Source organism: Mariniflexile sp. TRM1-10, assembly GCF_003425985.1.
Classification (GTDB): domain Bacteria; phylum Bacteroidota; class Bacteroidia; order Flavobacteriales; family Flavobacteriaceae; genus Mariniflexile.
In genome coordinates this window covers 556,543-614,213 of record NZ_CP022985.1, presented here as the reverse complement: position 1 = coordinate 614,213, position 57,671 = coordinate 556,543, and the positions used below count along the sequence as shown (strand labels likewise).

The 57,671-nt window shown below is 33.8% G+C and carries 54 protein-coding genes (1 of these 54 running past the window's edge); 35 read left to right on the top strand and 19 right to left on the bottom strand.

Annotated elements, in window-relative coordinates; translation table 11 throughout:
* Positions 1 to 307 precede the first annotated feature (307 nt).
* Positions 308 to 1,351 carry a phage tail-like protein gene (locus tag CJ739_RS02920; RefSeq protein ID WP_162880111.1) on the bottom strand — a complete coding sequence of 348 codons (1,044 nt, stop codon included), beginning with the start codon at positions 1,349 to 1,351 and terminating at the stop codon, positions 308 to 310.
* Between the two features lie 905 nt (positions 1,352 to 2,256).
* On the opposite strand from CJ739_RS02920, the gene CJ739_RS02915 reads away from it, so the two are divergent.
* From CJ739_RS02915 to CJ739_RS02885, 6 genes are all read left to right on the top strand, one after another.
* A complete protein-coding gene (locus CJ739_RS02915; protein WP_117172555.1) occupies positions 2,257 to 3,570 on the top strand; it encodes a TolC family protein in 1,314 nt (437 codons plus the stop codon).
* Between the two features lie 97 nt (positions 3,571 to 3,667).
* Entirely contained in the window at positions 3,668 to 4,750 is a 1,083-nt protein-coding gene (locus CJ739_RS02910; protein WP_117172554.1) for an efflux RND transporter periplasmic adaptor subunit, read from the top strand.
* A gap of 218 nt (positions 4,751 to 4,968) precedes the next feature.
* Entirely contained in the window at positions 4,969 to 8,160 is a 3,192-nt protein-coding gene (locus CJ739_RS02905) for an efflux RND transporter permease subunit (protein ID WP_117172553.1), read from the top strand.
* A 45-nt stretch (positions 8,161 to 8,205) separates the two neighbouring features.
* The gene (locus tag CJ739_RS02900) at positions 8,206 to 8,511 is read left to right on the top strand and encodes a hypothetical protein (protein WP_117172552.1); all 306 of its coding nucleotides are present in this window, start codon (positions 8,206 to 8,208) and stop codon (positions 8,509 to 8,511) included.
* A gap of 11 nt (positions 8,512 to 8,522) precedes the next feature.
* Positions 8,523 to 8,711 carry a YgaP family membrane protein gene (locus CJ739_RS02895; protein ID WP_117172551.1) on the top strand — a complete coding sequence of 63 codons (189 nt, stop codon included), beginning with the start codon at positions 8,523 to 8,525 and terminating at the stop codon, positions 8,709 to 8,711.
* A gap of 371 nt (positions 8,712 to 9,082) precedes the next feature.
* The gene (locus tag CJ739_RS02885; protein WP_117172549.1) at positions 9,083 to 9,934 is read left to right on the top strand and encodes a zinc-dependent peptidase; all 852 of its coding nucleotides are present in this window, start codon (positions 9,083 to 9,085) and stop codon (positions 9,932 to 9,934) included.
* Positions 9,935 to 10,109: 175 nt separating this feature from the next.
* Here the strand turns inward: CJ739_RS02885 and CJ739_RS02880 are convergent, their stop codons facing one another.
* Positions 10,110 to 10,673, bottom strand: coding sequence for a CHRD domain-containing protein (locus CJ739_RS02880; protein WP_205419385.1), 564 nt, complete (start codon positions 10,671 to 10,673; stop codon positions 10,110 to 10,112).
* Positions 10,674 to 10,928: 255 nt separating this feature from the next.
* Here CJ739_RS02880 and CJ739_RS02875 point away from each other — a divergent pair, with 255 nt between their 5' ends.
* Both CJ739_RS02875 and CJ739_RS02870 read left to right on the top strand, forming a co-directional pair.
* On the top strand, positions 10,929 to 11,354 hold the full coding sequence (locus CJ739_RS02875) for a CBS domain-containing protein (RefSeq protein ID WP_117172548.1): 426 nt from the start codon (positions 10,929 to 10,931) through the stop codon (positions 11,352 to 11,354).
* 33 nt (positions 11,355 to 11,387) lie between these two features.
* On the top strand, positions 11,388 to 11,804 hold the full coding sequence (locus CJ739_RS02870; protein WP_117172547.1) for a CBS domain-containing protein: 417 nt from the start codon (positions 11,388 to 11,390) through the stop codon (positions 11,802 to 11,804).
* A 28-nt stretch (positions 11,805 to 11,832) separates the two neighbouring features.
* Here CJ739_RS02870 and rpe read toward each other — a convergent pair whose 3' ends face one another.
* The 6 genes from rpe to CJ739_RS02835 all read right to left on the bottom strand — a co-directional run bounded on the left by rpe (position 11,833) and on the right by CJ739_RS02835 (position 17,671).
* The gene (gene rpe, locus CJ739_RS02865; protein WP_117172546.1) at positions 11,833 to 12,495 is read right to left on the bottom strand and encodes a ribulose-phosphate 3-epimerase; all 663 of its coding nucleotides are present in this window, start codon (positions 12,493 to 12,495) and stop codon (positions 11,833 to 11,835) included.
* Positions 12,496 to 12,683: 188 nt separating this feature from the next.
* Positions 12,684 to 13,547: a sigma-70 family RNA polymerase sigma factor gene (locus tag CJ739_RS02860; protein ID WP_100610046.1), complete on the bottom strand. Its 864-nt coding sequence runs from the start codon at positions 13,545 to 13,547 to the stop codon at positions 12,684 to 12,686.
* A 220-nt stretch (positions 13,548 to 13,767) separates the two neighbouring features.
* Positions 13,768 to 14,142 (bottom strand): hypothetical protein, encoded by a 375-nt coding sequence (locus CJ739_RS02855; protein ID WP_117172545.1) that lies wholly within the window; start codon positions 14,140 to 14,142, stop codon positions 13,768 to 13,770.
* A gap of 413 nt (positions 14,143 to 14,555) precedes the next feature.
* Positions 14,556 to 15,962, bottom strand: a complete 1,407-nt coding sequence (locus CJ739_RS02850) for a family 43 glycosylhydrolase (protein ID WP_117172544.1) — start codon at positions 15,960 to 15,962, stop codon at positions 14,556 to 14,558.
* Between the two features lie 469 nt (positions 15,963 to 16,431).
* Complete coding sequence (locus CJ739_RS20515) at positions 16,432 to 16,689, bottom strand: tyrosine-type recombinase/integrase (RefSeq protein WP_335645423.1); 258 nt, start codon at positions 16,687 to 16,689, stop codon at positions 16,432 to 16,434.
* Entirely contained in the window at positions 16,670 to 17,671 is a 1,002-nt protein-coding gene (locus CJ739_RS02835) for a hypothetical protein (protein WP_117172541.1), read from the bottom strand. The genes CJ739_RS20515 and CJ739_RS02835 overlap by 20 nt, the downstream gene beginning before the upstream one ends.
* A 149-nt stretch (positions 17,672 to 17,820) precedes the next feature.
* Here CJ739_RS02835 and CJ739_RS02830 point away from each other — a divergent pair, with 149 nt between their 5' ends.
* Complete coding sequence (locus tag CJ739_RS02830; protein ID WP_117172540.1) at positions 17,821 to 18,609, top strand: hypothetical protein; 789 nt, start codon at positions 17,821 to 17,823, stop codon at positions 18,607 to 18,609.
* A gap of 39 nt (positions 18,610 to 18,648) precedes the next feature.
* Positions 18,649 to 19,164, top strand: coding sequence for a hypothetical protein (locus tag CJ739_RS02825; RefSeq protein ID WP_117172539.1), 516 nt, complete (start codon positions 18,649 to 18,651; stop codon positions 19,162 to 19,164).
* Positions 19,165 to 19,407: 243 nt separating this feature from the next.
* Here the strand turns inward: CJ739_RS02825 and CJ739_RS02820 are convergent, their stop codons facing one another.
* Both CJ739_RS02820 and rpsO read right to left on the bottom strand, forming a co-directional pair.
* Positions 19,408 to 21,678: a polyribonucleotide nucleotidyltransferase gene (locus CJ739_RS02820; protein ID WP_117172538.1), complete on the bottom strand. Its 2,271-nt coding sequence runs from the start codon at positions 21,676 to 21,678 to the stop codon at positions 19,408 to 19,410.
* A gap of 156 nt (positions 21,679 to 21,834) precedes the next feature.
* Positions 21,835 to 22,104 carry a 30S ribosomal protein S15 gene (gene rpsO, locus CJ739_RS02815; RefSeq protein WP_117172537.1) on the bottom strand — a complete coding sequence of 90 codons (270 nt, stop codon included), beginning with the start codon at positions 22,102 to 22,104 and terminating at the stop codon, positions 21,835 to 21,837.
* A 331-nt stretch (positions 22,105 to 22,435) separates the two neighbouring features.
* Between rpsO and CJ739_RS02810 the strand changes: the two genes are divergently transcribed.
* A complete protein-coding gene (locus CJ739_RS02810) occupies positions 22,436 to 23,533 on the top strand; it encodes a sensor histidine kinase (RefSeq protein WP_117172536.1) in 1,098 nt (365 codons plus the stop codon).
* Between the two features lie 290 nt (positions 23,534 to 23,823).
* Here CJ739_RS02810 and accD read toward each other — a convergent pair whose 3' ends face one another.
* The 3 genes from accD to tamL form a co-directional block, all read right to left on the bottom strand.
* On the bottom strand, positions 23,824 to 24,681 hold the full coding sequence (gene accD, locus CJ739_RS02805) for an acetyl-CoA carboxylase, carboxyltransferase subunit beta (protein ID WP_117172535.1): 858 nt from the start codon (positions 24,679 to 24,681) through the stop codon (positions 23,824 to 23,826).
* A gap of 291 nt (positions 24,682 to 24,972) precedes the next feature.
* A complete protein-coding gene (gene fbaA, locus CJ739_RS02800) occupies positions 24,973 to 26,040 on the bottom strand; it encodes a class II fructose-bisphosphate aldolase (RefSeq protein WP_117172534.1) in 1,068 nt (355 codons plus the stop codon).
* 134 nt (positions 26,041 to 26,174) lie between these two features.
* Positions 26,175 to 28,724, bottom strand: coding sequence for a translocation and assembly module lipoprotein TamL (gene tamL, locus CJ739_RS02795; protein ID WP_117172533.1), 2,550 nt, complete (start codon positions 28,722 to 28,724; stop codon positions 26,175 to 26,177).
* Positions 28,725 to 28,932: 208 nt separating this feature from the next.
* On the opposite strand from tamL, the gene CJ739_RS02790 reads away from it, so the two are divergent.
* Entirely contained in the window at positions 28,933 to 29,676 is a 744-nt protein-coding gene (locus tag CJ739_RS02790; RefSeq protein WP_117172532.1) for a TrmH family RNA methyltransferase, read from the top strand.
* A 161-nt stretch (positions 29,677 to 29,837) separates the two neighbouring features.
* Here CJ739_RS02790 and porT read toward each other — a convergent pair whose 3' ends face one another.
* The gene (gene porT, locus CJ739_RS02785) at positions 29,838 to 30,566 is read right to left on the bottom strand and encodes a type IX secretion/gliding motility protein PorT/SprT (protein WP_117172531.1); all 729 of its coding nucleotides are present in this window, start codon (positions 30,564 to 30,566) and stop codon (positions 29,838 to 29,840) included.
* Between the two features lie 90 nt (positions 30,567 to 30,656).
* The gene (ubiE, locus tag CJ739_RS02780; RefSeq protein WP_117172530.1) at positions 30,657 to 31,382 is read right to left on the bottom strand and encodes a bifunctional demethylmenaquinone methyltransferase/2-methoxy-6-polyprenyl-1,4-benzoquinol methylase UbiE; all 726 of its coding nucleotides are present in this window, start codon (positions 31,380 to 31,382) and stop codon (positions 30,657 to 30,659) included.
* A 492-nt stretch (positions 31,383 to 31,874) separates the two neighbouring features.
* Between ubiE and trkA the strand changes: the two genes are divergently transcribed.
* The 18 genes from trkA (at position 31,875) to CJ739_RS20245 (ending at position 44,086) form a co-directional block, all read left to right on the top strand.
* Positions 31,875 to 33,224, top strand: coding sequence for a Trk system potassium transporter TrkA (gene trkA, locus CJ739_RS02775; protein WP_117172529.1), 1,350 nt, complete (start codon positions 31,875 to 31,877; stop codon positions 33,222 to 33,224).
* 89 nt (positions 33,225 to 33,313) lie between these two features.
* On the top strand, positions 33,314 to 34,741 hold the full coding sequence (locus CJ739_RS02770) for a TrkH family potassium uptake protein (protein ID WP_236951588.1): 1,428 nt from the start codon (positions 33,314 to 33,316) through the stop codon (positions 34,739 to 34,741).
* A gap of 309 nt (positions 34,742 to 35,050) precedes the next feature.
* Complete coding sequence (locus tag CJ739_RS02765) at positions 35,051 to 35,317, top strand: hypothetical protein (protein ID WP_117172527.1); 267 nt, start codon at positions 35,051 to 35,053, stop codon at positions 35,315 to 35,317.
* A 5-nt stretch (positions 35,318 to 35,322) separates the two neighbouring features.
* Entirely contained in the window at positions 35,323 to 35,589 is a 267-nt protein-coding gene (locus tag CJ739_RS02760; RefSeq protein ID WP_117172526.1) for a hypothetical protein, read from the top strand.
* Between the two features lie 169 nt (positions 35,590 to 35,758).
* Positions 35,759 to 35,965 carry a hypothetical protein gene (locus CJ739_RS02755; protein WP_117172525.1) on the top strand — a complete coding sequence of 69 codons (207 nt, stop codon included), beginning with the start codon at positions 35,759 to 35,761 and terminating at the stop codon, positions 35,963 to 35,965.
* Between the two features lie 39 nt (positions 35,966 to 36,004).
* Complete coding sequence (locus tag CJ739_RS02750) at positions 36,005 to 36,190, top strand: CsbD family protein (RefSeq protein WP_117172524.1); 186 nt, start codon at positions 36,005 to 36,007, stop codon at positions 36,188 to 36,190.
* A gap of 99 nt (positions 36,191 to 36,289) precedes the next feature.
* Positions 36,290 to 37,402: an AI-2E family transporter gene (locus CJ739_RS02745; RefSeq protein WP_117172523.1), complete on the top strand. Its 1,113-nt coding sequence runs from the start codon at positions 36,290 to 36,292 to the stop codon at positions 37,400 to 37,402.
* Between the two features lie 347 nt (positions 37,403 to 37,749).
* On the top strand, positions 37,750 to 38,313 hold the full coding sequence (locus CJ739_RS02740) for a helix-turn-helix domain-containing protein (RefSeq protein ID WP_117172522.1): 564 nt from the start codon (positions 37,750 to 37,752) through the stop codon (positions 38,311 to 38,313).
* A 23-nt stretch (positions 38,314 to 38,336) separates the two neighbouring features.
* A complete protein-coding gene (locus CJ739_RS02735; RefSeq protein WP_117172521.1) occupies positions 38,337 to 38,786 on the top strand; it encodes a response regulator in 450 nt (149 codons plus the stop codon).
* The gene (locus tag CJ739_RS02730) at positions 38,783 to 40,567 is read left to right on the top strand and encodes a CHASE3 domain-containing protein (RefSeq protein WP_117172520.1); all 1,785 of its coding nucleotides are present in this window, start codon (positions 38,783 to 38,785) and stop codon (positions 40,565 to 40,567) included. The genes CJ739_RS02735 and CJ739_RS02730 overlap by 4 nt, the downstream gene beginning before the upstream one ends.
* A 237-nt stretch (positions 40,568 to 40,804) precedes the next feature.
* Positions 40,805 to 41,317: a DUF4142 domain-containing protein gene (locus CJ739_RS02725; protein WP_162880110.1), complete on the top strand. Its 513-nt coding sequence runs from the start codon at positions 40,805 to 40,807 to the stop codon at positions 41,315 to 41,317.
* Between the two features lie 12 nt (positions 41,318 to 41,329).
* Complete coding sequence (locus CJ739_RS02720) at positions 41,330 to 41,482, top strand: lmo0937 family membrane protein (protein WP_117172518.1); 153 nt, start codon at positions 41,330 to 41,332, stop codon at positions 41,480 to 41,482.
* 76 nt (positions 41,483 to 41,558) lie between these two features.
* Positions 41,559 to 41,819, top strand: coding sequence for a YtxH domain-containing protein (locus CJ739_RS02715; RefSeq protein ID WP_117172517.1), 261 nt, complete (start codon positions 41,559 to 41,561; stop codon positions 41,817 to 41,819).
* A gap of 14 nt (positions 41,820 to 41,833) precedes the next feature.
* Positions 41,834 to 42,097 carry a hypothetical protein gene (locus CJ739_RS02710; protein ID WP_117172516.1) on the top strand — a complete coding sequence of 88 codons (264 nt, stop codon included), beginning with the start codon at positions 41,834 to 41,836 and terminating at the stop codon, positions 42,095 to 42,097.
* Positions 42,084 to 42,425: a hypothetical protein gene (locus CJ739_RS02705; RefSeq protein ID WP_117172515.1), complete on the top strand. Its 342-nt coding sequence runs from the start codon at positions 42,084 to 42,086 to the stop codon at positions 42,423 to 42,425. The genes CJ739_RS02710 and CJ739_RS02705 overlap by 14 nt, the downstream gene beginning before the upstream one ends.
* 51 nt (positions 42,426 to 42,476) lie before the next feature.
* On the top strand, positions 42,477 to 43,139 hold the full coding sequence (locus CJ739_RS02700; RefSeq protein WP_117172514.1) for a DUF6565 domain-containing protein: 663 nt from the start codon (positions 42,477 to 42,479) through the stop codon (positions 43,137 to 43,139).
* 124 nt (positions 43,140 to 43,263) lie between these two features.
* Positions 43,264 to 43,755 carry a hypothetical protein gene (locus tag CJ739_RS02695; RefSeq protein WP_117172513.1) on the top strand — a complete coding sequence of 164 codons (492 nt, stop codon included), beginning with the start codon at positions 43,264 to 43,266 and terminating at the stop codon, positions 43,753 to 43,755.
* A gap of 154 nt (positions 43,756 to 43,909) precedes the next feature.
* Entirely contained in the window at positions 43,910 to 44,086 is a 177-nt protein-coding gene (locus tag CJ739_RS20245) for a hypothetical protein (protein WP_162880109.1), read from the top strand.
* Between the two features lie 91 nt (positions 44,087 to 44,177).
* Here the strand turns inward: CJ739_RS20245 and CJ739_RS02690 are convergent, their stop codons facing one another.
* The gene (locus CJ739_RS02690) at positions 44,178 to 45,362 is read right to left on the bottom strand and encodes a pyridoxal phosphate-dependent aminotransferase (protein WP_117172512.1); all 1,185 of its coding nucleotides are present in this window, start codon (positions 45,360 to 45,362) and stop codon (positions 44,178 to 44,180) included.
* Between the two features lie 20 nt (positions 45,363 to 45,382).
* Positions 45,383 to 46,483 (bottom strand): fatty acid desaturase family protein, encoded by a 1,101-nt coding sequence (locus CJ739_RS02685; RefSeq protein WP_117172511.1) that lies wholly within the window; start codon positions 46,481 to 46,483, stop codon positions 45,383 to 45,385.
* Positions 46,484 to 46,624: 141 nt separating this feature from the next.
* Here CJ739_RS02685 and rsmG point away from each other — a divergent pair, with 141 nt between their 5' ends.
* Positions 46,625 to 47,254, top strand: a complete 630-nt coding sequence (rsmG, locus tag CJ739_RS02680; protein ID WP_117172510.1) for a 16S rRNA (guanine(527)-N(7))-methyltransferase RsmG — start codon at positions 46,625 to 46,627, stop codon at positions 47,252 to 47,254.
* A 10-nt stretch (positions 47,255 to 47,264) separates the two neighbouring features.
* Here the strand turns inward: rsmG and CJ739_RS02675 are convergent, their stop codons facing one another.
* Complete coding sequence (locus tag CJ739_RS02675; protein WP_162880108.1) at positions 47,265 to 48,224, bottom strand: tetratricopeptide repeat protein; 960 nt, start codon at positions 48,222 to 48,224, stop codon at positions 47,265 to 47,267.
* A gap of 263 nt (positions 48,225 to 48,487) precedes the next feature.
* On the opposite strand from CJ739_RS02675, the gene CJ739_RS02670 reads away from it, so the two are divergent.
* Entirely contained in the window at positions 48,488 to 53,326 is a 4,839-nt protein-coding gene (locus CJ739_RS02670) for a DUF8202 domain-containing protein (RefSeq protein ID WP_117172508.1), read from the top strand.
* Between the two features lie 295 nt (positions 53,327 to 53,621).
* Positions 53,622 to 54,929 carry an IS110 family RNA-guided transposase gene (locus tag CJ739_RS02665; protein WP_117172209.1) on the top strand — a complete coding sequence of 436 codons (1,308 nt, stop codon included), beginning with the start codon at positions 53,622 to 53,624 and terminating at the stop codon, positions 54,927 to 54,929.
* Positions 54,930 to 55,145: 216 nt separating this feature from the next.
* Here the strand turns inward: CJ739_RS02665 and pruA are convergent, their stop codons facing one another.
* Entirely contained in the window at positions 55,146 to 56,774 is a 1,629-nt protein-coding gene (pruA, locus tag CJ739_RS02660; protein WP_117172507.1) for an L-glutamate gamma-semialdehyde dehydrogenase, read from the bottom strand.
* Positions 56,775 to 56,924: 150 nt separating this feature from the next.
* Between pruA and CJ739_RS02655 the strand changes: the two genes are divergently transcribed.
* Positions 56,925 to 57,650, top strand: a complete 726-nt coding sequence (locus CJ739_RS02655) for an NRDE family protein (RefSeq protein ID WP_117172506.1) — start codon at positions 56,925 to 56,927, stop codon at positions 57,648 to 57,650.
* Positions 57,643 to 57,671, top strand: partial view of a DUF6695 family protein gene (locus CJ739_RS02650; protein WP_117172505.1) — the start only. Its footprint extends 964 nt past the window's final position; 29 of the gene's 993 nt are visible here — the first part of the coding sequence; its start codon is at positions 57,643 to 57,645; the stop codon falls past the right edge of the window. The genes CJ739_RS02655 and CJ739_RS02650 overlap by 8 nt, the downstream gene beginning before the upstream one ends.

Genomic DNA, 57,671 nt, shown 5'->3' with positions numbered 1-57,671 from the left:
AATTGTTTAATAACAAAACCATGTAATTTTTATTAATTGCATGGTTTTTAGGTTTTTATAAGTTAATAAAATTTGAATCATTTTGGTTTGAAATATTTGCTAATCGCCAGTAGAATTCAAAGTGTCAGTTGAATAGCATAGAGAGGCAAACAAGTAATTTTAATAGCTTATTAAAGGGTGTTTCGACTACGATCCATGTGGCATTGCCCCTAATTAGACTTTTCGGACAGCGAGTTTTAGTGTCATTTGCTTTTATGCAGAATGAGGGAATAAAGGTTGAGTGTTTACTCCCTTTCTTGTTAATCTGCTAGTTTTGGAACTTTACGAAATCTAGATAAAACGCAGGGTTGCCCATATTAAAGTTGTTTGGAACAACTCCATTAGTTTTTGCTGCAAGAACAGTATATGTTCCCGCAGTGGAAAAATAAAGTACCCGACTCTGGTCTCGAGGAGACATCATTTGAGTATCTGCAACATTGCAATATGTCTTCCAAACATCTCCAATGCCATTAATATAAAAACTATAATCATTACATCCTGACTGAATTGTAAGGCCACAACGGAAAAAATACCATCCTTGTTCAGGAATGACCACACTCAGTCCTGTATTAAGACCGGCACCTCCGGTACCACCCGTGAAAGGGTCTACAAGAGTTCCGGAATAGGGAGTCCAATCATTGGCAAATGCAGTCACAACCGTTGTCGACCAGGTAGCGACACCATCAGCATCGCTGGACAGCACTTTGCCCAACCCTTGTGTTCCGTCGATAATTTTAAGGGCGCCTGCTGTCGAACCATTATTGATTTCCAAAGGTGCAGTCGGAGATGCCGTACCTATACCAACCCTGTTGTTGGCGGCATCTACGGACCATGTTGTGCCATCAACAGAAAAACCATTGGTAGCTGATGAGGTAAAGGCAAGCGGAAAATTTCCCTGGGTTATAATAGTGCTCTTATTAAGTGTACCTCCCAGTTCCGTTTCAGTACCATTTAAAGTGAGTCCGTTCCCTGCTGTATAGTTTATAGCATTACTGCCTACTTCCTGCCAAATGCTTCCGTCAAAAAAATAATAACCTTCCGCTGTAATGTTTGCTGTTTTTGTACTGGCTACAGTAACAGCTGCTGTAGCATAGATAAAAGTTCCTTTTTGGTCGGTACCATACATAGCATCTGCTAATTTAATTTCGTCACCTGTAAGTCTGGGTACAAGGAGACCTTCCGGTGTGCTACCATCAGTCGTTTTTGCTGTGATGTCAAGTGTTGCTTTTGGTGCTGTGTTATTTATGCCGACCTGAGCTGATGCTATATTGCAGACAAGCAATAGAACCATACTGTAAAGGGATTTCTTCATGAATTATTTATAAGGGTTAAGTTAAATGGGAATTATAGATCTATATATGGGTTTCGATAAAAATCCAGACTGGGGAGAATGTCATTTTTAAATTATTAAATATTGGCGCGACTAATTTATACAAAAAAGTAAGAAACATAAACATTTTTTTTGTTAAATAGACTTAATACTTTGTAAGATAAGTTTTTCATTTTGCTGAATATTCATATATTATGTTTATTATCAAACAAATACATAGAAGACAACTTAAATTAAGCGAATTATAAAAAACGGAGTCTAAAAACAATTGATGATAAGGATAAATCTGTCTGATTTACAATTACTTACATGAGGCTATAAAAATAAAAATTTAGCTTTTAATTCTGGGTATCAATTATTTAGAATTCTTCTATTAAGTCGATCTAACCGAAGCTTTAAAAGTTTAGTCAGAGCCGATGGTTTGCAGTTCTTCCAGAGTTATCTATAATTAATGACGAACCAAATCACATTTATAAGTCCACTAATTGAATAAAATTGATGTTTTTGATGCCATGATTTTTCGCTGTATGAAAAGAATTATGAAAAACAGCTTCTTCTCAAATTTTGACATTGCAAAGGCTGTAGTTTTTAGGATTTTTTTTATTCAACAGTATGTTATTGAATAATATGCTATTAGGTAACAAAAGTCATGTTTTTTTTCATTATCAATCTTTACATTGTATTGTTATTATCAATAATATATTTTACAGTAATTAAGTAACATAAGTTACCATGCTAAGTAACATAGGTTACCAAAGGACTTTAAAAACACCTCTACATTTGCTCTGTTAAATAATAATTTAAATGAGCCATAATATAGAGATTGCAATCAACGAAAGTAATTCAAGGCTCTTTCAATTTGATAATAAAAAACAATAAATCAACAAATGAAAAACAACTTATACATTTTAACTTTTTGTTTTTTAAGTTTTGTTTCTATTCTTAATGCTCAAGATATTATTCCAATATCTAAAGCAGATGTGTTAAACAGGGTTAAAGAAGGTAATCAAACCATTAAAATTTCAAAAGAGGATTTCAATCAAGCTAGAGCAGATTACAGACAAACCAATGCCATTTTTTTACCAAACATAGCAGTGTCCCATACAGGGATTTCTACAACCAATCCTTTGATGGCTTTTGGTTCAAAATTAAATCAGGAACTATTGACTGCCAATGATTTCAACCCAGCATTATTAAATGATCCTGATCAAACCCAAAATTTTGCAACACGCATTGAAGTGAAACAACCACTTATAAATATGGATGGGCTTTATCAGCGCAAAGCAGCTAAAAGTAAGATGGAAGCCATGACTTTTCAAATCGAAAGAACCAATGACTATTTGATGTTTGAAGTCAATAAAGCGTATATGCAATTGCAATTAGCTTATAAAGCAGTGGATGTTTTAAAAAAGGCACTTCAAGCAGCAGAATCAAATAAAAAATTAGCAGATAACAGCTTTAAACAAGGCTATTTACAACAAGCCGATGTGTTGGCTGTAGAAGTTAGAGTTACTGAGGTGAAGAATCAGCTACAAATGGCTAAGAGTCATGTTGAAAACGCTTCAGATTATATATCATTCCTTATGAACGATACCAGCAATGCTCTACTAAAACCTACAGATAGTTTAACGATCAACAATTTTGATTTAGTTGCAGCATCTCAAGTATCCACAGAACGTTCAGATATTAAAGCCATGCAATTAGCATCCAACGCCTATGAAAGCATGAACAAAGCTGATAAAATGACGTTTCTGCCTACTTTAAATGCTTTTGGAAGTTATGAATTATATGATGACAACGTTTTTCAAGGTGATGCGAATGGCTATTTAGTGGGTGTCCAATTAAGTTGGACTATTTTGGATGGTACTAAGCGTTTTGGGAAATCTCAAAAAAGTAGCGCTGCATATGAAAAATCAAAACTACAATACGAGCAATATCTATCACAAAGTCAGTTAGAATTGAATAAAGCCAAACGTATGTTTATGGATGCTGAAAACAAATTACAGCTTTCAAAACTTGCCATGGAACAATCCCATGAATCTTTAAGAATTAGAACAAATCGTTTTGAAGAAGGCTTGGAAAAAACATCAGACTTATTAATAGCAGAAACACAGTTCGCACAAAAACAATTAGAATATTACCAAACCATTTTTGAGTATAACTATGCGCAAGCATACTTACAATTTTTAACTAAAGCTTAATGAAAACTAGGAAACGAGCCATGTCAATGATGTTGCTATCAACAAAAAGATTATTGGCGAATGACATTAACTTCTAAAAATAATAAAAAATAAATAGATGAAAACTAAACATACAATAGCCTTTTTAGCATTCACATTTTTAGCAGTAAGCTGTGGTAGTGAAGAGAAAAAACCAATAGCAGGGAATCCGCCAATTCCGGTAAAAGTAAGCACAATAAATGAAAATAGTAACAGACCGTTTTTAACAGCTAGCGGAACCATACAAGCCGTTAAAAGTGCCAATTTAAGTACACGCATGATGGGTTTTATTACGAACACGCCTGTAAATGTTGGTGATTATGTAAAAACAGGTCAGTTACTAGTTGCTATTAATAATTCAGATTTACAAGCTAAACTGTCACAAGTTAATGCAGGCATATCAGAAGCGACAGCAGCCTTTACAAATGCTGAAAAAGATTATAACCGCTTTAAAAATTTGTTTGCAGAAAATAGCGCATCTCAAAAGGAATTTGATGACATAACAGCGCATTATAATATGGCTAAAGCCAGATTGGAAGGTGCAAAACAAATGAAAAATGAAGTAGATGCCCAATTTGCTTATGCTAACATTCGTGCGCCTTTTGATGGTGTTGTTACAGGTAAATTCATTAAAAATGGTGATATGGCAAACCCAGGAATGCCTTTAATAGCTATAGAGACACCAGGGAAATTTGAAGTGGTGGCTAGTGTGCCAGAAAGTGACATTTCAAAAATTAATTCAGGAACTCCTGTCAATATCCTTGTAAAATCAATTGGCAAAGCGGTTGAAGGTAAGGTTACCGAAGTAAGTAGTTCTGCAAAAAATACGGGTGGACAATATATGGTGAAAGTGGCTTTAGATAAAACAGACGCTTCAATCCTATCCGGCATGTTTGTAACGGTTCAATTTCCAATTAAGGCTCAAGAAAAATCTGAAATGGTTTTGATACCTAATGAAGTGCTTGTTACTAAAGGTCAACTTTCTGGAATTTATACGCTTAGTGAAAGTCATACGGCGTTATTACGTTGGTTGCGCTTAGGTAGAACGTTTGGTGATCAAGTAGAAGTATTATCTGGTTTATCATCCAATGAAAGATATATTATTTCGGCTGATGGCAAATTGTTTAACGGGGCTAAGGTAATCCCATCTCCAGCCCCTTAAGGCAGGTAGTTTGATAAAAGACTTTAAAAAGAAATCAAAATAAGTTAAAAAATTAGTTCATAAGGCTTTTTGGCTTTGGAGTAGTTAAAAACGCGTTAAGGATAGTAGCGGCATCCTTTTTTACGTCAGATTGAGTGCCTTGAGGTAACGAAAGGTATCGAGAACAAGTAAAAAAGATACAGCGGATAGCCTGTTAAAACGCCCAAAAATAAACGAACATGCAAGAAGGAATTTCAGGTAAAATTGCCCATTTTTTCATCAACTCAAAACTTACCATTTTGTTGATGATTGGCTTGATGATTATTGGTATATATAGTTCATTTCTTATTCCTAGAGAGGAAGAACCACAAATAAATGTGCCTATGGCCGACATTATGGTTGGTTATCCAGGAGCAAATCCGGGCGAGGTTGAAAGTCGGGTTATAAAACCTTTAGAAAAGATTATTTCAAACATTAAAGGTGTTGAACATATTCATAGTATGGCTATGAATGGTCAAGCGGTTATGGTGGTTCAATTTTATGTTGGTGAAGATACAGAGCGCTCTTATGTAAAACTATATGATGAGTTGATGAAGCACAAAAATATGTTTCCTGAAGGTGTTTACCAACCTATAGTTAAAACACGTTCTATTGATGATGTGCCCATGCTCGGATTAACCCTTTGGAGTGAAAACTATGATGATTATCAATTGCGTCAAATTGCTGAAGAATTAATTTCGGAAATTGAAAAAGTAAAAGATGTTTCCATTACTAAAGTTATTGGTGGTAGAAATAGGGAATTAAAAGTGTCTTTAGATAAAGATAAAATGGCAGAAAGTGGCGTGGATGCTTTGGGCATTATACAAATGGTAAAAGCCAACAACAGCAGCTCACAATCCGGCAGTTTTGTTAATAATGATACGGAGTATTTAATTACTACCGGACGCTTTTTGGAAACCAAGGAGGATGTTGAAGATTTAGTGATTGGCGTTAATCAAAATATGCCTGTTTATTTAAAACAAGTGGCTGCTATTACTGACGGTCCTTCATCACCGAAAAGTTATGTGTCTTTTGGTTTTGGGCAAGCTAATGATGGTTTTAAAGACTTTAAATCAGAATATCCTGCTGTTACCATTTCAATTTCAAAAGTAAAAGGGGCAGACGCCATGAAAATATCTGAAAAGATATTAACGCATATGGATGGATTAAAATCGACTTTAATTCCAAGTGATGTCCATGTTGATGTGACACGTAATTATGGTGAAACCGCATCAGATAAAGTAGGTGAGTTGTTATTGCATTTAGGCGTTGCCATATTGGCTGTAACTATTTTGGTCATGTTGGCGATGGGTTGGCGAGGTGGATTGGTGGTATTTTTCTCGGTACCATTAACCTTTGCATTGACCTTATTTGCTTATTATATGCTGGGTTACACATTAAATAGAATTACATTATTTGCTTTGGTATTTGTGGTTGGTATTGTGGTAGATGATAGTATCATTATTGCCGAAAATATGCACAGGCATTTTAAGATGAAGCGTTTACCATTTAAACAAGCTGCCATTTATGCCATCAATGAAGTAGGGAATCCGACCATACTGGCCACTTTTACAGTAATCGCCGCTATATTGCCAATGGCATTTGTGTCGGGGATGATGGGACCTTATATGAGTCCGATGCCTATTGGCGCATCTATTGCCATGATATTATCATTATTCGTTGCATTAACCGTAACGCCTTATTTAGGCTATCATTTATTGCAGGAAAAAGCGGGGCAAACCCATAAAGAAGAAGCAGGATTAGAAACAAGTAAAATCTACAAAATATATAAAAAAATTGAGCAGCCGTTTTTAAACAGTTCTAAAAAACGTCATGTCATGTTCGCCATTACTGCTTTACTGCTTGTTGGTTCCGTACTCATGTTTTTCACCAAGTCGGTTGCTGTTAAAATGTTGCCTTTTGATAACAAGAATGAATTTCAGGTAGTTATTGATATGCCAGAAGGCACCACTTTAGAAAGGACGGCCGTTGTTACCCAAGAAATTGCACACTACTTAAAAACCGTTCCTGAAGTTGTAGATTACCAAAATTATGTTGGAGCTTCTGCACCTATTACATTTAATGGTTTAGTACGTCATTACGATTTACGAGGCGGTAGCAATATGGCAGATATACAAGTAAATCTGTTACATAAGGAAGATAGGGAGTTACAAAGCCATGATATTGCAAAAAAGGTACGACCAAATATTCAAAAAATCGCTAAAAAATACCATGCCAATGTAAAAATCGTTGAGGTTCCACCAGGACCACCAGTGCTTTCTACATTAGTAGCTGAAGTTTATGGACCAGATTATGATGAGCAAATAAAAGTGGCCCAACAAGTTAAAAATATTTTAGAGCATACTGTTGATGTGGTTGATACCGATTGGATGGTTGAAGCGAATCAAGTTGAATACCGTCTGGTGGTAGATAAAGAAAAAGCCATGCTTAATGGTATTGCTCCGCAGCAAGTGGTTGGAAACTTAACATATTTACTTCAAGAATATCCTATAGCCAATATATATGACGAAACATCAAACGACCAGGTAAGTATAGTGCTTTCTTTAGATGATAAAGATAAAACATCACTCCAGGATATTCAAAACCTGAAAATAAAAGGAAATCGAGGACATGTAATCCCTGTAAGTGATTTGGTGTCGGTTAAAAAAGAAACCTTAGAAAAAACTATTTACAGAAAAGATCAAAAACGTGTTGTTTATGTACTGGCAGATATGGCTGGTGCACTGGAAAGCCCTGTATATGCCATTTTAGGGATGAATGAAAAACTTCAGAAAATAAAATTGCCTAAAGGTTATGAAATTAACGAACTGTATATGGACTCACCTACCGAAGAAACAGATTTTACCGTGAAATGGGATGGCGAATGGCAAATTACTTTAGAAGTGTTTCGCGATTTAGGAACTGCATTTTTAATCGTTATAGTTATTATCTACATGTTAATTGTTGGCTGGTTTCAAAACTTTAAAACACCTTTGGTCATGATGGTTGCCATTCCGTTATCGTTAGTTGGAATTGTTCTTGGTCATTGGATTTTAGGAGCGTTCTTTACGGCGACGTCTTTTATTGGAATGATTGCCTTGGCGGGTGTTATGGTGAGGAATTCTGTTTTACTAATCGATTTTATTGAGATAAGATTAAACGATGGTATTCCTTTAAAGCAAGCTATTTTAGATGCGGGTGCCGTAAGAACAACACCTATTTTGTTAACTACAGGAGCAGTTGTTATTGGAGCGTCAATTATTTTATTTGACCCGATTTTTCAAGGTTTGGCTATATCATTAGTAGCTGGAGCTATTGTTTCTACGCTTCTTACTCTTATTGTAGTACCGCTGATTTATTACATCACTGAAAGAAAAAAATGGGAACATTAATTAATGTAATATATAATCAAAGTAATGTAATACATAATCAAAGAAATGAAACTAGTTATTATTACCGCAATCAAAGAGTTTGAAAACGACATTAAACTCCAATTAAAAGAAGCCGATGTGAAGACATTCTCATTTAGAGATGTTACAGGTTATAGGGATAGCACAGAAGATGCTGTTGAATCTAATTGGTTTTCGAGTGAGATGAACCAAACGGAATCCATTCTTTTCTATGCATTTGTCAAGAAGGAAAATGTTGACATGCTGTTTGAATTAATCGATAATTTCAACCAGCAACAAGAAAGCTTGTCACAAATTCATGTAGCCGTTATAAATATAGAAAAATCAAATTAAAATTATTCAAAATGAAAAATAGAATCGTTAGGGGCATTGCAGGTAGCTTTATACTAATAAGCTTATTACTTGCTATATATGTCAATCAAAACTGGTTGTGGTTTACAGCTTTTGTAGGTGCCAATTTATTGCAATCATCATTAACAAAATGGTGTTTAATGGATACTATTTTAGAAAAAGTATTCAAAGTAAAAAACTAAGTTTTAAAAGTTGACAACAATTTTCAAAATAAGCAGTTTCATGTTTTATAAACCGCTTATTTTGAATCATCTTTAATATAAGATTCCCAAAATACCAAACTGTTCAAAAGTGTATCCATATATTGTTTTTTTAATAAAAAGCTTCATTGCCCAACATAAATAAGTCTTTTTAGCAAAAAAAAGAATTCTATCAAATAAAATCTTCATCAAAAACCTGAGCTTAAAATTCAATATTTTAAGCTCAGGTTTTGTACTTTTAAGCTTTGTGCCATTTGAGAGATTTGAAAGGATCCTAATAAAGACCCTTAGTTGTTTCAAAGATTAAATAGTATTGATATATAATTAATTTTTAAAATAGACGTTTTTACTTGATGTTAAACCTACTGGTTATTAAAGACTTTACTTTAGGCGGCAAAATTCTTATTGGAGTTTTGTTAGTCATATTGTCCTATATTATTTTGAGTTATATCTTCAAAATGATAGAAATGGGTTATGTGCTAAAGCAAAAAAAACCATTATATAACCATTTTTATTTCCGGTTAAGGCGTTTAAATCAAAGGCAAAAAGATATTTTACAGCATCAATTTTCATTTTATAAAAAACTTAATAATACAGAGAAAAAATACTTTGAACACCGTGTGGCGTCTTTTATTAAAGATAAAGATTTTATTGGTAGAGATGGTGTTGTAATTAATGATGAAAAAAAAGTTCTAATTTCGGCAACAGCTGTTATGCTTACGTTTGGTTTTCGGGATTTTTATATTGGTTTAATTTCTAAAATCGTCATATACCCAAACGCTTTTTATTCTAAAACAAATAAAGCATATCATAAAGGAGAGTTCAACCCTAGGCTAGCCGCTTTAGTACTCTCATGGGAAGATTTTATAAAGGGATTTAACGCCGATAATGATAATGTTAATTTAGGCATACACGAGTTTACCCATGCCATACATATTAACAGTATTAAAGAACGTGATGTAAGTTCAACTATTTTTAGCGATTCGTTTAAGGAGTTGTCGGGCATGTTAGCTTCAAATGAAGCTTTAAGAAATAAATTAAAGGAGTCGGATTATTTTAGGAAATATGCCTTCACAAATCAGTTTGAATTTGTTGCTGTAATCATTGAGAATTTTATTGAAACACCTAAAGAGTTTAGGTCGCAATTTCCGCAGGTCTATGATAAAGTAAAACAAATGCTCAATTTTAATGTTATTAATTATTGAACTCATCTTGACTTTTTTAAATGAACCAATATAAATGAGACTGTATAAAAAGTAAACTCCCAATGTCAGTTTGAGCGCAGCCGAAAACCTTGTTGGTCAGATTACCAATGCATTTCGACTGCGCTCAATGTGACAATTAACTTCTAAATAGACTTTGACTTTTAGCCTCAAATCTTTAAAGCTGGCCTCTGATTTCGCCTCCGCCAAATGTTGGAAAGGTGTGAACATTTACATAAATAAGCCCATTTCTCATGGCGCTTATAAGACCTGGCATGTCGCCTGCAAGTGAACCGGTTATGTCTTCAGCCGCAATATGACCCTCTGCTAAAATACCATTCGCTGGACCGGAAGGCTGTTCATTCGGATTTACATATAATGTAACCACAACACCTCCGTTTACGCCCACTGGAGCCAAATGGAAATGAGCAAACCTTACATTTTCAATGTTGGCTGTAATTAACTTATAGTGAATGGTGCTTTCGTCTTTGCTTATAGCAACAATAGCTTGTCCGGTAGCTTTAGAATCATTAGCAGGAACTTCATTGGCACCACTAAGGTTGGTCGTAAAAACTAACCTAGTGTCAGAGGTTTTTTTAGAACTTGTTTTAGCGCTTTCTTGCAATATGCTTGCTGCCTCTGTTTGTGGGTCAAGTAGTGTTTCGTTTGAGCAAGCAAATAGTGCCATGCTCGCTACAAAAAGTAATGCCATACTTTTCATAAAATAATTTTTTCTTTTCATACATATTTAGTTTTAATATTTAGTTATATATACTAAGACTAAAAATTTGGGGAAGTGCACAGCATACACTCCTAAATAAGTTATATCTCCATAAGATAGTGAACAATTTTTATTTTATAAAAATTAATTGCTAACAGGTGGCGTTTATTATTTTAATGGTACAAACTTATTCATTGGGTTACATGATTTTTATCATGCTTTTTTATAATTTGATTTTATAATTTTAGTGATAGTAAAAACTAAAATTGAAAAGCCATGATACGTAAAGCGCCTATTTCAATGATAATGACAGCACCTGTTGTCACATTAAAAAAGAAGGATAGTTTAGAAACAGCCGAGCGACTTTTCAGAAAGCACCATATACGACATTTGCCCGTAGTTAATGACAATGTCGTTGTAGGCATGCTAAGTTATACAGATTTACTTCGACTTAGTTTCGCAGATATTACAGATAATTCAGATTCCGATGCTAATGCCGATGCCATGGTATATAATATGTTTACTATAAAACAAGTAATGAAGAAGCATATAGTGACGGTTTCGACTTCAAATTCAATAAAAGATGTAGCAGAGATCTTAGCAAGTAAAGAGTTTCATGCTTTACCTGTTGTGGATAATAACAAATTAGTTGGTATTGTTACCACTACCGATCTTATAAAGTACTTGTTAAAACAGTTTTAATATCATTTAATCTTTCAATTAATAAAAAACAAAATGAACCGAAGAGCACCAGTTTCAGAAATAATGAGTAAAAGTGTTGTTGCATTAAAAAGAGGTGATAATTTAGAAAGAGCCGAAATGCTTTTTAATAAGCACCGAATCAAACACATTCCAGTTGTTAGTTCAGATGTGATAATAGGGATGTTAAGTTATTCCGATTTACTAAAAATTAGTTTTGCTGAAACCACAAAGGACGAGCATGATGTAAATGCTGTAGTATATAATTCGTTTACAATAGAGCAGGTGATGAGTAAGCATATCGTATCTATAAATAGCGATACCACTATAAAAGAAGCGGCTACTATTTTAGCTGAAAGAGAGTTTCATGCACTGCCTGTTGTAGATAATGGTGTTTTGGTAGGTATAGTAACTACTACCGATTTGCTAAACTATTACATAAAACAATATTAAGAGCCAAAGGATAAAACTTAAACAGTCTCTAAGTATTGGCAATAGTTTTAAGTTGCTTTATGGTTTCAAGCGGATTGTCACTTTTGAAAATAAAACTTCCCGCTACTAAAACATCGGCACCAGCGTCGGTAAGTGCTTTTGCGTTGGCAGTTGTTACACCTCCATCAATTTCTATAATGGTGGAAGCGCCTTTGCGTGTAATTAATTCTTTTAGCTGTTTTACTTTGTCATAGGTGTTTTCAATAAAGCTTTGACCACCAAAACCAGGGTTTACACTCATAATAAGCACTAAATCAATGTCGTTAATGGTGTCTTCTAAAAGACTCACGCTTGTATGTGGATTTAATGAAACACCAGCTTTCATACCTTCGGCTTTAATGGCTTGTAACGTTCTATGTAAATGCGTGCAGGCTTCGTAATGAACCGTTAAAATATGGCTTCCTAAATCGGCAAATGTTTTAATGTATCTATCAGGGTCAACAATCATTAAATGTACATCAACCGTTTTTTTTGTATATTTAGTTATGGCCTGTAGAACAGGCATACCAAAAGAAATATTTGGTACAAAAACACCGTCCATAATGTCTATATGAAACCAGTCGGCTTCACTTTGGTTTACCATTTCTATATCGCGTTGAAGGTTAGCAAAATCGGCAGCAAGTAGCGAAGGCGCAATTAATTTAGAACTCATTATAAAGGTGTGTTGTAAAGTTTATGCAAATATAGAAAAGTCTTTTAGAAGTCCCTTTCCTTTGGAGAGGGATTTAGGGTGAGGAGAAAAATAAACCCCCGGTAATCAGCCGGGGGTTCTTTCATCAATCAAAAAACGAACAGTTATGTGTAACTGTTTGTTACTATTATTTAGTCGTAAAAAGTCTACTAACCTAAATATGTTTTTAATATTTTACTTCTAGAAGTGTGTTTTAACCTTCTAATAGCTTTTTCTTTTATTTGACGTACACGTTCACGAGTTAAATCGAACGTCTCACCAATTTCTTCTAAGGTCATTGGGTGTTGGTTTCCTAAACCAAAGTACAAACGAATCACGTCTGCTTCACGAGGTGTTAAAGTTTCTAAAGCACGTTCAATTTCTGTACGTAACGATTCGTGTAATAACTCTCTATCTGGGTTAGGCGATTCACCACTATTTAATACATCATATAAGTTAGAATCTTCACCTTCAACTAAAGGTGCATCCATACTTACGTGACGGCCTGAATTTTTCATAGACTCTTTAACATCGTTAATAGTCATGTCCAACTCTTTTGCAATTTCTTCAGCACTTGGTGGACGCTCATGACTTTGCTCTAAAAACGCAAATGTTTTATTAATCTTGTTAATAGAACCAATTTTGTTTAAAGGCAAACGTACAATACGTGATTGTTCAGCCAACGCTTGAAGGATCGATTGACGAATCCACCAAACGGCATACGATATAAATTTAAAACCACGGGTTTCATCAAAACGTTGTGCTGCTTTAATTAAACCTAAATTACCTTCATTAATTAAATCGGGCAATGTTAAACCTTGGTTTTGATATTGCTTAGCTACCGATACAACGAAACGTAAATTAGCTTTTGTCAACTTCTCTAAAGCAGCTTGGTCGCCAGCTTTAATGCGTTGTGCTAATTCTACTTCTTCGTCTGCGGTAATTAAGTCAACTTTTCCAATTTCTTGAAGATATTTGTCTAACGAAGCGGTTTCTCTGTTGGTAACCTGCTTCGTGATTTTAAGTTGTCTCATCTAAAGTTCTTCTGTAAGTTATAAAATGAATATTGTTATTCAATAGTTATACGTAACTATATCAAAAATGTTACAAAAAGTTTTGATTTATTATTGAAATAACCTTTTCAAGGCGTAAAAATTTTAAAATAGCCACGCTATCCGTTATTTCTTTTATTTACAAAAATAAAAGGATGCCATTCCTGTCGTTAATGCAGAATTTAGTTCTAAAGATTTTATTTTAAATCTTAATTAGTGTTTTGTTCTTAAGATTTATTGCCTCCAACATTTCTTGTGTAAAGGCATAATGCCCACGAACTGTAATAAGTCTAAATCTAGACGATTTTAAATTGCTTAAGGTGTTAAGAAATAGCCATTTGGATTTTAATAGTTTTGGTTTTTCGGATTTTAAACTTAAATCAAAATAATGTTTTCTGCCTTCCTTTTCTGCAACAATATCTGGTGTGATAGTAATATTGCTACCTGCTTTTGCATAAGATTTTGGGGTTTCATAACCATCAGCATCGGCTTGAATGTTTTTAAAGCCGTGCTTCTCTAAATAAGTAATAGAGTTCTCTAAAATGTCTGAATATTTTGCTTTGTCTTCATGTATCATAACTAGTAATATAATGAAAATGAGTAAAAAAGCAAATTTTTAACAAGGTTTAACGTTTGATGGTAGATTTTAAGAGCTAATAATTTTATGGATGTAATTATTTTTGATGGTTATACATGTATGTTGTATATAGTTTTTTGTTCCTTGTGTATGCTGATGTAAAGCCAATCTATTTTTAGTTTTTACAAATTTAATCTTTCATCTTATTTCTCACTTATCTTGCAGAGCATCTATTTTGTAAGTGGGGAAATCCCAAAATCTCCCTTAAACGCGGATATCCGGGCTGGCTTTGTAAGCTCTTTGGCAAGTTTTGGTCTAAGTGTGGCTCGTATGGTTTGCCAATGTGCTTATAAATAGGATGGGTTTTCCTTAATTATCATTTAACCACTTTGCCTAAGTTTCTAATACAGATATTAGAACACCCAAGCCTCGCTGAATGATATAAATGTATCTATGCTTCCCCATTGTTTTCCTGACTTTTCCGTCCAGTACCAATGTGATTGAGTCGGAGAGTATGTTAATATATATTCCCCCTCAGGTAGCATTGGACTCATATATTGTAAACCTTCTACCGTTTTGTTCGAATACATATCTACCCATGTATCGTGTACTGTTTCTCCTTTTGGACTTTTAATTATAATGTGACCGTATCCACAGTCTATAGATGCTACGCCACGTAAAGCTATTTGAGAACCTTTGAATGAAATTGAGGCAGTTGCGTCCTTTGTATTCGCTCGCTTCGATTTAGTATCGTCACCCTCCGCATCTTTCCACAAACCTTTATAACTTACAGCCTCATCATTATATGCTATTTTATAAGAGGGTTTCATAGGGACATCTTTCCATACTCCCGTTTCTACATTAATGGTCCAGCTTTCATGATATTCAGGCATTGAAATTTCATCGTCATTAAATATTAGTGGTTGCCATACATAAGTTGCCGTAGCTCTTTGTTTAGGAAAAGACCATCGGTCTCCCATGTAAATAAATGTGGTTGTTTTATTTCCTACTACAGGAAACACAAAAGTAGATTGAGAATTCCATGTGAGCGTACCTTCAGGGGCTACTGCCCCTCGATTTGTCCAGGGACCAGTCAGAGATTTTGCAGTAAAATAATAATTATCGTTTCGTTCCCAGCCTGTCAAGCCGGAGCCAATCCAGTAGTAAGTATCTTTGTGTTTAAATACTGCGGGGGATTCGGTACGAAGTGTTTTGTCGTGTTTTAAAACGTGTTCTACCACGCTCTTATAATCGTTAGCTAATTTATAGATATCGCCATGATGCAATATAACATAACCTGTTCCATCATCATCCTGAAAGATCCCCATATCCCAACGTTTAATATATTCATCTCCGAACATCAATCGTCCTTTATATTCATAAGGTCCGGTTATGTTATTTGAAACAGCATATTCAACAGCAGGATTTGTATAATTGTTAGAATCGGCATGCATATACATGATAAATTCACCTGTAGATGGGCATTTCATTACTTTCGGACGCTCACCAATACATTCAGCACTCGATAATCTACCGCTTTGATTTGGAGGCATTGCGATACTTTCGAATGTCCAGTTCATCAGGTCAGAAGAAGAGTAGCAGCTAAAACCTTCAAATCTATTATTGTCGTTGTTTTTATATTCGCCAAATAGATAGAATTTATCACCCTCTTTAATAATATTGGCTCCATGCGCTGAAACATTGTTTCCGTCCTTGGTATACCAGGGTATACCTGTAATAACAGATTGGTAATTTTTCTTATTATGAACAGAGCAAGCTGTTAAAATGATAGTAATTACTACTAAATGTTTTATTTGCATTTTTCTAAAGTTTGTATAAAGGTTATAACTTATTTGTCTGCATATTGAAACACATTATAAGGGGATGCGATTCCTTTAAATTTTAATACGACAACACCATGTGGTGGAATTTCTTTGGTTATTTTTTGGGGGGAGGAGATAACAAAATAGATTCGCAAAACTGTACCGCCCTATTATCGGAGACCAATCCAATCAATCCTTTTTTTGTAATTATTTTAATCTTTTTATATCGTTTCAATGTATTGATATATGTTTTTTCATAATTGCACACAATGGTTTTATAACTTTTAGTTGTGGGATGTTTGGTAGTAAAGATAGAAAAAAGAACTGATTTTGACGTGACAGCGTCTGTATCCGCAGAGCATGTTTCCACCATTGAAGTTATGGACGGTTTAACAAACTGAACCATTAGTATGCCGCAAGGTGGTTTGCCGTGAGGCATGAACTAAAGGAAGCGAAGTCTGCTATTTCAAGATTTATCTAAAGGACTTTTTATTTCTTGTAAATCTTTTCGAGTAACAGGAGTATGAGTCATTGTGGCTTCTGGTCTCGTGTGTCCTAATAACTTTTGAATATACCATATATCAATACCTTGCTCTAGGATGTGTGTGGCATAACTATGACGAAGGATATGGGGTATTTGAGGTAGAAAGGGAAAAGGGTGTTTTATTACCGTTATTTCAAATATTAAATGGTATAAATCTTTGCTACTCAAAATCAAACGCATCATTATCAATAATGATGCGTTCTCGCAATCGGTTTATTTTTTGGTGCATTCTATTAAAAAATAATGACCTGTCTTTTTCGCCCGCATTCACCAATAGCTTAGAAATGCTCATTTGTTTTTCAAAAAAATCGTGCATAAGTTCACAAGTTGGTTGATGCTCTATTTTAAAATAACTTATTACTGTAAAAGGTGTAAAGAATACTTTTTTATAAGGTGTTTTTACCATAATAGTATTGCTCATGGTATGGATATCGTTAATGTATAAATTATAAATAGCTTTATTTTTGGAACCAATTATAGACTGTTGAATGGCTTGTTTTTCTACATGCCGAATAACATCTTCAATGTCTGTACAAATTAGCAATGCCAATTTTTTTGATAGCGCTCCTGCTTCAAAATAGTATAATACTTGTTGTAATGTGCCATTAATGGTGGTATTGTTCCAAATCTCTGTAATGTTTATGTCTTTGTAAACTTCACCTAATTTGTAAGCGTTTTCAAGTAATGAATCGGGAATGGTTTTTATAAAATCATCAAATGTGACTTTGCTTTTAGTCATATTGGTATCAACATCTTTTAACCAAACATAAATTTTATAACGTGATAAAAAGGAATCTTTTAATGTATGAAAAAGTGGAATGTCTTTAGCTGAATAAATTATGGAAGCACTTTTTAATTGTGTTAATGGTAAAACATTATTAAGCGATTGTTTAAAGTAGAGTTCTAAACCTTCTTTGTTATGTATTGGTGGTGATAATTCTGTAAGGATAGAATTTTGACTGCCAACTTCAAATAAATTATTTAACGATATTTTATAGTGTTTTGCAAGTTTTACACTTTCCTCAAGAGATAAGCTGGTTTTTAAATTAATACGTCTGTATGCTGCATCATAACCTATATCTAAAATAGTGGCTATTTCTTCTACAAACGAGGTCTGATTTTGTGTTTTTTCCTTTAGATACCTAATAAATTGTTCTTGCATTTTTTGAAAAATTACAAGTAGGTTTCTGGAAGACTTTGTGAAATTTAAGAAAAATAATTCTAATTATCAGCGTTTTAGTCAAATGATTATCAAATATCACAAAGTACATTTGAACTACTAACCATTCATGCGTTTTTTAAAATAAAAGCATGACTTTAAACACTATTATTATGAAAGCGTTATTGAATTTATTATTAGTGATTATTGTGAGTTCCTGCGAGGTTAAAAGGGTTTATACCACAGGTTCATACGGCTCGATAAAGTCTTATACCGAAAAACAACATTTTATAGATAAAAAAACAACCGCAACCTATGTATCTGGAGACATTAGTTTTGGAAAACATTCGCAAGAGGATGATAGTTTTAATGATACTAAAACTATAGTAGCAATTAATATTCATAGAAATACTACGGGAAGGTTTTTTAATTATTATTATGGATTGGGAGGAACCTATGGTGCTTATAATTTTAAGGAAGGCTATAGCGATCTAATTGTTAAAGGTGAAAAGAGTCTTTTTTATACCATTAATATTAAATCTGGAATAAACTATACTTATACAAGACCTAAAGTAGACTGGCGTTTTATAGGTTTGGAATTTGCTTATCTAAATGAATTTGGACCTTATCAAGATAAATTATCTGAATTAACTACCAATAATGACGGAAATCTGATTATTGTCAATCAGAAATCTATGTTCACTTTCAACTTATATTCAGAATATGTGTTTAAAATTTCTAATGAAGAAGCATTCACTCTAGGTTTTTATCTAGGTGATTTGTTGAATTACAAAAACACGGAATTATATAGCGATAGCACAGGATTTAGTGGTATAACATTAGGATTGAGGCTTAATAAATACTCCGTTAATGCCATTTTTGAAACAGGCGAAGGAGACATTAAATCTTCTAAAATTGGACTTACTTATAAGCTCAAATAAAATTAATTATAATAACTAACTGTATAAATTTAAAAAATCATGAAGACACTAAAAAAGCAAATCAGACTAATGGCTTTGGCTATAGTTTTGGTATTTAGTACAGGCACTTATGCTCAAAGTGAAGTAAAAAAAAGCAATATATACCTTAGAGTATATGATTTGGAAGGCAAGCAAATAAATAAGGGGTCGCTAATTTTTATTAATGATTCACTTCTGGAACTAAAAGGGAGTAGCAAACAAGAGAAAATAAGTTTACGAGAAATTGGTTTTATAAAAACCAAACGGGCAGCAGGTAATAATGTGCTTATTGGTGCTGCAACAGGGGCTGCTCTAGGAGCTGTTTTAATAGCTTCTTCTTCAGACCCAAATGATTGGGTTTTTTCATACACACCAGCTGAAGGCGGTTTAATAGGAGGACTTTCTGGTGCCTTTGTTGGTGGAGGGGTAGGCGGGATAACTTCTTTTTTTAAAAAATCGGAAACTTTTATTATTAATGCTAGTGATGTGAATTGGAGTCTATTTCAGCAAACAATAGGCGAGCAAAGGTTTAAGTAAGAACTCATCTTTATTTTTTATGTTTAACCTAAAATGAGATAAAATCTGTGCAGATGAGACGCTTTTTGAAAGGCATAGTAGAGCTAAGCATAAAAAAAGAAACAAAATATGGACGGATTTTAGCCCTTCCTGCCTGCCGGCAGGCAGGTTTTAGGAAATAGAAAAAGTCAAGATGAGTTCTAAATTAAAAAACCTCACAAAAAAATATCTTGTGAGGTTTTAAATTTATAAGATTATAAAAACTTAGTCGTCTTTTCTGTCTTCTCTAGGTCTTCTATCGTCACGACGATCATCTCTACGATTATCACGTCCGCGATTATCACGACTTCCACCTCTGTTATCACGTCCACCACGGTCGTTGTTATCTCTTGGTGGTCTTGCTACATAACCTTCTGGTTTTTCCAATAATGCTTTACGGGATACTTTTTCTTTACGGGTTTTTGGATCTACACCAAAATACTTCACATTGAAAACATCGCCCATATTAACCACATCGGTTACATTTTCGGTACGTTCCCAAGCTAGTTCGCTTACGTGTAATAACACCTCGTTTCCTGGTGCTTCCGTATATTCTACAACAGCTCCAAAATCCAGCATTTTAATGACTCTTACTTCGTAAGTGCCACCAACTTCCGGTTTAAACATTAACGAGTCTATTTTAGCTAAAACCGCATCAATACCATCTTGATTGGTTCCTAAAATTTCAACAATACCTTCTTCGGTAATCGGATCCTCGTTAATAACGATGGTTGTTTTAGTCGCTTTTTGTAATTCTTGAATCACTTTGCCACCAGGACCAATTAAGGCACCAATAAACGCATTAGGAATCACTCTTGTAATCATTTTAGGAGCATGTGCTTTTACATCTGCATTTGGTTGTGCAATGGTTTCAGTAAGTTTGCCCAAAATATGTAAACGTCCAGCTTGTGCTTGTTTAAGAGCATTTACTAAAATTTCATAAGAAAGACCTTTAACTTTTATGTCCATTTGGCAAGCAGTAATACCATCGGCAGTACCGGTTACTTTAAAGTCCATATCTCCTAAGTGGTCTTCATCACCTAAAATATCAGATAATACGGCGTATTTTCCTGTTTCAGCATCAGAGATTAATCCCATGGCAATACCTGAAACTGGTTTTTTAATTTGAACGCCTGCATCCATTAATGCCATTGTACCAGCACAAACAGTAGCCATAGAAGACGAACCGTTTGATTCTAATACTTCAGACACGATTCTTACGGTATACGGACAATCTGCAGGTACCATACCTTTTAAGGCACGTTGTGCTAAATTTCCATGACCTACTTCACGACGAGACGTTCCTCTTATTGGACGCGCTTCACCAGTTGAAAAAGGAGGGAAGTTATAGTGTAAATAGAAACGCTCTTCTCCTTCAAACGATGGCATATCTATTTGATTGGCTTCTCTTGAAGTTCCTAAAGTAACTGTTGCCAAGGCTTGAGTTTCCCCACGGGTAAAGATTGATGAACCATGTGTAGATGGTAAATAATCGATTTCACACCAAATAGGTCTGATGTCTGTTGTTTTACGTCCATCTAAACGTAAGCCTTCATTCAAGGTTAAATCTCTAACCGCTTTTTTCTCAGCTTTATAGAAGTATTTAGAAACCATGCCTCCATAATCAGCCAATTCTTCTTCGGTAAATGTTGCTTTTACTTCTTCTTTAATAGCTTCAAAAGCAGCACTGCGCTCATGTTTTGCCGATGCAGCTCTTGCTACGGCATATACTTTATCGTAAGTTAAAGCTTCTACCTTTTTAGCTAATGCTTCATCTTCACGTTCTGGTTCGTATTCACGAGTTTCTTTTTTACCAAAGGCTTCCGCTAATTTTACTTGAGCAGTACATTGTACTTTAATGGCTTCGTGTGCAAACTTAATGGCTTCAACCATTTCTTCTTCAGAAATCTCACTCATCTCACCTTCAACCATCATCACAGAATCTGCGGATGCTCCAATAACCATATCGATATCGGAAACTGCTAATTGTGCTCTTGTTGGATTGATGATAAATTGACCATCTACACGGCCTACTCTAACTTCAGAAATTGGTGTTTCAAAAGGAATGTCAGATAATTGAATCGCTGCAGAAGCTGCTAATCCAGCCATAGCGTCTGGCATCACATCCTCATCATGAGACATTAACTGAATCATTAATTGGGTTTCAGCATGGTAATCTTTTGGGAATAACGGACGTAAAACACGGTCTACTAAACGCATTGTTAATACTTCGCCATCACTGGGTCTTGCTTCTCTTTTAAAGAAACCTCCTGGATAACGTCCAGAAGCAGCAAATTTTTCTCTGTAATCTACCGTTAACGGTAAAAAGTCAACATCACTTTGTTGGTAGTTGGAAACAACTGTACACAAAAGCATACATTTTCCAGATTGCACAACAACAGAACCGTGCGCCTGTTTTGCTAATTTTCCGGTTTCGATGGAAATTGTACGTCCATCACCAAGGTCAATGACCTCTCTAAAAACTTTTGGAATCATAAATTTTTTAATTCTAATTAAACAATGGTCGTTGTGTTGTTGTGTGTAGTTGTTGTGTGACCAATGAAAAACTATAATAAGCTTCTTCAATACGGGTTTATACTCTACGCAGAGTTATATTTAAAACAAAAAAGAGGCTGAAAAAGCCTCTTTTTTTTATTTTCTTAATCCTAATTCTTTTACTATCGCGCGATATCTTAAGATATCTTTCTTAGTTAAGTAATCTAGTAAGCTTCTTCTTTTACCTACTAATTTTACTAATGAACGCTCGGTGTTAAAATCTTTACGATTCTTTTTTAAGTGTTCAGTTAAGTGATTGATTCTGTAAGTGAATAACGCAATTTGTCCTTCTGCAGAACCTGTGTCTTTTGCATCTTTACCGTGTTTTGTAAAGATGGCTTCTTTTTCTTTTTGATCTAAATACATGCTAATATTGTTGTAAATAATTTTTATGTACACGAAAGCCTTTCTTTCGAGCGGCAAATATAGTGAATAAATTAATTTTATAATAACAAGTAGCAATTCTTTTTTAAAGTAATATTTTCGAAAAAAATCACTATATTTAGATACTGTTTAAATTTTGTTTTTGGAATGTTTTATAGGGTATTTTTTTGTTAGACGAAGGTATTTTGAGATTCATAGCCATAGCTATGGACCGAAAAATAGCTGAAGTATGGCGGAAAAAGGCACATAAAAGAGCCAAAGGATAAAACTTAAACAGTATCTTAAGAGTCCATTTTTTTATTCCCTCATAACGATGCCTAAAAACCTAAGTCTGGTAAAAGACAAACTATTTGAAAATATTTTCAATTATGCTAGAGGTGGAATAGCCATTTTGAGTCTCGATGGTCGATGGATAAAGGTTAATAAAAGTGTTACTAATTTTTTAGGGTATTTTGAAGAGGAACTTTATAACATGTCGTTTACAGACATTACCCATAAAGATGATTTAGATGCCAATTTAAGTTGCGTGGAATCACTACTTCAAGGTGAGGCTGAAAACTATCAAATGGAAAAGCGCTATTTTCATAAAGACGGAAGCATAGTTTGGGCCATGCTATCTGCCTCAATAGTTAGGAATGTTAAAGGTGAACCGTTATACATTATATCTCAAATTGATGATATTTCCAAAAGGAAAGCGGACAGAAATCAATTAGAAATCATGCTAGATGTAGCAAGGGAACAAAATAGTAGGTTATCTAGCTTTGCAGAGATTATTACCCATAACTTACGAACCCATGTTTCAAACTTAATGACTTTAGTGACGTTTCTTGAAGAAGAATCGCATGAACTAACAGAAGATGAGAATTTTGAACTTTTAAAAGGTTCTGTAATAAATTTAAACCAAACGGTTTTGCATTTAGCAGAAGTGGCCAAAATAAAAGCTATTGATGAAAGTAATATTGAGGTACTTAATTTATATGATTATGTTAATCAATCTATATATAACGTGAGTGCATTGGCAAAAAACATTCATTGTACAATTAAGAATGATGTTAATGAGAATCATAATGTTAAAGCTGTCCCAGCGTATTTGGATAGTATTATTTTAAATTTTTTAACGAATGCTGTTAAATACCGTTCTGATAAAAGAGATACCATTATTAAACTATCCAGTGAGATTCAAGAAGGATATGTTATATTCCATATAGAAGATAATGGTTTGGGAATCGATTTAGATAAATTTGGCAATACGTTATTTCAAATGTACAAAACCTTTCATAAGAATAAAGACGCTTTAGGTGTAGGACTCTTTATTACTAAAAATCATGTTGAATCGTTGGGAGGGTATATAAAAGTAAAAAGTGAAGTTGATGTCGGTACAACATTTTCGATTTTTTTGAAAGCAGGTTAAAGAAAATTATGAACTCTTCTTGATTTTTGTTTTTAACCGAAAATGAGATAAAATTTGTACGGATGATGCACTTTTTGAAAGGCATAGGCGGAGCTAAGCATAAAAAAGAAATAAACTATGGACGAATTTTAGCCATTCCTGCCTGCCGGCAGGCAGGTTTTAGGAAATAGAGAAGTCAAGATGAATTCTATCTATTTTTACATTAATTCTCCATTCAACTTAGTTACTTATACAAACTACCTCGTAAATTTTTTAAATCTACGAGGTAGTTTATTGTAATGTGTTAATATTTATGTTCTTAAAGGCTGATTTAAAATTAAATCCAAATACTGATTTACTTTGGTTTTTAAATCTTTTCTTAGTGTAATAAAATCTAAGAAACCGTGTTCCAATAAAAACTCTGAGGTTTGAAAACCTTCAGGTAAATCCTTGCCAGTCGTATCTTTTACTACACGAGGGCCTGCAAACCCAATTAAAGCACCTGGTTCTGCAATATTAATATCTCCCAACATGGCAAACGATGCTGTAGTACCACCAGTTGTTGGGTCGGTACATAATGATATGTATGGAATGCCAGCATCTGCTAATTGTGCTAACTTTACAGATGTTTTTGCTAATTGCATAAGCGATAAAGCTGCCTCCATCATACGGGCACCACCAGATTTAGAAATGACCATTAGTGGAATGTTGTTTTTTAATGAATAATCTGCAGCACGTGCAATTTTTTCACCAACAACACTTCCCATAGAGCCACCAATAAATGCAAAATCCATACAAGCAACGACCAAGTCTTTTCCTTTAGATTTGCCAACGCCTACTCTAATAGCGTCTTTTAATTTGGTTTTTTCTTGGGCAGCTTTTAAACGGTCTGGATATTTTTTAGTGTCAACAAATTTTAATGGGTCTTTAGATTCTAAATTAGCGTCCAGCTCTTTAAATTTATTATCATCAAAAAGAATTTCGAAGTATTCTTTACTTCCTATTCGAACGTGGTATCCATCTTCCGGACTTACATAAAAGTTTTTTTCAAGTTCATCTGTATCGACAATTTTTCCAGTTGGAGATTTGTACCAAAGACCCCTAGGGGTGTCTTTTTTTTCCTCTGTTGTTGTTGTTATTCCTTTTGTTTTTCTTTTAAACCAAGACATAGTGATTTATGATTTACGATTTTAGATTTACGATTTACAATTTTAGATTTAAAAAATTTTGTACATCGGTATTTTCGTTAAGGATAGTTGCTAGATTCTTTTTTAACAAACACGTTATGTGTAAAATCAAAAATGATAAAGCAAAAAGCCTGACTACAAAATTAAGGCTTTATTTTAATTTAGTAGTAAAGCCATTCTGTTTTTATTAATTGAATTTTTTTAATTTTTTTATTGCTTAGAAATGAAAAAATCCTGCGTGAAGCAGGATTTTATATACATAACAACTCTATTTTATAGTGTATTTACATTATTAAGGTCTTCGAAAGCCTTTTTTAAACGCTCAATAAAAGTGACTTCGCCCGAACGTAACCAAACACGTGGGTCGTAGTATTTTTTGTTAGGAACATCAGAGCCTTCAGGGTTTCCAATTTGTCCTTGTAAATAATCTTTTTTACTGTTCATATAGTCACGAATACCACTCATAAAGGCATATTGTAAATCGGTATCTATATTCATTTTAATAACACCGTAGCTAATACCTTCACGAATTTCTTCAACTGTAGAACCTGAACCACCATGGAATACAAAATCAATATGGTTATGACCTACACCGTATTTTTTAGAAATATAATCTTGAGAGTTTTTCAAGATTTTTGGTGTTAATTTTACGTTTCCTGGTTTGTATACGCCGTGTACGTTACCGAAAGCTGCAGCAATAGTAAACTGGTCGCTTACTTTACTTAATTCTTCGTATGCATAGGCAACTTCTTCTGGTTGTGTATATAATTTAGAATCATCTACATCACTATTATCTACACCGTCTTCTTCACCACCTGTAATCCCCAATTCAATTTCTAATGTCATCCCCATTTTGCTCATACGTTCTAAATAGGTTTTGCATATTTCTATGTTTTCTTCGATGGGTTCTTCCGAAAGGTCAATCATGTGAGAACTGAAAAGTGATTTTCCGGTTTCAGCGAAATGTTTTTCACTGGCGTCCAATAAACCATCAATCCAAGGTAATAGTTTTTTTGCACAGTGGTCTGTATGTAAAATTACAGGAACACCGTATGCTTCTGCTAATGTGTGTACGTGTTTTGCTCCTGCGATAGCTCCTGCGATAGCTGCTTTCTGGCCTTCGTTACTTAAGCCTTTTCCAGCATTAAATTGTGCACCACCATTTGAAAATTGAATAATTACTGGTGCATTTAGTTCTGCTGCAGTTTCCAATACGCCATTAATTGTATCTGAACCAATGACATTTACAGCTGGTAAAGCAAATCCTTTTTCTTTAGCGAGTTTAAAAATGGCTTGTACTTCTCGTCCTGTAGCAACGCCTGGTTTTATATTATGTCCCATAATTATTTGAAATTTTATTTTAGTTTGTAAGTTTTCAAAAGTAATCAATTTTTAAAACATTTTTAGTGTTTTAACGGTTTGAAAATACTAAATAAGTACTAAAACGTTATAGTTTGTGAAGAATGATTAAGCTATTAAAATGGATAGTTAATACCTATATTATACACGGCATTAGAAAAGTTATAGTCGTTAAACCAACGGTTTTGGTCTTGGTATGAAGGGTCGTAAGTTTTAAAACCTATATCAAAACGAAATATAAAAAAACTAAAATCATAGCGTAAGCCAAAACCTGAACCAACGGCAATATTTTTTAATGAGCTAAGGTTTGAAAATGTAGCGTTTTCATCCGTAACGTCGTCTAGCACGTTCCAAATATTTCCTGCATCTACAAATACGGCACCATTCAGTTTTCCAAAAATATTAAAGCGCTGTTCAACACTTAAGGCTAATTTTAAATTGGCCTCGTTAAACTCGTTAGTGGATTCTGAACTTCCGGGCCCTAAGCGGTAGGCGGTCCAAGCACGATTATCGTTAGCACCTCCAGCAAAAAAACTTTTGGAAAAAGGAATATTGCTGGAATTTCCATAGGGTATGGCAATGCCAAAATAACTTCTGGCTGCTAGTATGTTTTTTTTGCCTAAACTCCAATGTTTTACATAGTCCAATTCGGTTTTGACAAATTGTGAATAGGCTACATTAAAAAGTTCATAACGGTTATCGGCGTTTTTTTTCTGACCAATAAAGTCAGATACGGTGGAAAGCAGGTTGCCTGCCAATTCTAATTTAAAACGGAAAATCGAGAAGTCATCGTCAAACAAATTGGTACGCTCATCGTTGGTTAAGCTGAAGCTTGACGAAATTATTAAGTTGTTTTCGGTTAAACGTTGTTTGCGTTCATTAATACTGGAAACCGACTTAAAACTAGGATCATTGGGGTTTAAAGAGGTGTTATTGCTTAGCACATCATTTATAAAAATATCTGCTTCGTTTACTGGGTTGTCAGAATTTGGAAGATTTAAGCTAGTATCATCTTCAATATAGTTAATATCTCTTGCAACTTGATTTAATACGCTAAATGAGTTGTCATAAATTCTAAAATAATTTTGAGTATTTAAATTTCTAACATATTGAATATTAAAAACGTCGAGCCTGTTAGTGACTTTGGCAGAAGGTTGCCAGTTGTAATTAAAAATACCTGTAAAGGTTTGTTTGTCCAATCCGATGTTGGTCTGACTGGTGGTCGCTAAGCTTATTCTTGTACTTGGCGACATGTATTTTGGGATGATTTTTTCGGTATTAAAAGGAAAAAAGAATCGCGGAATGGTTAATTTTAAATCGGCACCAATTTCATTAATATCAAAAAACGGGTCGTTAATATTGTTTTTTTCTTTTGATGCACCAATAGATCCAATGGCCGATAGCTCTAAGGTTTCGGCACCTCTAAAAACATTTCTAATCAATAAGCTTGGGTTTAATGAGAAACCTACTGTTTGTATATTGCTTTGCGATACATCGGCACTAAAACCCAAACTGAATTTCTTTAAGGGGGTTAGCCTAATAGTATCTGTTAGCGTATTGTTTGCGTTTTCTATATACTCAATATTTGGGTATTTAAAGGTGCGTAATTCGTTAATATGCCTGTAGGTTAGCGTTCGGTCGCTATCCTTGAAAATAGTATTTGGTGTAATAAAAACGGCATCGGTTAAAGCTTTGGGTCGGTATTTTATTTTATTATAACCATATATCTTGTAGCCTTCATAGGTTATGGAATCTTGAAAAGGCTTACCTCTGTTTTCAAAAGTATAATCGGTTATAATATTGACATCCTTAATTTTGTAAATGTCAAACGGTACGCGTTTTACGGAATCTTGTGTTCTAATCGCTCTATTTTGGATTTGGATCTCAATATTTACTTTTTTATTGGTTCCAATAGTATCCATTTCAAAAGTGATATAATCTTGATTGAAATGATAGACGCCAGAGTTACGTAATTCATTGGAAATACGTTCGCGTTCCTGTGAAAAGTTTGAAGACCGGTATTGTTCGTTATGCTTAATTAGTGTGTTTTTCTTGGTCTTTTGATATATAGAATTAACAACGTCTGATTTTATTTTTTCTGATATGGTATCTAAAACATAGGGTGTTCCTGTTTCAACATAGTATTCCATATCGGCACGTTTATTTTCTTTTTTGTTAATATTGTAAGTTGCTTCAACATCAAACCATCCATTGTTTATATAGTAAGCCTCAAGTCTTTTTGTAGATTTTGTTGTTTTTTCTTCATCGACAATTACTGGAGCTTCCCCCGTTTTACGTAACCAATTATTAAAGCCTATTGAAGATTCTTTTAATTTATCTAATTGTTTTTTAGATAGGCGTTTAGTTAAACGTTCTCTACGGTTCGGATTTTTATCCAACCATGCTTCAAATAAAGAATCTCTATTATTGCGGGCTAAATTGTATATGTGTAACCGTAAGGGAGTGCCTATAATGGGTATTTTGCTATTGGGTTCTTGGTATAATAAATTGTTTATTAATTCGGTTTGATCCTTTTTACCGTTTATAAAAACAGTATTGTCGGTAAGTAAATGTTCATTTTCGGGAACTCGCTTTACTGCATCACAGGATAAGAGGTGTGTCGTAATTAAAACTAAAAGTGTTACTTTTGGGAATTGTAGTTTCATCTGTTAATTTCTATTTTTAAAATGGTCAGATGCAATTCGTAATGTTGAAATTCGTATTGTGTTATGGAGTTTTTTATAACTCATTTCAAATCAAATTAAAATTAATTCAGGTTAAAGGTATTAACAAATTATTTGGTAAAAAAAGACCTTTACGGACTCAAAAATACATTATTTCATGTGTTTATTCTCATTTTCATAATCAATAATTATGTTGTCTAAAAGTCAAATAAAATTAATAACGAGTTTAAAGCAAAAAAAATATAGACAGCAACACGGTTTTTTTGTTGTTGAAGGCGTTAAAACAATTAAAGAGCTATTACAATCCCATTTGGTGCTTCATGCTTTATATACGACAGAACCATTCAATATTGATGCCAAAAATGAAGTTTTAATTTCTGAAACCGATTTAAAACGTATTAGCTTTTTAACAACACCTAATACGGCACTGGCAATTTTTGAAATACCACAACCACAACCTATAGAAAAGAAAGGACTTATTGTTGCGCTTGATGCAGTTAGGGATCCAGGGAATTTAGGAACCATTATAAGACTTTGTGATTGGTTTGGTGTGAAAGATTTGGTGTGCAGTAACGAAACGGTAGATTGTTTCAATCCCAAAGTGGTTCAAGCAACTATGGGTTCTATTGCTAGAGTGGCTATTAATTATATTGATTTGGCTGATTTTCTAAAATCGACTAACTTGCCCATATTTGGTGCTTTTATGGAAGGTGAAAATGTTTATGCCAAACGACTGCCAGAAAATGGTATTTTGGTTATGGGTAATGAAGCTAATGGTATATCAAAAGAAGTGGAAGCTATGATCACTGATAAAATAGCCATCCCAAGATTTGGGGATTTGCAAGCAACAGAAAGTTTGAATGTAGCCACCGCAACCGCTATTTTGTTGAGTGAGTTTAGGAGAGGCAATTGGCAATTGGCAATGAATGATTGAAAAAGTGAAAATGGTTTTTTCTAACACCTGTGAATTCGTGAAAGGTGAGACGTGAAAGGAGTGTGTTGTGTGTCCCTAATATATAAATATACCTAGCACCCAATGCCTACAACCCAAAACCCAACAACCATCAACCATCAACCAACAACCATCAACCAACTTTATTGAAACGTAAAATTAATAAACACTCCTCTGGTTTTCATGGCGTTTATGTTGCTTGTCCAAGGGCTGTCTGGATTTTCATCGCGTACTAGTTCATCATTAATTCCAAAAAGTCCGCGAATAGATGGTGTGAATTTAAAGTTGTATAAGTAAAAATCGATCCCAAAACCTAGTTCGTAAAACACGTTGTTCTTGGTCGTTCTAAATTGTCCATTGGCGTTATCGTTTGGGTTTTCCTCATTACTCGATAAGTTTAAAGCTGTTGAAAAACCACCCACTATAAAAGGTTTGAAGTTATTTATGCGTTTGGTTGAGACTTTTAATAATAAAGGCACATGTATGTATGTGGATTTTACTTCTCGTGTTAAATCGGATGAGGTAAAGGCGGTACCTTGAAAATACGTTTGACTGTAATACAGTTCTCTGGTTGTAATTAGCAAACCGGGTTCTAAACGCAAATCCAAAAACTCGTTAATGCGTAAATTCCCTATTAATCCAACACTAAAGCCTGGGCTTCGTTTTACATAAATATCCCGTAAATCTTCATTGTAATCAAAGTTGAAGTCGTAATTATTAATGCCTAGAAAGTATCCCCAACGTAATAAGTTGTTATCGGTAGAGCCTCTTCCTGAGTTTGCATCATAGCTTACCTTTTCTTTTTTAAACAGCTGTGCATTAGAAGTTTGGATGGTAAGTAAACATGTAATTAATGCAAAAAAATACTTCATGTGTTTATATGTTTTTTTTAACGGACACGTGCTGTTCACTAGTGATCATTCCCTTGGATGATAAAATTTTTAACATGCTCGTTCATAGTTTTATTTTGACGATTTGTAAATAGTCGCAACCCCAAAAGTTTGCGGAAAATCTTCAACATTAATAAACCCAATTTTACGTAAAATATTGTTTAAATCTTCACCATAAGGAAAAACAGATGCCGATTCGCATAAATATTTATAAGCACTTCTGTCTTTAGAAAATAACTTCCCGATGAAAGGCAAAATATTTTTGGTATAAAATTTATAACCTTGCAAGTAAGGAAATTTAGTAGGCATTGAGGTTTCTAGAATAACAAAAGTCCCGTTGGGTTTTAGTACCCTGTAAATTTCTTTTAGTCCATTTTCAAGTGTTTCAAAATTACGAACACCAAAGGCAACGGTAATGGCATCAAACGAATTATCTTCAAAAGGCATGTTTTCGCTATCGCCCAAAACCATATCGATTTTAGATTCTAAGGCTTTCTTTTTAATTTTTTCTTTGCCTATTTCAAGCATGCCACTACTAATGTCTAGACCAACAATTTTGGTAGCATTTGTTTCGGCTAGATTAATAGCCAAATCGCCCGTTCCGGTAGCAATATCTAAGATAGTGTCTGGGTTATTTTCTTTAACCAGTTTAACTACTTTTTTTCGCCATGTGATATCAATTCCAAAAGAAATAACGCGGTTTAACCCATCGTAATCTCCGGAAATGTTATCAAACATTTTAGTTACCTGTTCTTTTTTTCCTAAATCGCTGTTCTTGTAAGGCTTAATTTTCGACAATGCTCTGTTTTTTTGGCAAACCTACATAATTTATTTCTACTTTAAAATGAACTCATCTTTACTTTTTGTTTTTAACCGAAAATGAGATAAAATTTGTACAGATGAGGCACTTTTTGCAAGCCATAGCATCGCTATGCATAAAAAAAGTAACTAAATATGTATAAATTTTAGCCATTCCTGCCTGCCGGCAGGCAGGTTTTAGGAAATAGAAAAAGTAAAGATGAGTTCAATATCAATTAAAGTCTAAATACTTTAAAGTAATAATAATTTTAGCCTTTTTGAATCATTTAACTGATACAGCTTACACGATTTATTGGTTATATAAACCTATTTTAATATGCAAATTGTAAATTATAGTATATTGCAGTACCTTTATAAGCTAGTTAAAAATGGAATATTAATAGATGAACCATCTATGCTAAAAATACCTTAACACACAGGAGCATAATTATGGAGTGCCATCTAATAATTAAAAACAAATAAGAAAGACAGATGAAAGTAATTATTGCTGGAGCAGGTGAAGTTGGATTTCATTTGGCTAAATTATTGTCTTACGAATCCCAAGAAATTACTTTAATAGACCCAAATAAGGTAAGTTTAGCTTACGCCGATACCCATTTAGATATAAGGGTTGTTAGAGGCGATGCCACGTCTATTTCTATTTTAAAAGAAGCACGTGTTAATACCTGCGATTTATTTATAGCAGTAACATCTAGCGAAACAACTAACATCACAGTATGTGTATTGGCAAAACAATTAGGTGCTAAGAAAACCATTGCTAGAATTTCCAATACTGAATTTATACACTATAAAGATGAAGTAGGATTTACAAAGTTTGGTATTGATGAGTTAATTTCTCCCGAGGCTTTAGCGGCTTCAGAAATTGAGTTATCGTTAAAACAATCTTCATTTAACGAAAATTATGAGTTTGAAAATGGGGCACTTACCATGGCAGGTTTAACATTGTCTAGGTCGGCGTCATTTGTTGGAAAAACGGTAAAAGAAGCTGCTGGAATTTTTCCGGAAATACACTTTGTACCTATTGCCATTCAACGTTTTGGTACGCAATATACCATCATTCCTCGAGGTGATACTAAGTTTAAACGCGGTGATAACGTGGTGTTTATAACATCGGAAGGTGGTGCCGATGAGCTTTGCAGACTTACCGGAAAAGTAAATCGAGTCATAAAAAACATTATGATTTTGGGTGGAAGCCAAATAGGATTTAAAACCGCTAGGGATTTAAGTGAAAAGGGGTTTAATATAAAACTTTTAGAAGGCGATAGAGATAGAGCCTTCGAAATTGCAGAAGTGCTAACCAAGGTGTTAGTTATTAATAGCGACGGACGCAATGCAGACTTGCTAGATGAAGAAAATATTAGTGATATGGATGCTTTTGTTGCTGTAGGCGCAAATTCTGAGACTAATATCATGTCTTGTTTGGTTGCTAAATCCAAAGGTGTTAAAAAAACCATAGCTTTGGTTGAAAATATGGACTATTTTGAACTGTCACACTCCATAGGAATTGACACCTTGGTAAATAAAAAATTATTAGCAGCGAATAATATTTTCAGGTATATACGTCGAGGTGAAGTTCTTGCCATGACAAAACTTAACAATTTAAATGCAGAGTTGTTGGAATTTGAAGTAAAAGGCACCTCGGCAGTTTGCAATAAAACCATCAAGTCAATAGACTTTCCTAGGTCTGCCATTATTGGAGGTGTTATTAGAAACGATGTTGGTATGATTGCGCTTGGTAATTTTAAAATTCAAGAAGGAGATAAGGTGGTAGTATGTTGTTTGCTCCAATCTATAAAAAGGGTTGAGAAGTTATTCCTTTAAAACGAAATAAACCTAATTAGATATTGAAACTCAACTATAAAATCATTTTTCACTTTCTAGGCTTACTGCTATTGTTTAATGGTGGTTTCATGCTGTTATCGTCACTAGTCAGTTATTTTTATAGTGATGGTGTAACGTTACAAATATTTTTTGCCGGCCTGTTTACCATAATCGTTGGTATTGTAACCATGCTTATTACTGCCAAGCATAGAAAAGAAATGAACAAGCGCGAAGGCTACATTGTCGTGGCCTTTGGTTGGATTATCATGTCTTTGTCCGGTACGTTACCGTATGTATTAACGGGAAGTATTTCAAATTTTACGAATGCCTTTTTTGAAACCATGTCTGGTTATACGACTACGGGAGCATCCATTTTAAACGATATTGAAATAATACCTAAAGGCATATTGTTTTGGCGCAGCACCACACATTGGATAGGGGGCATGGGTATTATTGTACTTGCCGTAGCTATTTTGCCATTATTAGGCATAGGAGGGATGCAGCTTTTTGCAGCCGAAGCACCAGGTCCCAGTGGCGATAAATTACACCCAAGAATAACCGATACCGCCAAACGTTTATGGCTTATTTATTTTGGTTACACAGCAGCCGAAACACTGTTGCTGAAGTTGGCAGGTATGTCTTTTTTTGATGCCATCAATCATTCTATGGCAACCCTATCTACAGGCGGGTTTTCAACAAAAAATGCCAGTGTCGCTTATTGGAACCATCAGCCAGTTATTCAATACATCATTATATTGTTTATGTTTTTGGCAGGCTCAAACTTTGTGTTAAGTTATTTTGCGTTTAAAGGAAAAGTTCAAAAAATAATTCATGATGAAGAATTTAAGCTGTACTTTAAATTTATAGCTGTTTTTACCATAATAGCAGCCTTTGTAATTTACTTTCAGGCAGATGTCTCAAAATCGTCCATAAACCACCCTATGGTTTGGGGCAAAGGTGAAAGTGTTTTTAGGCACGCCTTGTTTCAGGTGTTAACTGTTATTACTACAACAGGGTTTATCTCTGCCGATTATACCTTGTGGACACCATTTTTATTGGTTTTCTTTTTCGGACTTATGTTTTTAGGAGGCTCAGCAGGAAGTACGGCAGGTGGTGTAAAAGTTGTACGCCATTTAATACTTATAAAAAATGGTTTTTTAGAGTTTAAACGCACACTTCACCCTAGTGCTATTGTGCCTGTTCGTTATAACAATAAAGCCATAAATAGGTTTATTGTGTTTAACGTATTGGCATTTTTTATCTTGTATATGTTGTCGTTTATTATTGGTGCTTTGGTGTTTTCTATGTTCAACATAGATTTTATATCGGCAATAGGTTTGTCCGCTTCCAGTTTGGGTAATATTGGTCCGGCACTTGGTGATTTCGGACCGGTTAATAATTATTCGGCATTACCTGCATTGGCAAAATGGTGGTCATCTTTTTTAATGCTTATTGGGCGTTTGGAACTCTTTACGGTACTTATTTTATTCACACCTTTCTTCTGGCGAAATAGATAGTTTGATAATTCATTTGTCATTTCTATATAGGTGGGAATCCCATTGTTTTTGATCTTTGTAATAATTGGACGTTACCACACCCTTCGTCTGCGCTCAGGGCAAGCGGTCGCACTATTCGTTACTAGTTTTGGCTCGATGCGCGCCTCGCCAAAAGCTATTCACTACTATCACTAACGCAAAAAAAACAAATAACTTTTGTAACATTTTAATAAAATGCCATACTTATAACTTAAAGCAGCTTTTTACGATTGTTAACTGATAATCTTTGAGCAAATCTCAAATAATCTAAACCATTAAAACTTAGAAATTATGGGTGGAGAAGGTGCCATGATGGCTGCTAATAACTCGCTGAAAAACAACCGAAGTCTTTTAGCAAAACGCAAAGAAACGAAAGCGTTAGAAGGGAGTTATGCTGCTATTGAATTAAAGGAATTTCCTAAAGTTACAGCAGAACAATTAGAGGGAATTAGAGAGCGAATTCAAATTAAAAATAAACAAAACAGGATTCGACAGCTTATTGTTTTAGGAGTATTCTTAATAATTTTAGTTTCATTTGCTATATATCTTAATCATTAGAAATTATGAGTTTTGGTGTTGTACAATCTATGATTGCGTCTTTGAAGAGTAATAGAAATTTACTGGATAAAAGAAGTAAATTAAAGGGGACTTTGTCTGGAAAAGAAAGTGGTAAACTTGAATTTAAAAGTTCAGAAGCAACCCCAGAACAGCTCAAAGAAATTAAAAAAAGGCTTCAGTTAGAAAATCAGCGTAATAGAATCAAGCAAATCCTATTATTTGTGTCAATTATGTTTATTATAACTTTTATAGCCATGTATTTTATGCATTAATATATTAAAGTCACTTCACCACATTTTTTTATTCCTAAAATATTTATTGAATTCTATAATATTCTGTAAAAATTGTGTAACAGCAAACACTTACTGCCATAGTATCTTTGTATCAAACGATTAAAGCTTCTTTATAACTTATCAAAATAACTTATCAAATTACTAAGCCATGAATAAAAGTGTAAAAACAATTTTAATAATAGTAGGTGTGGGATTGTTAGCTTATGGTATTTATACCATGATAATTCCAGAAACCCAAATAAGTATTGGGGATTTAGATATTGTTAAACAACAAGATAATACCAATGCATATATAACTATTGGCTTAGGACTTGTGGCTCTTTTTATTGGTTTTTTAGGAGGCAAAAAAGCTTAAAAAGTAAAAAATGATTGTTAACCCAAAAAAAATAAAATTATGAACACAACAGAAATTAAAGGAAACTGGAAAGAGCTAAAAGGAAAATTAAAGCAAGAATATGCCACATTAACAGATGATGATTTGCTTTTAGCAGAAGGGAAACAAGACGAGTTAGTTGGTAGGTTACAAGAAAAACTTGGGAAGACCAAAGAAGAAATGCATAGAATTCTATCCGATTTGTAGAAAATAAATATACTGTCTGGAATTATTACAATTATGGTCGTTTTGGTTGGTTAGTGAGACCATTTTTTGTAACTTCTGGGCAGTTTTTTATTATATAATATGGATGCAAAAAAACACATCAATCACAGTGCTTTAAGCCTACTGTCGTTTATAGCTGTGGTTTTTGTTTTATATATATTAAAGCCTTTTATAGTACCTATATTATTCGCTATTATTTTTAGCGTTATGATATTTCCTATTCAAAGGTTTCTTGAAAAAAAATGGCGCTGTAACAGGTTGTTTGCAACACTTGCATCTTTAACAACCTTGTTTTTTTTAACGGCATTAATCTTTTTTTTAATTAGTACGCGGTTAAGCTATTTTATGGATAATAGCGAGATTTACTCGCAAAAATTAGGGGAACTATTTCATAGATCTGTAAACAATTTAGAGCGTACATTTAATATAGGAAACAATAGACTTTTTTCAGAACAGGAGTATAAAGCCGAAAACATTATTAAAGCTAATTTAGATAAAATAGGTATTGTTTTATCTGAATCCAGTAGCCTTTTAGGCGATATGGTTTTAATACCTATTTATATATTTTTCTTTTTGTATTACCGATCCTTTTTCAGAACATTTATTTATAAAGCGTTCAGATCAAAATCAAAATCATTCATAAATAGTATATTAAAAAAGGTATACGAAATCCAACAAAATTATTTGCTAGGTTTAATTAAGGTTATTATTATTGTTGGTTGTTTAAATAGTTTGGGACTATTGCTTTTGGGTATAAGTAATCCGTTTTTCTTTGGTTTTTTGGCAGCGTTTTTATTGTTAATTCCTTATATAGGTGTTATCATTGGGTCGTTATTACCGGCCATAATAGCTCTGGCAACTAAAGATTCAGCGTGGTATGCATTTGGTGTTATTGCTATTTTTGGATTTATTCAATTTTTAGAAGGTAATTTTATAACACCTAAAATAACGGGCTCTAAAGTAAGCGTTAATGCTTTTGTTGTTATTACATCGTTGGTGCTGTTTTCAATGCTTTGGGGAATAACGGGTATGATTTTAGCATTACCCATTACGGCAACTTTAAAAATATTGTTTGATAACACACCAGGGTATGAAGCTTATGGATTTCTTATAGGCGAACCTGTAGATAAGCATCTTCAAAGTAGAGCAAGGAGCCGTTTAAAAAGATGGAAAGGCATTAGAAAAGCTAAATAATATGAATTCTATTTAAATATTATGGATGTTTTTACGTTATATGTAGCTGTCTTCATCACGTTTAGACAGACAAATATGCGATGTTTGAAGATTTTTGATGTATTAACGTTTTTATGCTGAGTTAGTTGATATGTGTTTTGATATGAATTTGAGTTTAATTATTATATTGAACTCAGATTAAAAGATTAAATAGGTACAGCCTAAAATAAATTGAGGTTAAGACAAAATGCTTTCTTAACTTTACAATAATTAAACTTCATATGAAATCGCCATTGATAAACGCGTTTTAAAGAAAATTTAATGAAGATAAGGTGTCTATGACCTTAAAAAACAATCATTATTAGCGTATGAAATTATTTATAAAGTTCGATTTTAATACTATTTGCAAAAGAGTTTTAGAAACAAAGCTTGATGAGCTTAAGATAAAGTATAGAATTTTAGCTTTTGGGGAAGTTGAGTTGCTGGAAAAAGTACCGACTGAAACCTACGAAATTTTAAATGATGCTTTAAAGGAGTACGGCATCGAAATAGTTGAAAACCAAAAAAGTATTTTGGTCCAAAAAATTAAAGATGTTATTGTGGATATGGTTTTTAATGAAGATGTTGCGGTAAACGTCAAAAGTTCGGTATATTTGTCGGAAAAATTAGGGCATAGTTACGGGTATCTTTCCAATTTCTTTTCAGAGGTTACTTATACATCCATTGAAAATTTCATTATCATTCAAAAAATAGAATATACCAAGCAACTGCTATTAACTACCGATTTAAGTTTAACCGAAATAGCCTTTAAGCTTAATTATTCCAGTGTGGCGCATTTAAGTACACAATTTAAAAATAGTACAGGTATTACACCTTCTGCTTTTCAGCGTATTATTTCAAAAAGAAGAAGTATTGCTCAACAAAAAAGCTAACAGTATTTATACTAAATTCATTTATGCCAAACGATTATATACATATCATTCTTACTGACGATGATGAAGACGACAGACTGTTTTTTATCGATGCTTTTGAGGAATTAAGTATGAATACCAAAGTAACTACCTTTAACGATGGGGTAGAACTCATGGACTATTTAAACAGCGAAGATGCCATTTTACCAAATGTGCTTTTTTTAGATTTAAATATGCCAAAAAAGTCGGGCATAGAATGTTTGAACGAAATTAGGGCAAATAGTAAGATGTCCGACATTGCGATTGCTATTTACTCCACATCGGCATCGGAAGAAGATATTGAAGAAACCTTCGTATTAGGCGCCAATATTTATATTAAAAAACCAAGTAGTTTTAAACAACTTAAAAAAGTGCTTTCAGAAGTTGTATCTATTAATTGGCAATATCATACCAATAGTCTAAACAAAGATAATTTTTTAATGAGACTGGGATGATCAGACAAGTATTTACACAGTCGGCTTTATTCTTAAGAATTGTTTTTTTGGTTAGTGTGTTTCTCATTCTGGTTATAGGTGGTTTTACATACCGACATATTTCTAATTTAACAGCGTCTACCAAAGAGGTTGTTAACACTTATAAAGTAAATGTTGAGTTAGAAAAAGTTATTTCATACCTCAAGGATGCCGAAAACGGTCATAGAAATTACATTTTAACAAAAGATACTACCCACTTAGAGCCCTATTTAACCGCCAGAGAAAAGGTTAACGAATCGTTTGCCGAATTAAAAGAGACAGCAAGCGATAGCAAGACTCAAGAAGAAAATTTAAAAACACTTAGCAAATATATTGACAAATTATTCAACAATTTTACACATACCAATGCTTTTGTTGAAAACAAGCTAACATTAACAGAAGAATTTAAATCCAATTTTTTTGAAGAAAAAATAATTATGGATTCTATCAGGCAGATAATCAACGAGATGGTAGCGCTTGAAAACAAACAACTTAAAGAAGATCAAAAACAGCATCAAAGCAATTTACAATTTACGCCATTATTCTTGTATTTATTGTTGTTGTTTACGTTGGTGTTAATCATAATCTCATACAATAGAATAAGTAACGATTTTAAAAACATTAAGACATTTAATAATCAATTATCAATATTTAAAGAAGCGACTATTCAATTAGAAACTATTGGGAAACATGGCAATTGGGTTTGGCACGTTGATACGAACACCTTTGTTTTTTCAGATAATTTGTACAGGGTTTTAGGCGAAAAACCAGGGGCTTTTAAGTCCACTTTAGAAAACTTTATGGATTTTGTTCATCCAAATGATAAGCAAAAATTTGTTGACGATATAGATAAAATGATGAAAGTAAATGATTTGCCTTTTATATACTTTAGAATTATTAAAAAGGACGGTACCGTAAGACATATAAAAGCTTACGGTAAATTGCTTGTTATTGGAGACGGAGATAAACGAATTGTTGGGAATATTACTGATATTTCAGATGAAATTGAAAACTATTTGCAGCTTGAAGAGCGTAATTTAGAACTTGAAAAAAACAATGCTGAACTTTCAGAATTTAATTATGTTGCCAGCCACGACCTGCAAGAGCCTTTGCGAAAAATACAAATCTTTATATCTAGATTGGAAGAAAATGAAACCAAAAACTTTTCGAGTTTCGGACTTCAGTACCTTGAGCGCATCAAGGCATCTGCCACCAGAATGCGCTTGTTAATAGACGATTTGCTTCAGTTTTCAAGAACCAACAAGCCGGATAAGGAATTTGTTTTAACCAATTTGAATGATCTTTTTGAAAATGCCAAACAAGATGTAGCAGATACCATTTTAGAAAAAGAAGTAACTATTATTAGTGATGTGTTGCCGACAATACCCGTAATTCCTTTTCAAGTACACCAATTGTTCTTAAATTTGTTAAGTAATTCGCTAAAATACTGTAAAAAAGATGTAGCCCCTGTTATTAATATAGGATATTCAAAAATTAATTCAAAAGATGATGAAAATTTGATAAATGCATCAAAAAACAATTATCATAAAATTACTTTTTCAGATAATGGTATAGGCTTCGAACAGCAATATGCAAATCAAATATTCGAATTATTTAATAGGCTTCATAACAAGCATGACTATTCCGGAACAGGTGTGGGGCTGTCAATTTGTAAAAAGATTATTGATAACCACGATGGGTTTATTATGGCCCATGGCAAACCTCAAGTAGCTGCCACCTTTACCATTTATTTTCCCGTATAAAATTAATTTATAATTAAAAAAAAATTTAAAAAAAAGTCCTAAAGCAAGATGCTTCGGGCTTTTTTTGGTTTTGGGATGTTTTTCCCGTGTATTGAAATTCTATAACAAACGCTAAAAATGCTGTAACGTAAAACCCTAGTCTGGTTTGCATCTTTGCTATGTAGAGAAAAAACACAAGTGATAATTAATAAAAACATAAAAAAGTATGCAGTACTCTCACTAATTATAACTATATGTGTGAGTATTATTTCTTGTAGTTTAGATAAGAATGAAAGCAAAAACCGTTTGTACAATGATACCTTAGCAGAAAGAGTTAAAATCAATATTGAAGAAGCAAGGTCCATATCAGATATATCAACATTAAATGAAACTATAATTGTTTTGAGCAAGTTATCACTAGAAAAAAGCAGTGCTTATCGTGAGAAAATCATATCATATAAGCTAATAAAGGATAACATAGAAATTAAAAAGGACTTAAATGATTTGGCTAAAAAAAAATTGATACTGCTGCCAACAAGGTTGAATAAAAAAGAAGTTAGCGAGTTGTCTAAAATTGATGGAGCTGACTTTTTTGAAGCGTACTTAAGTAAAATTATAGAGCTATTGAAAAGTGAAATTACAGAATCAGAATATTTGTCAGTCATGACAAATGATTTGGACTTTAAGGTATTAGCAGTTAAAATAATAGTGAAGTTGAATTATAATTTAAATCAAATACATAAAACGCGAGTAGAACCATTAACAATTTAAAGATTAAACATTATGAGAGGATTATTATATCTAATAGCAGTAGTACTAGTAATAGGTTGGGCTTTAGGGTTCTTTGTTTACAGTGCTGGAGGTCTTATCCATATATTATTAGTGATTGCTGTAATAGCCATTTTACTAAGATTAATTGGAGGTAGAGGCGTGTAGGCTATGCATGAATTAAAATAACAAAAACACCATCTGTGATGGGGAAACAGTAATAGAAAACAAAAAAAATCAAATTATGAAATCAAGTGTATTAGGAGTATTAGCAGGAGTCGCTACAGGTGTAGTATTAGGTGTATTATTTGCACCAGACAAAGGATCTAAAACCAGAAAAAAAATTAAAAACAAAACTATAGAAGCTAAAGAAAGCTTGAAAGAAGAGCTTGATAATTTTTTAGATACGTTATCAAAAAAATATGATTCGATAGTTAACAATGGGGAAGAAATTCTAGAAGAAGGAAAAGATAAAATAAAGAATACAGTAAACTCTGAACTGTAATTTTAAAACTAAAAATGAACAGCAACACAAACATGGCAAGTATAGACAAGCTTTATGAAGAGGTAAAAAAGGGAACAAAAACAGATATGGAATTATTTGTGTTAAAAGCGGTTGATAAAGCTGCCGATGCGCTTTCGTCTTCATTCACAATGCTTTTTGTTATAGTTGTTGCCATGCTTACATTGTTTGTTAATATGGACTTAAGTTTTTTTATTGTATCTGGGGTCTATTTGATATTGGCTTTAGTACTTAAAAAAAAGACTCATGAAGAAGCCTGAAAATCAAATAGAACTATTAAATGATGCAATGGTCCTTCTTGAAAATAGAAGAAGGAAGGAATGTGAAGAATTAAAACACCGGTTTTATGAAATTTTCAAAAATTTTAGACCCGCTAACATATTCAACCAGACAGTAAAAGATTTTAGAGAACTATCAGAAGTAGAAATAAATCCTTTTGAAACCTTATTAAGCATTACAGGAGTATATTTTTCAAAAGAAATAATCATAGGTAAATCAAATTCTTTAATGAAAAAAATTTCAGGATACACTTTACAGGATGCGATAACCAACTTTATTTTAAAAAAGATCCATGCAGATATACATTAGTGAAGAATAAATAATTAAATAACACTTAAATAATTAATAACACTTAAAAAAATGAAAGCATTAAAATTAACATTAGGAGTAATTGCTGCATCAATAATATTTGTAGCATGTAACGATGGTCGTAAAGATATGGCTAAAAAGGAAGTAGATAATTATGAATTTTATATAGACTCTGTAAGTCGTAAAACGACTGAAGAAGCTGCTCAAAACTGGGAAGCCATTGAAAGAGATTATCAAGAAGTAAAATCACAAACCAATGAAGCCATAGCGTCTATAGATGATAATTCAGAATTACAAAAAGAGATAGACGAAGCTACTTTAAAATATGAGAAATTTAAAGCAGAAGTGATGGCAGAACATGAGAGAATGGAAGAGGAAAATTCTAAGATGATGATTCGTGAATCTTTATTAGGAAGCCAATATACTGGAGGCGATTTGAGTTTTGAATGGATTAATAAAGATAATATTTTGAGTGTTTATCAAAACTTTGTTGATACCGTTGAAAAAAATAAAGATTCGTATTCTCGTGAAGATTGGGATGAAATCAAATTGATTTATGAAGCTATCGATACAAGAAAGAATACCGTTGAAAAAGAAGGTTTATCAAGTGAGGATAATAGAAAAATTGCCGCTCTAAAATTAAAGTTTGCACCCATGTACACAGTAAACAGAATGGGAGCAAAATCGGAAGAAAACTCTGATGCAAAAAAATAATTATTAGTTTAAGAAAAACTTAAAAACAAATAAATGAAGCACCCCTGAGAATCATATTCACATATACGAAGATGATTATAAAGGGTGTTTCATCTTACAATTAAAAATCAATAAATATAAACAGATGAAAACATATTTAATAACTGGTGTTCTAGTATTAATAGCAAGTGTATCAATGAATGCGCAAGATATTTCAAAAAATGCATTAGGTTTACGATTGGGTGATAGTGATGGTTTTGGTGGTGAAATATCCTATCAAGCACGTTTAGCTCCAGATCGTAGATTAGAGTTAGATTTAGGCTGGAGAGATGGAAAAAACTTCGATGGTTTTAAGCTAGCAGCATTGCACCAATGGGTTTGGAATATAGAAGATGGATTTAATTGGTACGTTGGTCTTGGTGGTGGTGTTGGGTCATATAGCTTTAATAATGATAACGACAATGATTATACCGATACGTTTGCCTTTGCAGCAGGAGATATTGGTATAGAATATAATTTTGATATACCATTATTATTGTCATTAGACTTTAGACCCGAAATAGGCTTTGGTGATGAAGTTTATGATAACAACGACCTCGATTTAGACATTGCTTTAGGTATTAGATATCAGTTTTAAATAAAAAAAATCAAAACTAAATATGAGATTACAAAAGTAAATAATGAACTCGTTTAAACTTTTTTAACCAATTATAAAAAGTTTAAACGAGTTTAATATAAAACACTGAATATAAGATTTTTAAAGCCATTTATTAACTTAAAAAAGCAATAAGATGAAAAAACTAGTATATATATTTTTATTATTAGCTACAGTAGGAATTTCTTCTACGAACTGTAGAGAGAAAAAAAACCCAGAAGAAAAAATTGAAGATGGTGTTGAAGAAGTAGGAGAAGGCATTGAAGAAGGTGCAGAAGAAGTAGGAGATGATATTGAAGATGCTGTTGATTAGGAATCAATACAAAATAGTTTTATAAACAAAGAAGACTGCTTAAAAAAGCAGTCTTCTTTGTTTATAATGAAGATTAAAAAATATTTATTTTTTAACTTACGGCAGCTTTAATACGTTTAATAGCTTCAATAATTTGTTCTTGTGAAGCCGCATAAGAAATTCTTATACAATCTGGATTTCCAAACGATTCACCATCAACAGTGGCTACTAAAGCTTCTTCTAATAAATATAAAGAAAAATCGGAAGCATTATTTATGGTTTTTCCACGAAGCGTTTTTCCAAAGAAATAAGAGATATTTGGAAATACATAAAATGCACCTTCAGGAACGTTTGTTACAAAACCTTCAATCTCGTTTAATAAACCTAAAATTAAATCACGACGTACTTTAAATTCGTCAATCATGTATTGAACACGACTTGGCGATTCGTTAAGTGCTGTAATAGTCGCACGTTGTGCAATACAGTTAGCACCACTTGTAATTTGCCCTTGCATTTTGTTGCATGCACGCGCAATTTTTTCAGGAGCACCAATATATCCAATACGCCATCCAGTCATCGCAAATGCTTTCGATACCCCATTTACAGTAATGGTACGGTCGTACATATCTTCAAACTGAGCCATACTTGCATGACCACCAACATAGTTAATGTGTTCGTAAATTTCATCAGAAACCACATAAACATTTGGGTATTTCACCAATACATCTGACAATCCTCTTAGTTCCTCTTTGCTATATATAGAACCACTTGGGTTACAAGGCGAACTAAACCAAATCATTTTAGTTTTTGGTGTAATAGCCGCTTCTAACTGTGCAGGTGTCATTTTAAAATCGGTAGCTATCGTTGTTTTAACTTCAACAGGAATACCATCGTTTAATTTTACTAAATCGGCATAACTAACCCAGTAAGGACAAGGCATAATAACTTCGTCACCTTTGTTGGTCATAACCGCAGCAATGTTAGCCAACGATTGTTTTGCACCTGTAGAAACTACTATTTGGTTTGGTGTATAAGTTAAACCATTATCACGTTTAAATTTAGTGATGATGGCTTGTTTTAAATCGCCGTACCCATCAACAGGTGAGTACGAATTGTAATTGTCATTAATTGCTTGAATAGCGGCATCTTTAATAAAATCGGGTGTGTTAAAATCTGGTTCACCCAAACTTAACCCAATAATGTCTTTGCCTTCTTCTTTTAACTCTCGTGCTTTTGCAGCCATAGCTAGTGTAGCAGACTGAGCCATGTTTAAAATTCTATCGGATAGTAATTGCATTTAAAAATAAATAATAGTTGTTAGACGTGTAAAGCTGGTTTCATGCCCATTTCTTTTAAGTGCTTAAAATGCGCGATAATGGCTTTACGGGTAGTTTTATATTCGTTGTATGGTAAATTGAATTCTTTAGCAGTTTCCTTAACTATTTTTGAAATTTTAGTGTAGTGAACATGGCTAATATGAGGGAAGATATGGTGTTCTACTTGATGGTTCAAACCACCAGTAAACCAGTTTATAATCTTGTTTTTCACACCAAAATTAACGGTTGTTTTTAATTGATGAACTGCCCAAGTATTTTTCATGGAGCCATCTTTTTCTGGTAGAGGCATTTCGGCATCTTCCATGACGTGAGCCAATTGAAACACGACACTTAAAATTAAACCTGCTGTATAATGCATCAGAAAAAATCCTATTAAGATTTTCCACCAAGCAATATCTAAAATTAACATAGGAAGCACAATCCAAATAGCAATATAAATAATTTTGGAAATCACCAATTTACTCCAATTCCAAACCGGATTAGGGAATTTACCGTATGATAATTTACGTTTCATATAGCGTCTCATTTGCTGAAAATCGGTAGTAATTGCCCAATTGATCGTTAGCAATCCATATAATAAAACAGAATAATATTGTTGGAATTTATGATACCATTTCCATTCAGAGTGTTCTGAAAAACGTAAAATGCGGCCTGCTTCTAAATCTTCATCATGACCATGAATATTTGTGTAGGTATGGTGTAATACATTGTGCTGTACTTTCCAATTGTAAACATTTCCGGCAAGAATATAGATACTGCTTCCCATTAAACGGTTAATCCATTCCTTGTTAGAAAAAGAGCCATGGTTGCCATCGTGCATCACATTCATACCAACACCGGCCATGCCTATGCCCATAACTATGGTTAATAGCAATTGTGCCCACCCAGGTATGTTTAATGTTAAAAGTAAAAAATAAGGCGTTAAAAAAAGAGAGAACATCACAATGGTTTTTGCCCATAATTTCCAGTTGCCTGTTCTTTTTATGTTATTATCTTTAAAGTAATCGTTAACACGTTTGTTAAGTGTTCGGAAAAACTTTGCAGAGTCTGTTCTTGAGAATGATAGGGTTTGTTGTGACATGCTATTAATTTTAATATGATTATAATAAAAAATTGTTGATCATACCTGCTGCAAAGATAGGCATAAACCAACTTAAGTAATAACGTTTTTTTGTAAAAATATGTACTTAAAAAGCATATTTTTGTTGAAAATTTAACAAGAATGGACCTGATATTAAAATACTTTACGAATCTTACGGACGATCAAATAAGTAAATTCAAACAATTAGAAGCCCTTTATCAAGATTGGAATTTGAAAATAAACGTCGTATCCCGTAAAGATATTGACGAACTTTATTTAAGGCATGTTTTACATTCATTAGGTATTGCTAAAGTTGTTGAATTTAAAGATGGCAGTAAGATTTTGGATGTTGGTACAGGTGGTGGTTTTCCAGGTATTCCGTTAGCTATTTTGTTTCCAAATTGTTCGTTTCATTTGGTTGATAGTATCGCAAAGAAGTTAAAAGTGGTCGATGAAGTGGTTGAAGGCTTAGGGTTGACCAATGTGAAAACAACCCACAGTCGTGTTGAAGAAATTGACGGTACTTATGATTTTATTGTAAGTCGAGCCGTAGCCATTATGCCAACATTTGTGCATTGGGTAAAAGGTAAAATAGCCAAACAGCAAAACCACGAACTTAAAAACGGAATACTGTATTTAAAAGGTGGTGATTTAGCAGAAGAGCTTCAAGATTATAAAACGGTTACTATATACAATTTAAGCGATTTTTATACAGAAGATTTTTACGAAACCAAAAAGCTAGTCCATTTGCCTTTAAAGTATAGAGGCTGATTTTTAAAAATTATAACTTAGATAATTCTTTGAAATTTTCATTAAAAAAGAAGTACTGATTTTGAAACCAATAGGTGTTTTTAAATTGGTCTATATTTTCTATAGTTTCTTCTGGTGATATGATAGCTTTTGCTTTTTGAAAATATAATTTAGATTTATTTAAATCATTTATTTTATAATAAGTTAAGGCTAAGCCAATAAGGGCATCAAAATCTAAAGAATCAAAGCGTAAAGCGGTATTAAAATCGGTAACAGCATCCATATATTTTCCTAAAAACAGATTTGAAGTGCCTCTATAAAAATAAGCATAACTATTATTTTCGTTTAGCTTTAAAGCAATTGAAAGATCTAAATTTGCTTTTTCGTAGTAATTGATGCCTAAATAAAATACACCCCTTTTGTAGTATGAATCTGAACTCGGATCTGCTAAAATAGCAAGACTGTAATCATTCAAAGCCAGTGGGTATTTTTCTAAGGCACTATAAGCAGCTGCTCTTAAAAAATAGGTTTTAGCTTGTGAAGGTATAACCTTTATTACCGAAGTAAAATCTTTTATGGCACCTTCATAATCCCCTAAATCATATTTTACGCACCCTAGGCTATAAAGAGCATCAATAAAGTTTGGGTCAAGTTTAAAAGCGTTTTGGTAATCTTCCTGTGCGCCAACATAATCTTTTAGACTGTATCTAGAATTCCCTCTGTTATAATAAGTATCTGCATCTGGTTGCAAAACGATTATTTTAGAATAATCTACTATAGCTCCGGAATAATCACCCAAATCGTTTTTAGCAAGACCCCTATAAAAGTAAGCGTCAAGATTTTTAGGTTCAAGCTCTATTACTTTGGTGTAAAGCTCTATTTTTTCATTCAAGTCAGTAGCTTTGTTAGCTTGCCTAAAAAATTTGTTTGCTTGTCCATAGGAGAGCCCATGGCACATCATTAATAGTATCACAATAAAAGTTCTTTTCATTTTATGATAATGAAATTTAAGATTTGAGTTTTTAAAAATTAAAGTTACAATATTTTTAAGCATTTTGGTTAAGACCATTATTTTTTTTCTACATGAATTTATTAAGTATTATTACACTAAAATGTAGGATATAACTTGTTTTTAAGATGAAAAATTATAAAAATATTAAAAAATTATACATTTTATCGGATTAAATAGCATTTAAACGATAAATTTATTTATGTTTGCCTTTTTAATAAATATTTAACATTTAAGTCTCTCACATGAAAATCAAGTCTCTCAAAGGATTATTTATTTTTAGAATAGTCATATTTTTTTTACTACTTAATTTTATTGGCAACGCACAAGACATCCAAGTTGAAATTTTAGGAGGATCAACAGTTTTAGAAGGCACTCCAGTCGCTATTTCTGCGGGCAATACGATTTCGTTTAGAATTACAAACATAAGAACGGATTGTGATAAAGTTAAAATTGAAGATGTAAATTTGTCAAATACAACTGACTTTTTAATTTCCACCGATAAAACCCCAATAAATATAGATACCCAAAGCTGTAATGGTAAAATCAAGTATTTTGATTTTACCATTACAAATATAAGTGGTAATTGCGATGCTTCTACTGATGTCATTATAGAAGTTAAGCAAGATCCAGATTTTACCTTTGCGTTTTCTATAAATGGAGACCCTGAAATTAATGTGCTAGGAGGGAGCCCTTCTGCCGATATAGTTAATGGTTCAACAATTACAACGTCAATTAATGGAACTTATTTTGGAGTCGTAGACGAAGGCGCAAGTATCACACGTTATTATATTCTATCAAATACTGGGAGTTGCCCTATGGATATTTCTGCAATTTCTAGTTCGGTAGCTGACTTTTCGGTACCGGGATATGTTTTATTGCCAAATTATACACCAACTGGTATTCCTACAACTGTTGTTCCAGGGGCTTATGTTATTTTACCTGTTACTTTTACGGGACCGGTAGCTGGTACAGGAACACAAACGGCAACCATAAGTATTACCAATACAGCCAATACAACATTTACTTTTGATGTCAGCGCAGAAATGTTTAATTATAGTATTCCTGGACCAGGTGGTATTACTGCCGATTTTAGGCTATGGTTAAAATCTACCAGAGGGATTACCACATCAGGTGCTAATCTTACCAACTGGATTGATGTAGGGACCAATGGGAAAAATGCCAGTACAGTTTCTGGTAAAGAACCAACATATTTAGATACACCAGCCGATAATATAAATTTTAATCCGGTAGTGAAATTCGTAAATGATGGCGGAGCTACAGAACAATATATGTATAACAGCGACGCGCCTTTAAGCGGATTTTATAGTGCAGATATATTTATTGTGATGATTCCAGACACAAACATGACCCATGCTTCTACTAGAAATACCATTTTTGCTGGGGTAGATTCCGAAACTGCTGGCGATGTTACCGGATTGGGTTTTGGTGATTATTCTTCAGGTTTTACTAATGAAACCTTATCTTATAATCAAGACATTGCCGGAACAGGAAGTTTTAATGGTGTTGCGGAAATCAGTTCAACTTATTCTAATGTTGGTATTATAAATATTAGAAACAATACAATAACATCTCCAACGGGTCAAGAAATTTTATATAATTCCAATCTTTTAACAACATCTGCGGTTACTAATTCCTTTACTAATATAAATGGAAGCAAATATTGGATTGGTAGAAATTATGATCTTGTAGGTAGTCTAAATGGGCGAATCGCTGAAATTTTCACATTTGAAACGAGTGTAGATGCTGCTGGAAGACAAAAAATAGAATCTTATTTGGCCATTAAATATGGTATTACTCTAGGAGCTTCGGCAGAAGCTCAAAAAAATTATGTTAATTCTTTTAATACGTCTGTTTGGGATATAACCGCAAATGCAGGCTTTAATTACCACATTGCAGGAATTGGTAGGGATGATGATTCCGATTTGAATCAAAAACAATCAAAAACAATCAATACGACCAATGAAGTAACTATTGGTCTAAATGGTATTTTTAATACAAATAGTGCCAATACCAATGAATTTAATGCCAATGGCGACTTTTTGGTTTGGGGATGTAATAATGCAAGTTATACAGGATCAAATACAAATACAATTACTATAGCATCAGGAATTACCACTTCATTGACGCGTATTGACCGCAACTGGAAAATTGTAGAATCTATAGAATCTGGTTCTGGAGGCGATGTTGAAAATGTATATGTCTCCATACCAAGTGCTGCTTTTAGTGGATTTACATTGGGTGCCGATGAAGAATATGTGCTAATTGTTGCTGATAATTCTAATTTTTCCAATACAGACATTATAGATGTTATTCCTTTAAAATCTGATGGTGCCGGAAACCTGAAGACTTGGTACGATTTTGACGGTACTAAATATTTCACATTTGGTAAGGCAGCTCGATTTTCTGAAAATCATTCCGTTAGTATGGGTTCTGGAGATTATTTGGTGGGCGAATATGCGCTTAATTTAAATGTTAACGACTTTACTATTTCTGCTTGGGTTAAAAACAATACAGCAAATGCAAGTCCAAGAACAATAATGTCTAAAGGAAGTAAGCTACAGCTAAGGTTAAATACGAGTGACCAAATTGAAGTGATGGTAGATAATGATGTAACGCCAAGATTTACATCTACAATGCAGTTGAATGACGGTAAATGGCATCAAATAACATTTGTCTACATTAGTGGAACGATATATTTATATGTAGATGGTGTTTTAGACAAGTCAGAACAAAACGTTACCGCACCTTCTCCAAATTTCAATCGTTTTGCTGTTGGCGCATTGTATGTTGGAAAAAATAACATTTCAAACCCGTTTTTAGGTGAAATAGATGAAGTGTATATATGGGATCAAGGACTCCATGAAGATCAAGTACGTTATCTTATGAATCAAGAAATAGAAAAGGTTACAGGAGATTTTGTAAGTGGTAAAATGATCCCTTCGGCGAGTTCCTGTAATGAAGTGTCAACAATTGCTTGGAGTAAATTAAAGGCCTATTATGATTTTAATTCCTTTTATGGTTCAACTGTAGAAGGCTTAACAGACGATAGAAACTTCTTGCGATTAAAATATTTAGTAAAAGACAAAGCCCTTGTTGATGCACAAACAACACCTTTACCTTATATTTCTGTAGCAGATGGCGATTGGGATACAGGTGCTGTCTGGAGTCATAATGCCGATCAAGTCATACCCAATTCAATAAGTTTAGATGGTACTACTAAAGTCGATTGGAACATCGTTCAAATGTCGCATAATATAAGCTCAGGCGATAGGGATATTTCACTTTTAGGTTTAATACAAGCCGATGGAACTTTAACAATTGCAGATCCAGTAGCCACAACACCCGAAGAAAACAATGCAGGTCAAGAATTAACAATTACCCATTATTTAGAGTTAGATGGTGTCATAGATTTAGTAGGTGAATCGCAATTAATCCAAACCGAAGGCAGCATTGTTGATGCCGATAGTGGTGGGTATATTGAAAGAGACCAACAGGGTACAGCTAATGGGTTTAATTATAATTATTGGTCGTCTTCAGTAGGTCCCATCGCTGGAAATAGTGCCACAAGAGGTACAGGTGTTTCAAATACAAATGCTAACTACACCATAAAAGATGTTTTAAAAGACGGAACCATATCGGCATTATATCAAGATCTTTTATTTAGCACATCCCTTAATGGAAGCGGTTCTATTCCGCCACCGGGTTCCCCAAGAACGATTAGTACGGCGTGGTTATATAAATTTTATGGTACAGCAAATAATTATAATGCTTGGATAAAAATAAATGAAACATCTTCTTTACTTGCTGGTGAAGGTTTTACAATGAAAGGAACGGGAGGTTCAGCAGCAATTCCAATAACAACACTTCAAAATTATGTGTTTAAAGGCCTGCCAAATAATGGTGATATTACTTTGGCTTTAGATAAATCGTCTGGCGATGTTGAAAGGTTAATAGGGAATCCATATCCTTCTGCCATAGATGCCATAGAGTTTATATTAGATAATATAAGTGTAGCTGAAGGTGGTAACAATACAAATACCGTTATTAATGGCGCTCTGTATTTTTGGGATCATTTTGGTCAGGCAAACTCACATGTATTAAAAGACTATGTTGGTGGTTATGCTACGTATAATTTAATTGGAGGAGCAGCTGCCATTTCAAATGATGCAAGAATTAACAATACATCCAATGCTGGTAGTGCTGCTGTAGGAACCAAAGTGCCAGGGCAATATATTCCTGCAAACCAAGGCTTTTTTGTGTCTACAGTATTAGAAGGAAACCCTAATGATAATAGCGGAACAATTTCTAGTGTAGATGGTGGAACCATTATATTTAAAAACAGCCAACGCGTATATGCAACCGAAGATGGCTCATCGTCGCTGTTCATGAGGTCTTCAAAAGACAAAACATCAAGTAAGATTGCAAACAATAAAACAAAAAACAACACACCAACCATTCGTTTGGTTTACGATTCTCCTTTAGGATACCATAGACAAATTGTTGTTGGAGCTAATAGTAAAGCTTCAAGTGGTTTCGATTTAGGCTACGATGCCTTTATGGTTGGTGTGAATGTCGAAGATATGTATTGGACTATTGATAATAATAAATTAGTAATTCAAGGTGTTGATGCATTTGATGCGTCTAAAGAGCTTTCCTTAGGAATCATTGTTAAGAAGAGTGGTGTGGCAAAAATAAGGCTTGATGCTTTAGAGCATTTAGAATCGAATATGCCTATTTATATTAAAGATGAATTAACAGGTGAAATAAATGAAATTAATAAGAATCCTTTTGAAGTGTATTTGGAAAAAGGCATTTATAATAATAGGTTCAAATTAGTGTTTCAATCCAGCCAAGCGAAATTTTTAACAGCCAATGAGGTTGAAAAGGCCAACTTTTTTATTCATTTTGATGCGAATAATTCTTCTGTAAAAATACATAACGAGAATAAGATAGATCTATTAGAGGTGTCGTTGTACAACCTTTTAGGACAAGAAGTTAAATCGTTAAAATTAAAAACAGCTAGAGGAATAGTTCGTAGAAAGATAGTTATGGAAAGGTAATCACTATCAAATTTTAACTTTGAAATAAAGAGGCTAAAAAGTCCTTTGAATTTAATTTGTCAGGTTGAGACTTTTGTTAAAGTTTTTAACTAGCGAATGCGATGACGTATTTTGTGCAAGTTTAACAAAAAGTCACAATATTTCCGAGGCACAGCGTAGTGTTTATATACCTGTGGTTGAGTATGGTTTTCAGAAAATAGGGGTAGCGATTATGGTGCTTATTTATAATAATGCCCGAATGGTAGTCTAGCAAGCATAAAAATTTTCTGGGTGTGATTTTAAAAAATAATGTAGGATGAAAAAAATCAGGAAAAACGCAGGAGGGATCGATATCGGAGCCAAAAAAATCTTCATAGGTCTTGAAGATAAGGAGGTTCGCAGTTTTGATACCTTCACATCAGATCTGGAACAGGCGGTATCTTACTTAGAGGAAAACAATGTAACCTCAGTGGCCATGGAAGCCACGGGAGTGTATTGGGTCATCCTCTATGATATATTGAAGGCAAGAGGCATCGATGTATGGTTGGTGGATGGCAGGAGCACAAAACAAGTTCCAGGCAGAAAGACCGATGTAAAGGACTGTCAATGGATACAGCAATTGCACAGCTATGGTTTGTTGAACCGTTGTTTTGTTGCAGATGAACTGGTACATGAACTAAGGAGCTATCAACGCCTGCGCGAAGATCACATCCGTAGTGCTGCTATGCATATTAACCATATGCAAAAAGCACTGACCCTGATGAACGTTCGGCTAAAAGAAGTTCTGGACCAAGTTCACGGGGTAAGTGGATTGAAAATAATCAGGGCGATCTTAAAGGGCGAAAGGGATCCCGGGGTTTTGGTAAAGCTATGCCATGGGAGTGTGTTGAAAACAAAAAAGGAACTGATCCTTAAATCCTTGAAAGGGCACTACAATGAAGCAGGGCTATTTGCTTTGGGCCAAGCAGTGGTGTGCTATGATTTTTATCAACAACAAATTGCCGGTTGTGATCTGAAAATGGAAGAAGTCCTTAAAAAGATGGGGGCAAACCGGCCTAAAGTATCAAATAAGGCAACTCCACGAAAAAACGTGAGGCACCACAAACCAAATATAGAAGGAATGGACCGTTATCTATTGCAAATATTTGAAGGCAAAGATGCTACGGTCCTACCCGGTATAACAGATTATAATTGGATGCAGCTCCTATCGGAAATAGGGACTGATTTACATAAATGGAAAACAGAAAAGCATTTTACTTCCTGGTTGGGACTGGCGCCAAAACAGCACCATTCGGGCAAGATGAAAAAAAACTATAAGGCTAAAGGACAACCAAAGGCCGGCCTGATATTTAAGCAAGCGGCCACGAGCCTGCTCAACAGCAAGAAAATTGCATTGGGTGCTTTTGGCAGAAAGATAAGGGCAAAGAAAGGGGCATCACCGGCAATAAAGGCAATGGCAAGAAAACTGGCAGAGCTCTATTGGAAGCTATTTGTTAAAGGACTGTCATATGTAGAGAAGGGAATCAAAGATTATGAGGAGAAGATCTTGTTTAATAAACAAAAGAACATTATGAAAATGGCAAGAGAACTTGGTTTGTCAATTAGCTATAAAACAGCGGTTTAGCAAATACGTCAATGGTAGCTTGTCGAAGTCCATTACTGCCACTTCTTCCATATAGCTTCGACAGGCTCAGCTTGACAGGCTATTTTAATACCATTTCCAGTGTCAGACTGAGCTTGTCGAAGTCCATTATTGCCACTTCTTTCAGATAGTTTCGACAAGCTCCATATGACATAGAACTAAACTTTTTAGCCTCTTTGCTATGTGTTATCTATAATATTATTCTCCTAAAAACGGATAGCGATAATCAGTTGGTGTCACGAAAGTTTCTTTTATCATACGTGGAGATACCCAACGCAATAAGTTTTGGGCACTTCCTGCTTTATCGTTAGTTCCTGATGCACGTGCGCCTCCAAAAGGTTGTTGACCTACAACAGCACCAGTACATTTATCATTAATGTAAAAGTTGCCGGCACAATTTTGTAAAGCTGTAGTAGCCTCGGTAATGGCATATCTATCAGTTGCTAAAATAGCACCAGTTAAAGCGTATTCACTTGTTTCGTCAACTAATTTTAAAGTTTCAGAGTAAGCATCATCTTCATAAACATAAATAGTAATTACTGGTCCGAATAATTCGGTACACATCGTTGTGTATTTTGGGTTCGTTGTAAGTATTACAGTAGGTTCAATAAAATAGCCTTTACTTTTATCATATCCACCACCAACAATAATTTCAGCATCTTTATCTGTTTTAGCTTGATCAATATACTTTGCCAATTTATCAAACGAACCTTCATGAATTACAGCAGTAATAAAATTGCTCATATCTTCAGGAGAACCCATTTTAAATGAGTTTACATCTTCTATAATATGTTTTTTTACATCACTCCAAATACTTTTTGGAATATAAGCTCTTGATGCTGCACTACATTTTTGTCCTTGGAATTCGAAAGCTCCACGAACAATAGCCGTCGAGACTTGTTTTGGATTAGCCGATTTATGAGCTATAATAAAATCTTTGCCTCCAGTTTCACCTACTATTCTTGGATAGGTTTTGTAGTTATGGATGTTGTTTCCTATTTGTTTCCAAAGTTCTTTAAATACAAAAGTAGATCCTGTAAAGTGTAGTCCTGAGAAATCTGGACTAGACAATATGGTTTCGGTAATCATCACGGGGTCCCCAAAAACGACGTTGATTACGCCTGGAGGAACACCAGCTTCTTCAAAAACGTCCATAATGACTTTAGCCGAATATATTTGGCTATCACTAGGTTTCCAAATCACAACATTACCCATTAACGCCATGCAAGATGGTAAGTTACCAGCAATAGCGGTAAAATTAAAAGGTGTAACTGCATAAGTAAATCCTTCCAGCGGACGGTATTCAAGGCGGTTCCATGCATCGCTTGTGCTTTCTGGCTGTTCCATATAAATGTCTGACATGTATTGGACATTAAAGCGTAAAAAGTCAACAAGCTCGCAAGCTGAATCGATTTCTGCTTGAAAAATATTTTTAGACTGCCCTATCATGGTGGCAGCATTTATTTTATAGCGGTAAGGGCCAGCAACCAATTCAGCAGCTTTTAAAAAGATACCTGCACGTTGCTCCCAAGGCATTAGAGACCACGTTTTTCTGGCTTCTAAAGCAGTTGCAATGGCTTTGTCTATATGTGTTTTTTCAGCTAAATGATAGGTCCCAACAACATGTTTATGGTCATGTGGAGGTGACATGGTTCGGGTATTTCCTGTTATTACATCTTCTCCATTTATATACAAAGGCACGTCTATAGTACTCGTATACATCTCTTTGTAAGCCTTTAAAACAGCATCGCGTTCAGAGGTTCCTGGCGCATAACTTTTTACAGGCTCGTTAACTGCAATTGGTACATTAAAAAAACCTTTTCCCATAATTTGTTTATTTTTGTTATTGAATTATCAGTAAATAGGTTACAAATTTAAGAATTTTTAAACGATTTTTAGGTTGGATGCCTTCTTAAATGCGCGTTAAAGTTTATTTATTTTTTGTAAGTTGCCAATCTGTTTTCAGACTATATTTTTATGTGTACAGTAACTATTATCCCAAAAGGAGACAACGATTTTGTATTAACCTCAAACAGGGACGAGGCTCCAAACAGAGTTTCGCTTCCGCCAGATTTTTATATAAATAAGGAAACCAGACTTTTATATCCTATGGATAAACTCTCAGGGGGGACTTGGATTGGTTTGAGCGAAAAGAACAGAGTGGTTTGTGTGTTGAATGGTGCGTTTAATATTCACGAACGTCAAGAAGATTACCTGAAAAGTAGAGGCGTCATTGCTTTGGATTTTTTGACTTCTGAAAGCATTTCAACTACCGCCGAAGCCTACGATTTTATTAATATCGAACCCTTTACGATGGTGCTAGTAGATTGGAACACGACTTTGAAATTTTACGAATTGGTTTGGGATGGCGCAGAAAAACATTTTAAAGAATTGCCATTGGAACCTAAAATTTGGTCGTCTTCTACACTCTATACTGCAGCAATGAAACAAGAACGCCTACAATGGTTTGAAGATTTTAAAGCTGAAAATGATTTGAATGCACAAACCTTATTGAGGTTTCATAAAACAGCAGGAGCCGATAATAAAGAGTTTGGTGTTGTTATGAATAGAGGTTTTGTAAAAACGACCAGTATCACGCAAATTGAAAAATTTAGAGAATCACTTGAAATGTATCATGAGAACTTACAAAACAAAACCATTTCAAGTAAAACCTTTAAACTTTCTGAAACAGTAAATGACTAGCACAGGCATTATTTTAACCTT

Excerpts from the sequence above, each read along its gene's own strand:
- CJ739_RS02870 (WP_117172547.1), top strand. The coding sequence starts at position 11,388 with ATGAACCGAAGAGCACCAGTTTCAGAAATAATGAGTAAAAGTGTTGTT.
- CJ739_RS02915 (WP_117172555.1), top strand. The coding sequence starts at position 2,257 with ATGAAAAACAACTTATACATTTTAACTTTTTGTTTTTTAAGTTTTGTT.
- trkA (WP_117172529.1), top strand. The coding sequence starts at position 31,875 with ATGAAAGTAATTATTGCTGGAGCAGGTGAAGTTGGATTTCATTTGGCT.
- CJ739_RS02820 (WP_117172538.1), bottom strand. The coding sequence starts at position 21,678 with ATGATTCCAAAAGTTTTTAGAGAGGTCATTGACCTTGGTGATGGACGT.
- CJ739_RS02735 (WP_117172521.1), top strand. The coding sequence starts at position 38,337 with ATGCCAAACGATTATATACATATCATTCTTACTGACGATGATGAAGAC.
- rsmG (WP_117172510.1), top strand. The coding sequence starts at position 46,625 with ATGGACCTGATATTAAAATACTTTACGAATCTTACGGACGATCAAATA.
- CJ739_RS02715 (WP_117172517.1), top strand. The coding sequence starts at position 41,559 with ATGAAATCAAGTGTATTAGGAGTATTAGCAGGAGTCGCTACAGGTGTA.
- CJ739_RS02665 (WP_117172209.1), top strand. The coding sequence starts at position 53,622 with ATGAAAAAAATCAGGAAAAACGCAGGAGGGATCGATATCGGAGCCAAA.
- fbaA (WP_117172534.1), bottom strand. The coding sequence starts at position 26,040 with ATGGGACATAATATAAAACCAGGCGTTGCTACAGGACGAGAAGTACAA.
- pruA (WP_117172507.1), bottom strand. The coding sequence starts at position 56,774 with ATGGGAAAAGGTTTTTTTAATGTACCAATTGCAGTTAACGAGCCTGTA.
- CJ739_RS02765 (WP_117172527.1), top strand. The coding sequence starts at position 35,051 with ATGGGTGGAGAAGGTGCCATGATGGCTGCTAATAACTCGCTGAAAAAC.
- CJ739_RS02885 (WP_117172549.1), top strand. The coding sequence starts at position 9,083 with ATGTTAAACCTACTGGTTATTAAAGACTTTACTTTAGGCGGCAAAATT.
- CJ739_RS02705 (WP_117172515.1), top strand. The coding sequence starts at position 42,084 with ATGAAGAAGCCTGAAAATCAAATAGAACTATTAAATGATGCAATGGTC.
- CJ739_RS02730 (WP_117172520.1), top strand. The coding sequence starts at position 38,783 with ATGATCAGACAAGTATTTACACAGTCGGCTTTATTCTTAAGAATTGTT.
- rpsO (WP_117172537.1), bottom strand. The coding sequence starts at position 22,104 with ATGTATTTAGATCAAAAAGAAAAAGAAGCCATCTTTACAAAACACGGT.
- CJ739_RS02760 (WP_117172526.1), top strand. The coding sequence starts at position 35,323 with ATGAGTTTTGGTGTTGTACAATCTATGATTGCGTCTTTGAAGAGTAAT.
- CJ739_RS02900 (WP_117172552.1), top strand. The coding sequence starts at position 8,206 with ATGAAACTAGTTATTATTACCGCAATCAAAGAGTTTGAAAACGACATT.
- CJ739_RS02810 (WP_117172536.1), top strand. The coding sequence starts at position 22,436 with ATGCCTAAAAACCTAAGTCTGGTAAAAGACAAACTATTTGAAAATATT.
- CJ739_RS02875 (WP_117172548.1), top strand. The coding sequence starts at position 10,929 with ATGATACGTAAAGCGCCTATTTCAATGATAATGACAGCACCTGTTGTC.
- CJ739_RS02720 (WP_117172518.1), top strand. The coding sequence starts at position 41,330 with ATGAGAGGATTATTATATCTAATAGCAGTAGTACTAGTAATAGGTTGG.
- CJ739_RS02740 (WP_117172522.1), top strand. The coding sequence starts at position 37,750 with ATGAAATTATTTATAAAGTTCGATTTTAATACTATTTGCAAAAGAGTT.
- CJ739_RS02710 (WP_117172516.1), top strand. The coding sequence starts at position 41,834 with ATGAACAGCAACACAAACATGGCAAGTATAGACAAGCTTTATGAAGAG.
- CJ739_RS20515 (WP_335645423.1), bottom strand. The coding sequence starts at position 16,689 with ATGCGTTTGATTTTGAGTAGCAAAGATTTATACCATTTAATATTTGAA.
- CJ739_RS02770 (WP_236951588.1), top strand. The coding sequence starts at position 33,314 with ATGCTGTTATCGTCACTAGTCAGTTATTTTTATAGTGATGGTGTAACG.
- CJ739_RS02700 (WP_117172514.1), top strand. The coding sequence starts at position 42,477 with ATGAAAGCATTAAAATTAACATTAGGAGTAATTGCTGCATCAATAATA.
- CJ739_RS02860 (WP_100610046.1), bottom strand. The coding sequence starts at position 13,547 with ATGAGACAACTTAAAATCACGAAGCAGGTTACCAACAGAGAAACCGCT.
- CJ739_RS02690 (WP_117172512.1), bottom strand. The coding sequence starts at position 45,362 with ATGCAATTACTATCCGATAGAATTTTAAACATGGCTCAGTCTGCTACA.
- CJ739_RS02905 (WP_117172553.1), top strand. The coding sequence starts at position 4,969 with ATGCAAGAAGGAATTTCAGGTAAAATTGCCCATTTTTTCATCAACTCA.
- CJ739_RS02755 (WP_117172525.1), top strand. The coding sequence starts at position 35,759 with ATGAATAAAAGTGTAAAAACAATTTTAATAATAGTAGGTGTGGGATTG.
- CJ739_RS02835 (WP_117172541.1), bottom strand. The coding sequence starts at position 17,671 with ATGCAAGAACAATTTATTAGGTATCTAAAGGAAAAAACACAAAATCAG.
- CJ739_RS02910 (WP_117172554.1), top strand. The coding sequence starts at position 3,668 with ATGAAAACTAAACATACAATAGCCTTTTTAGCATTCACATTTTTAGCA.
- CJ739_RS02895 (WP_117172551.1), top strand. The coding sequence starts at position 8,523 with ATGAAAAATAGAATCGTTAGGGGCATTGCAGGTAGCTTTATACTAATA.
- rpe (WP_117172546.1), bottom strand. The coding sequence starts at position 12,495 with ATGAGTTCTAAATTAATTGCGCCTTCGCTACTTGCTGCCGATTTTGCT.
- CJ739_RS02880 (WP_205419385.1), bottom strand. The coding sequence starts at position 10,673 with ATGAAAAGAAAAAATTATTTTATGAAAAGTATGGCATTACTTTTTGTA.
- CJ739_RS02850 (WP_117172544.1), bottom strand. The coding sequence starts at position 15,962 with ATGCAAATAAAACATTTAGTAGTAATTACTATCATTTTAACAGCTTGC.
- CJ739_RS02830 (WP_117172540.1), top strand. The coding sequence starts at position 17,821 with ATGACTTTAAACACTATTATTATGAAAGCGTTATTGAATTTATTATTA.
- CJ739_RS02790 (WP_117172532.1), top strand. The coding sequence starts at position 28,933 with ATGTTGTCTAAAAGTCAAATAAAATTAATAACGAGTTTAAAGCAAAAA.
- CJ739_RS02670 (WP_117172508.1), top strand. The coding sequence starts at position 48,488 with ATGAAAATCAAGTCTCTCAAAGGATTATTTATTTTTAGAATAGTCATA.
- porT (WP_117172531.1), bottom strand. The coding sequence starts at position 30,566 with ATGAAGTATTTTTTTGCATTAATTACATGTTTACTTACCATCCAAACT.
- CJ739_RS02655 (WP_117172506.1), top strand. The coding sequence starts at position 56,925 with ATGTGTACAGTAACTATTATCCCAAAAGGAGACAACGATTTTGTATTA.
- CJ739_RS02695 (WP_117172513.1), top strand. The coding sequence starts at position 43,264 with ATGAAAACATATTTAATAACTGGTGTTCTAGTATTAATAGCAAGTGTA.
- CJ739_RS02825 (WP_117172539.1), top strand. The coding sequence starts at position 18,649 with ATGAAGACACTAAAAAAGCAAATCAGACTAATGGCTTTGGCTATAGTT.
- CJ739_RS02920 (WP_162880111.1), bottom strand. The coding sequence starts at position 1,351 with ATGAAGAAATCCCTTTACAGTATGGTTCTATTGCTTGTCTGCAATATA.
- CJ739_RS02855 (WP_117172545.1), bottom strand. The coding sequence starts at position 14,142 with ATGATACATGAAGACAAAGCAAAATATTCAGACATTTTAGAGAACTCT.
- CJ739_RS02685 (WP_117172511.1), bottom strand. The coding sequence starts at position 46,483 with ATGTCACAACAAACCCTATCATTCTCAAGAACAGACTCTGCAAAGTTT.
- CJ739_RS02750 (WP_117172524.1), top strand. The coding sequence starts at position 36,005 with ATGAACACAACAGAAATTAAAGGAAACTGGAAAGAGCTAAAAGGAAAA.
- tamL (WP_117172533.1), bottom strand. The coding sequence starts at position 28,724 with ATGAAACTACAATTCCCAAAAGTAACACTTTTAGTTTTAATTACGACA.
- CJ739_RS20245 (WP_162880109.1), top strand. The coding sequence starts at position 43,910 with ATGAAAAAACTAGTATATATATTTTTATTATTAGCTACAGTAGGAATT.
- CJ739_RS02745 (WP_117172523.1), top strand. The coding sequence starts at position 36,290 with ATGGATGCAAAAAAACACATCAATCACAGTGCTTTAAGCCTACTGTCG.
- accD (WP_117172535.1), bottom strand. The coding sequence starts at position 24,681 with ATGTCTTGGTTTAAAAGAAAAACAAAAGGAATAACAACAACAACAGAG.
- CJ739_RS02675 (WP_162880108.1), bottom strand. The coding sequence starts at position 48,224 with ATGAAAAGAACTTTTATTGTGATACTATTAATGATGTGCCATGGGCTC.